Source organism: Amycolatopsis sp., from assembly GCF_035276945.1.
In the GTDB taxonomy this organism is placed as follows: Bacteria; Actinomycetota; Actinomycetes; order Mycobacteriales; family Pseudonocardiaceae; genus Amycolatopsis_E.
Genome location: NZ_DATELF010000158.1, coordinates 1 through 45,848, shown reverse-complemented (window position 1 = coordinate 45,848; position 45,848 = coordinate 1). Strand labels below are relative to the sequence as shown.

The 45,848-nt window shown below is 70.0% G+C and carries 47 protein-coding genes; 18 read left to right on the top strand and 29 right to left on the bottom strand.

Going from position 1 to position 45,848, the window contains the following annotated elements; translation table 11 throughout:
• Positions 1-66 precede the first annotated feature (66 nt).
• From VJT49_RS28710 to hisD, 4 genes are read right to left on the bottom strand one after another with little or no spacing between them, the layout of a single operon-like run.
• Positions 67-225 carry a hypothetical protein gene (locus tag VJT49_RS28710; RefSeq protein ID WP_324168072.1) on the bottom strand — a complete coding sequence of 53 codons (159 nt, stop codon included), beginning with the start codon at positions 223-225 and terminating at the stop codon, positions 67-69.
• Positions 222-821 carry an imidazoleglycerol-phosphate dehydratase HisB gene (hisB, locus tag VJT49_RS28705; protein WP_324168071.1) on the bottom strand — a complete coding sequence of 200 codons (600 nt, stop codon included), beginning with the start codon at positions 819-821 and terminating at the stop codon, positions 222-224. Before hisB ends, VJT49_RS28710 begins: the two co-directional genes overlap by 4 nt.
• A complete protein-coding gene (locus VJT49_RS28700) occupies positions 818-1,915 on the bottom strand; it encodes a histidinol-phosphate transaminase (protein WP_324168070.1) in 1,098 nt (365 codons plus the stop codon). The genes hisB and VJT49_RS28700 overlap by 4 nt, the downstream gene beginning before the upstream one ends.
• Complete coding sequence (hisD, locus tag VJT49_RS28695; RefSeq protein ID WP_324168069.1) at positions 1,912-3,237, bottom strand: histidinol dehydrogenase; 1,326 nt, start codon at positions 3,235-3,237, stop codon at positions 1,912-1,914. Before hisD ends, VJT49_RS28700 begins: the two co-directional genes overlap by 4 nt.
• A gap of 47 nt (positions 3,238-3,284) precedes the next feature.
• On the opposite strand from hisD, the gene VJT49_RS28690 reads away from it, so the two are divergent.
• On the top strand, positions 3,285-4,082 hold the full coding sequence (locus VJT49_RS28690) for a carbon-nitrogen hydrolase family protein (RefSeq protein WP_324168068.1): 798 nt from the start codon (positions 3,285-3,287) through the stop codon (positions 4,080-4,082).
• On the opposite strand, the gene VJT49_RS28685 is transcribed toward VJT49_RS28690, so the two are convergent.
• Complete coding sequence (locus tag VJT49_RS28685; protein ID WP_324168067.1) at positions 4,048-4,995, bottom strand: DMT family transporter; 948 nt, start codon at positions 4,993-4,995, stop codon at positions 4,048-4,050. The genes VJT49_RS28690 and VJT49_RS28685 overlap by 35 nt on opposite strands.
• Before the next feature lie 212 nt (positions 4,996-5,207).
• Between VJT49_RS28685 and VJT49_RS28680 the strand changes: the two genes are divergently transcribed.
• Together VJT49_RS28680 and VJT49_RS28675 are read left to right on the top strand one after the other, a co-directional pair.
• Complete coding sequence (locus VJT49_RS28680) at positions 5,208-5,870, top strand: VC0807 family protein (protein ID WP_324168066.1); 663 nt, start codon at positions 5,208-5,210, stop codon at positions 5,868-5,870.
• An 85-nt stretch (positions 5,871-5,955) separates the two neighbouring features.
• Positions 5,956-7,158, top strand: a complete 1,203-nt coding sequence (locus VJT49_RS28675; protein ID WP_324168065.1) for a serine/threonine-protein kinase — start codon at positions 5,956-5,958, stop codon at positions 7,156-7,158.
• 3 nt (positions 7,159-7,161) lie between these two features.
• Here VJT49_RS28675 and VJT49_RS28670 read toward each other — a convergent pair whose 3' ends face one another.
• Positions 7,162-7,767 carry a response regulator transcription factor gene (locus tag VJT49_RS28670; protein ID WP_324168064.1) on the bottom strand — a complete coding sequence of 202 codons (606 nt, stop codon included), beginning with the start codon at positions 7,765-7,767 and terminating at the stop codon, positions 7,162-7,164.
• 240 nt (positions 7,768-8,007) lie between these two features.
• Between VJT49_RS28670 and VJT49_RS28665 the strand changes: the two genes are divergently transcribed.
• The 3 genes from VJT49_RS28665 to VJT49_RS28655 all read left to right on the top strand — a co-directional run bounded on the left by VJT49_RS28665 (position 8,008) and on the right by VJT49_RS28655 (position 11,108).
• Positions 8,008-9,063, top strand: coding sequence for a type VII secretion protein EccE (locus VJT49_RS28665; RefSeq protein ID WP_324168063.1), 1,056 nt, complete (start codon positions 8,008-8,010; stop codon positions 9,061-9,063).
• Between the two features lie 119 nt (positions 9,064-9,182).
• A complete protein-coding gene (locus tag VJT49_RS28660; RefSeq protein WP_324168077.1) occupies positions 9,183-9,851 on the top strand; it encodes a S1 family peptidase in 669 nt (222 codons plus the stop codon).
• A gap of 135 nt (positions 9,852-9,986) precedes the next feature.
• Positions 9,987-11,108 carry a dihydrofolate reductase family protein gene (locus VJT49_RS28655; protein WP_324168062.1) on the top strand — a complete coding sequence of 374 codons (1,122 nt, stop codon included), beginning with the start codon at positions 9,987-9,989 and terminating at the stop codon, positions 11,106-11,108.
• Here VJT49_RS28655 and VJT49_RS28650 read toward each other — a convergent pair.
• The 4 genes from VJT49_RS28650 to nadA form a co-directional block, all read right to left on the bottom strand.
• Positions 11,086-12,387: a sensor histidine kinase gene (locus VJT49_RS28650; protein ID WP_324168061.1), complete on the bottom strand. Its 1,302-nt coding sequence runs from the start codon at positions 12,385-12,387 to the stop codon at positions 11,086-11,088. The genes VJT49_RS28655 and VJT49_RS28650 overlap by 23 nt on opposite strands.
• A 93-nt stretch (positions 12,388-12,480) precedes the next feature.
• On the bottom strand, positions 12,481-13,335 hold the full coding sequence (gene nadC, locus VJT49_RS28645) for a carboxylating nicotinate-nucleotide diphosphorylase (protein ID WP_324168060.1): 855 nt from the start codon (positions 13,333-13,335) through the stop codon (positions 12,481-12,483).
• Between the two features lie 76 nt (positions 13,336-13,411).
• Positions 13,412-15,043 carry an L-aspartate oxidase gene (locus tag VJT49_RS28640; RefSeq protein ID WP_324168059.1) on the bottom strand — a complete coding sequence of 544 codons (1,632 nt, stop codon included), beginning with the start codon at positions 15,041-15,043 and terminating at the stop codon, positions 13,412-13,414.
• Positions 15,040-16,044 carry a quinolinate synthase NadA gene (gene nadA, locus VJT49_RS28635; RefSeq protein ID WP_324168076.1) on the bottom strand — a complete coding sequence of 335 codons (1,005 nt, stop codon included), beginning with the start codon at positions 16,042-16,044 and terminating at the stop codon, positions 15,040-15,042. Before nadA ends, VJT49_RS28640 begins: the two co-directional genes overlap by 4 nt.
• Before the next feature lie 118 nt (positions 16,045-16,162).
• Here nadA and VJT49_RS28630 point away from each other — a divergent pair, with 118 nt between their 5' ends.
• Together VJT49_RS28630 and VJT49_RS28625 are read left to right on the top strand one after the other, a co-directional pair.
• Positions 16,163-16,795: an NUDIX hydrolase gene (locus VJT49_RS28630; RefSeq protein ID WP_324168075.1), complete on the top strand. Its 633-nt coding sequence runs from the start codon at positions 16,163-16,165 to the stop codon at positions 16,793-16,795.
• 40 nt (positions 16,796-16,835) lie between these two features.
• A complete protein-coding gene (locus tag VJT49_RS28625; RefSeq protein WP_324168058.1) occupies positions 16,836-17,540 on the top strand; it encodes an LON peptidase substrate-binding domain-containing protein in 705 nt (234 codons plus the stop codon).
• A gap of 166 nt (positions 17,541-17,706) precedes the next feature.
• Here VJT49_RS28625 and VJT49_RS28620 read toward each other — a convergent pair whose 3' ends face one another.
• The 9 genes from VJT49_RS28620 to VJT49_RS28580 form a co-directional block, all read right to left on the bottom strand.
• Positions 17,707-17,937, bottom strand: a complete 231-nt coding sequence (locus VJT49_RS28620) for a hypothetical protein (RefSeq protein WP_324168057.1) — start codon at positions 17,935-17,937, stop codon at positions 17,707-17,709.
• 169 nt (positions 17,938-18,106) lie between these two features.
• The gene (locus tag VJT49_RS28615) at positions 18,107-18,700 is read right to left on the bottom strand and encodes a DUF2567 domain-containing protein (protein ID WP_414636109.1); all 594 of its coding nucleotides are present in this window, start codon (positions 18,698-18,700) and stop codon (positions 18,107-18,109) included.
• An 11-nt stretch (positions 18,701-18,711) separates the two neighbouring features.
• Positions 18,712-18,909, bottom strand: coding sequence for a hypothetical protein (locus VJT49_RS28610; RefSeq protein ID WP_324168056.1), 198 nt, complete (start codon positions 18,907-18,909; stop codon positions 18,712-18,714).
• Positions 18,906-19,922, bottom strand: coding sequence for a biotin synthase BioB (gene bioB / locus VJT49_RS28605; RefSeq protein WP_324168055.1), 1,017 nt, complete (start codon positions 19,920-19,922; stop codon positions 18,906-18,908). Before bioB ends, VJT49_RS28610 begins: the two co-directional genes overlap by 4 nt.
• Before the next feature lie 169 nt (positions 19,923-20,091).
• Complete coding sequence (gene bioD / locus VJT49_RS28600) at positions 20,092-20,808, bottom strand: dethiobiotin synthase (protein WP_324168073.1); 717 nt, start codon at positions 20,806-20,808, stop codon at positions 20,092-20,094.
• Between the two features lie 158 nt (positions 20,809-20,966).
• A complete protein-coding gene (locus VJT49_RS28595) occupies positions 20,967-23,243 on the bottom strand; it encodes a bifunctional SulP family inorganic anion transporter/carbonic anhydrase (protein ID WP_324168054.1) in 2,277 nt (758 codons plus the stop codon).
• Positions 23,244-23,531: 288 nt separating this feature from the next.
• Positions 23,532-24,812: an adenosylmethionine--8-amino-7-oxononanoate transaminase gene (locus tag VJT49_RS28590; protein ID WP_324168053.1), complete on the bottom strand. Its 1,281-nt coding sequence runs from the start codon at positions 24,810-24,812 to the stop codon at positions 23,532-23,534.
• A gap of 38 nt (positions 24,813-24,850) precedes the next feature.
• Positions 24,851-26,062, bottom strand: a complete 1,212-nt coding sequence (locus VJT49_RS28585; protein WP_324168052.1) for a cytochrome P450 — start codon at positions 26,060-26,062, stop codon at positions 24,851-24,853.
• 77 nt (positions 26,063-26,139) lie between these two features.
• A complete protein-coding gene (locus tag VJT49_RS28580; RefSeq protein WP_324168051.1) occupies positions 26,140-26,553 on the bottom strand; it encodes an SRPBCC domain-containing protein in 414 nt (137 codons plus the stop codon).
• 101 nt (positions 26,554-26,654) lie between these two features.
• On the opposite strand from VJT49_RS28580, the gene VJT49_RS28575 reads away from it, so the two are divergent.
• The 3 genes from VJT49_RS28575 to VJT49_RS28565 all read left to right on the top strand — a co-directional run bounded on the left by VJT49_RS28575 (position 26,655) and on the right by VJT49_RS28565 (position 28,160).
• Entirely contained in the window at positions 26,655-27,278 is a 624-nt protein-coding gene (locus tag VJT49_RS28575; RefSeq protein WP_324168050.1) for a uridine kinase, read from the top strand.
• 292 nt (positions 27,279-27,570) lie between these two features.
• Entirely contained in the window at positions 27,571-27,834 is a 264-nt protein-coding gene (locus tag VJT49_RS28570; RefSeq protein WP_324168049.1) for a hypothetical protein, read from the top strand.
• Between the two features lie 140 nt (positions 27,835-27,974).
• Entirely contained in the window at positions 27,975-28,160 is a 186-nt protein-coding gene (locus VJT49_RS28565; protein ID WP_324168048.1) for a hypothetical protein, read from the top strand.
• On the opposite strand, the gene VJT49_RS28560 is transcribed toward VJT49_RS28565, so the two are convergent.
• The 4 genes from VJT49_RS28560 to VJT49_RS28545 all read right to left on the bottom strand — a co-directional run bounded on the left by VJT49_RS28560 (position 28,157) and on the right by VJT49_RS28545 (position 32,774).
• A complete protein-coding gene (locus tag VJT49_RS28560; RefSeq protein ID WP_324168047.1) occupies positions 28,157-29,290 on the bottom strand; it encodes a glycosyltransferase family 4 protein in 1,134 nt (377 codons plus the stop codon). The two genes, VJT49_RS28565 and VJT49_RS28560, sit on opposite strands and share 4 nt — an antisense overlap.
• A gap of 77 nt (positions 29,291-29,367) precedes the next feature.
• Positions 29,368-30,417, bottom strand: a complete 1,050-nt coding sequence (locus VJT49_RS28555; protein ID WP_324168046.1) for a C40 family peptidase — start codon at positions 30,415-30,417, stop codon at positions 29,368-29,370.
• 430 nt (positions 30,418-30,847) lie between these two features.
• Positions 30,848-31,063 (bottom strand): hypothetical protein, encoded by a 216-nt coding sequence (locus VJT49_RS28550; protein ID WP_324168045.1) that lies wholly within the window; start codon positions 31,061-31,063, stop codon positions 30,848-30,850.
• Positions 31,064-31,394: 331 nt separating this feature from the next.
• On the bottom strand, positions 31,395-32,774 hold the full coding sequence (locus VJT49_RS28545) for an NYN domain-containing protein (RefSeq protein WP_324168043.1): 1,380 nt from the start codon (positions 32,772-32,774) through the stop codon (positions 31,395-31,397).
• Positions 32,775-32,949: 175 nt separating this feature from the next.
• Here VJT49_RS28545 and VJT49_RS28540 point away from each other — a divergent pair, with 175 nt between their 5' ends.
• Positions 32,950-34,662 carry a DEDD exonuclease domain-containing protein gene (locus VJT49_RS28540; protein ID WP_324168042.1) on the top strand — a complete coding sequence of 571 codons (1,713 nt, stop codon included), beginning with the start codon at positions 32,950-32,952 and terminating at the stop codon, positions 34,660-34,662.
• 41 nt (positions 34,663-34,703) lie between these two features.
• Positions 34,704-34,991 carry an Lrp/AsnC ligand binding domain-containing protein gene (locus tag VJT49_RS28535; RefSeq protein ID WP_324168041.1) on the top strand — a complete coding sequence of 96 codons (288 nt, stop codon included), beginning with the start codon at positions 34,704-34,706 and terminating at the stop codon, positions 34,989-34,991.
• A 58-nt stretch (positions 34,992-35,049) separates the two neighbouring features.
• Here the strand turns inward: VJT49_RS28535 and VJT49_RS28530 are convergent, their stop codons facing one another.
• The 4 genes from VJT49_RS28530 to VJT49_RS28515 are packed head-to-tail and all read right to left on the bottom strand — an operon-like array spanning position 35,050 to position 39,326.
• Positions 35,050-36,702, bottom strand: a complete 1,653-nt coding sequence (locus VJT49_RS28530) for a cytochrome bc complex cytochrome b subunit (protein WP_324168040.1) — start codon at positions 36,700-36,702, stop codon at positions 35,050-35,052.
• The gene (locus VJT49_RS28525; protein WP_324168039.1) at positions 36,699-37,841 is read right to left on the bottom strand and encodes a ubiquinol-cytochrome c reductase iron-sulfur subunit; all 1,143 of its coding nucleotides are present in this window, start codon (positions 37,839-37,841) and stop codon (positions 36,699-36,701) included. Before VJT49_RS28525 ends, VJT49_RS28530 begins: the two co-directional genes overlap by 4 nt.
• The gene (locus tag VJT49_RS28520; RefSeq protein WP_324168038.1) at positions 37,838-38,656 is read right to left on the bottom strand and encodes a c-type cytochrome; all 819 of its coding nucleotides are present in this window, start codon (positions 38,654-38,656) and stop codon (positions 37,838-37,840) included. The genes VJT49_RS28525 and VJT49_RS28520 overlap by 4 nt, the downstream gene beginning before the upstream one ends.
• 46 nt (positions 38,657-38,702) lie before the next feature.
• Complete coding sequence (locus tag VJT49_RS28515) at positions 38,703-39,326, bottom strand: heme-copper oxidase subunit III (protein WP_324168037.1); 624 nt, start codon at positions 39,324-39,326, stop codon at positions 38,703-38,705.
• Positions 39,327-39,409: 83 nt separating this feature from the next.
• Here VJT49_RS28515 and VJT49_RS28510 point away from each other — a divergent pair, with 83 nt between their 5' ends.
• The 4 genes from VJT49_RS28510 to trpD all read left to right on the top strand — a co-directional run bounded on the left by VJT49_RS28510 (position 39,410) and on the right by trpD (position 41,506).
• Positions 39,410-39,823: a hypothetical protein gene (locus VJT49_RS28510; protein WP_324168036.1), complete on the top strand. Its 414-nt coding sequence runs from the start codon at positions 39,410-39,412 to the stop codon at positions 39,821-39,823.
• An 83-nt stretch (positions 39,824-39,906) separates the two neighbouring features.
• Positions 39,907-40,317 carry a hypothetical protein gene (locus tag VJT49_RS28505; RefSeq protein ID WP_324168035.1) on the top strand — a complete coding sequence of 137 codons (411 nt, stop codon included), beginning with the start codon at positions 39,907-39,909 and terminating at the stop codon, positions 40,315-40,317.
• Positions 40,314-40,481 carry a hypothetical protein gene (locus VJT49_RS28500; RefSeq protein WP_324168034.1) on the top strand — a complete coding sequence of 56 codons (168 nt, stop codon included), beginning with the start codon at positions 40,314-40,316 and terminating at the stop codon, positions 40,479-40,481. The genes VJT49_RS28505 and VJT49_RS28500 overlap by 4 nt, the downstream gene beginning before the upstream one ends.
• On the top strand, positions 40,478-41,506 hold the full coding sequence (gene trpD / locus VJT49_RS28495) for an anthranilate phosphoribosyltransferase (RefSeq protein ID WP_324168033.1): 1,029 nt from the start codon (positions 40,478-40,480) through the stop codon (positions 41,504-41,506). Before VJT49_RS28500 ends, trpD begins: the two co-directional genes overlap by 4 nt.
• Before the next feature lie 542 nt (positions 41,507-42,048).
• Here the strand turns inward: trpD and VJT49_RS28490 are convergent.
• Complete coding sequence (locus VJT49_RS28490) at positions 42,049-42,468, bottom strand: cytochrome c oxidase subunit 4 (RefSeq protein ID WP_324168032.1); 420 nt, start codon at positions 42,466-42,468, stop codon at positions 42,049-42,051.
• 185 nt (positions 42,469-42,653) lie between these two features.
• Positions 42,654-43,562 carry a cytochrome c oxidase subunit II gene (locus VJT49_RS28485; protein ID WP_324168031.1) on the bottom strand — a complete coding sequence of 303 codons (909 nt, stop codon included), beginning with the start codon at positions 43,560-43,562 and terminating at the stop codon, positions 42,654-42,656.
• A gap of 199 nt (positions 43,563-43,761) precedes the next feature.
• Here VJT49_RS28485 and asnB point away from each other — a divergent pair, with 199 nt between their 5' ends.
• Entirely contained in the window at positions 43,762-45,696 is a 1,935-nt protein-coding gene (gene asnB, locus VJT49_RS28480; protein ID WP_324168030.1) for an asparagine synthase (glutamine-hydrolyzing), read from the top strand.
• Positions 45,697-45,848 lie beyond the last annotated feature (152 nt).

Sequence of the window (45,848 nt, the reverse complement as noted above, 5' to 3'; positions counted from 1 at the left end):
CGAAAGCCCGACTCGCCCGTCGCGGGAGCCCGACTCGCGTGTCCCGAAAGCCCGACTCGCGCGGGGTCAGCCGACGAACCAGGCGACGGCGCCGCCGATGGCCAGCAGGGCGGCGACACCGAGGACGGCGGCCATGAGCTTGGCGGTCTTCCAGGTGCTGTACACGCCGCCGATCAGGAAGCCCGCCAGCGCCACCAGCAGGATCCCGATCGTCTCCTTGCTCACAGCACACCCTTCGTCGACGGAATGCCGCCCGCGCGCGGGTCGGGCTCGGTGGCGGCGCGCAGTGCCCGCGCGACCGCCTTGTACTGGGCCTCGGCGATGTGATGCGGGTCGCGGCCGTGCAGGACGCGGACGTGCAGCGCGATCTGGGCGTGGAAGGACAGCGAGTCGAACGCGTGCCGGGTCAGCACGAACGGGTAGTTCCCGCCGATGATGAAGGTGTTGAACTCAGCGGGCTCGCCGAGATGCACGCAGTAGGGGCGGCCAGACACGTCGATGGCGGCGTGCGCCAGGGTCTCGTCCATCGGGATCCAGGCGTCGCCGAACCGCCGGATGCCCTTCTTGTCGCCCAGCGCCTGCCGGATCGCCTGGCCGAGCACGATCGCGGTGTCCTCGACCGTGTGGTGCGCGTCGATGTGCACGTCGCCGGTGGCCTCGACCGTCAAGTCCAGCGAGCCGTGCACGCCGAACGCGGTCAGCATGTGGTCGTAGAACGGCACGCCGGTGGCGATCTCCACCTGGCCGGTGCCGTCGAGGTCGAGCACGACCGAGATCTCGGACTCCTTGGTGGTCCTGGAAACCTTGCCGACCCGGCTCACCGCGGAACCTCCTTGCTCGCCGCCAGGAACGCGTCGTTCTCCTCCGGGGTGCCGATACTCACCCGCAGGTGCGCCTCGACGCCGACGTCCCGGATCAGCACTCCGTTGTCCAAATAGGACCTCCAGCTCGCCTTCGCGTCGCTGAACGGTCCGAAGAGGATGAAGTTGGCATCACTGGGCACCGGCGTGAAACCCAGACCCAGCAACGCTTCTGCCACCCGGTCGCGTTCCGCGGCGAGCTTCGCCACCGAGGCGAGCGTCGCGTCGGCGTGCCGCAGCGCGGCCGACGCGGCGGCCTGGGTGAGCAGCGAAAGGTGATAGGGCAACCGGACCAACTGCAACGCGTCGACCACGGCCGGAGCGGCGGCGAGGTAGCCGAGCCTTCCCCCGGCGAAGGCGAACGCCTTGCTCATCGTGCGCGAGACGATCAGCTTGGCCGGGAAGACCTCGAGCAGCTCGACGGCGCTGGGCTGGGCGGAGAACTCCGCATACGCCTCGTCCACCACCACGATCCCGGGCGAAGACCGCAGCAGCCGTTCTATTTCGGACAGTGGGATCGAGCCGCCGGTCGGGTTGTTCGGGCTGGTCACGAACACCACGTCCGGCTTCCGCTCCGCGACGATCTCCGCCGCCCGCGCCGTGTCCAGCGAGAAGTCGGGCCGCCGCGGGGTGGGCGCCCAGTCGGTGCGGGTACCGGCGGCGATGATCGGGTGCATCGAGTAGGACGGCTCGAAGCCCAGTGCGCTGCGCCCCGGCCCGCCGAAGGCCTGCAGAATCTGTTGCAGGACCTCGTTGGAACCGTTGGCCGCCCACAGGTTCCGCTCGGTCAGCGGCACGCCGGTCGACCGCGTCAGGTACGCGGCCAGGCTTTGCCGGAGCGCGATCGCGTCCCGGTCGGGGTAGCGGTGCAGTCCCGCGGCAGCCTCTCGGACGGCCTCGGTGACGTCGTCGACCAGCTCCCGCGGCGGCGGGTACGGGTTTTCGTTCACATTGAGCCGCACCGGCACGTCCAGCCGCGGCGCGCCGTAGGGGGTGCGGCCCCGCAGGTCCTCCCGGAGCGGGAGGTCTTCCAGCTTCACGTCCTGGGAAGTCAACGGGTTCCCTTCGCGAAACGCGCGATCACGGCCTCGCCGTGCGCGGGTAGGTCTTCGGCGTTGGCCAGCGCGACCACCTTGTCCGCGACCTCGCGCAACGCCTCGGGTCCGTAGTCGATCACGTGGATGCCGCGCAGGAAGCTCTGCACGGACAGCCCCGACGAATGCCGGGCGAACCCGCCGGTGGGCAGCACGTGGTTCGAACCGGCACAGTAGTCGCCCAGCGAGACGGGCGCGTACGGCCCGACGAACACCGCGCCGGCGTTGCGCACCTTCGCGGCGACCGCGCGGGCGTCGGCGGTCTGGATCTCCAGGTGCTCGGCGGCGTAGGCGTCCACCACCCGCACCCCGTCGTCCACAGTGGACACGAGCACGGTGCCGGACTGCTTGCCCCGCAGCGCTTGCGTGACCCGGTCGCTGTGTTTCGTCGCCGCGGCCCGGGTGGCCAGTTCGGCGTCCACCGCGTCGGCGAGTTCTTCGGAGGTGGTGACCAGCACGCTGGCCGCGAGGGTGTCGTGTTCGGCCTGGCTGATCAGGTCCGCGGCGACGTGCACCGGGTCGGCCGTGTCGTCGGCGAGGATCGCGATCTCGGTGGGCCCGGCCTCGGAGTCGATGCCGATCAGCCCGCGCAGCATCCGTTTCGCGGCGGTCAGGTAGACGTTGCCCGGTCCGGTGACCAGGTCGACCGGGACCAGATCGGCGCCGTCGGTATCGGTGCCGCCGTAGGCGAGCAGCGCGACGGCCTGCGCGCCGCCGACCGCCCAGACCTCGTCGACGCCGAGCAGCGCGGCGGCGGCGAGGATGGCCGGGTGCGGGCGGCCCCCGAACTCGGCCTGCGGCGGCGAGCACAGCACGAGCGAGCCCACGCCCGCCACCTGCGCGGGCACCACGTTCATCACCACGCTCGACGGGTACACGGCCAGGCCGCCGGGCGCGTACAGGCCGACCCGCTCGACGGGCACCCAGCGCTCGGTCACGGTGCCGCCTTCGGTCACCGTGGTGGCGACGTCGGCGCGGCGCTGGTCGGCGTGCACCTTTCGCGCCCTGGCGATGGACTCCTCGAGCGCGGCGCGCACATTGGAATCCAATGTGGACAATGCACGGGACAGTTCCGGCACGGGCACGCGGACGGTCTCGGGCCGCACGTGGTCGAAGCGCTCGGCGTATTCGAGCACCGCGTCGACCCCGCGCTCACGCACCGCTTCCACCACCGGCCGCACCTGATGCAGCACGGCGTCGACGTCCACCTCGGCGCGTGGCAGGCGGGCGCGCAGTTCGGCGGCTGACGGGAGCGGTCCACGCAGGTCGGTGCGGCTTAACATGGGTCCAGGGTACGAGCCGGGAGGCCACGCCCGACCAGGGAGGTGCTGTGCTGCGGATAACCCTGTGCCAGGTCACGTCCAGCGAGGACCCGGCGGAGAACCTCGAGGAGATCCGGCGGGGCGTCGCGAGCGCGGCCGGTGAAGGCGCGCGGGTGGTGGTCTTCCCGGAGGCGGCGATGGCCCGGTTCGGCGTGCCGATCAAGTCGCTCGCCGAACCGCTCGACGGGCCATGGGCGAAGTCGGTCGCCACGATCGCGCAGCAACACGGCGTGCTCGTGGTCGCCGGTATGTTCACGCTCGCCGAGGACGGCCGGGTGCACAACACGCTGCTCGTCACCGGCCTCGGCCAGCACCTGGGGTACCACAAGATCCACCTCTACGACGCGTTCGGCTTCCGCGAGTCGGACACCGTGGCACCCGGCGGCGAAGTGGTCACCGTGACCGTTGACGGCGTCACGCTCGGGCTCGCGACCTGCTACGACATCCGGTTCCCCGAACTGTTCCGGAGGCTGGCCGACGAGGGCGCGGCGGCCGTCGTCGTGCCCACGTCCTGGGGCGCGGGTGAAGGCAAGCGGGAGCAGTGGGAGGTGCTGGTGCGCGCCCGCGCGCTCGACTCGGGGTGCTGGGTCCTGGGCTGCGGCCAGGCCGATCCGGCCGCGACCGGGGTCGCGGTGAACCCGAAGGCACCGACCGGTATCGGCTACTCGATCGTGGCCGACGGTTTCGGCCGGGTGCACGCCCAGCTCGGTCCCGGCCGGGACACGGCGACGGTCGAAATCGACCCCGCCGTCGCGGACCGGGCCAGGGCCGCTACCGGCGCACTGGCAAACCGAAGGCTGGCCTAGCCGGCACCCGCGCGACTTCCGTCTCGCCGCCTTCCTCGACCGGGGACGGGTGGCTGCTGCGCCACGACAGCAGCGCGATGCCGACCACGATCACGACCGCCGCGATCAGCTCACCGGCCAGCACGGCCGCTCCGGTGGCCGCCGACTCCCGCATCCACCACACCCCGATGGCGACCCCCACCAACGGGTCGACCGTGGTGATCACGGCCAGCGCGGGCGCGATCAGCCGTCCCTGCTGGAAGGTGTTCTGGGACAGCAGGAACCCGATCGGCCCCACCACGCACACCACGTACAGCGACCAGTGGGTGAAGGTCGCCTCCCAGCCGGTCCGGAGGTCGCCCGCCACGACCTTCATCAACCCGGCCGTCACCCCGTAGAACAAGCCCGTGGCCAGCGCCAGCCCCAGCGCCCTGGTCGGCCCGGTGGCCAGCCACGACCAGGCCAGGCCGGCCAGCGCGGCCACGCCGAGCGCGATGGCGAGCGGGACGAGGTGCCCGCCGGGCAGCAGCTGGTTGGAGCCGTCGCTGGGTCGCGCCAGCGCCAGGAACGACGACAGCCCGGCGACGCAGATCAGCGTGCCGAGCAGCACCAAGCGGTCCATCGGCCGCCGGTTCAGCCAGGCCGAGAACCAGCTCGCGAACGGCAGCGCGGTCACCAGCAGCGGCTGGACCAGCATCAACGGCCCGAAGCCGAGGGCGACCAGCTGCAGGCCGAGACCGGCCACGGTCGCGCCGATGCCGATCAGCCACAGCGGCCTGCGCGCGAGGTCGACCAGCAGCTTGGGGTGCAGGGTCTTCTCGATCGGGACCTCTTTGGTCGCCTTCGCCTGCGTGGCGCTGGCCAGGCCCATGCAACACGCGCCCGCGATCGCCGCGGGCACGGCCACCACCAGGTTCGCCCACTCCTGAGTCATCCGCACGCCCTCCTGGTATGTGCAACGTATCCGGCCCCCGTGCGTCTTCCCGGATACGGACAAAGAAGCTGGAATGTCACCTCCGGCGACGCACTGCCGCCGTAGCGTGACGCGCCGAGCGCCACAGCCCATGTAGATTTGACAGGCAGGGCGGGTACATTGAGCGCACTCCAGCCGCGGATGCCTCCACCCCGAAAGAGACAGCCAGGCCTATGCCACCACACCTGACCGTGCACCTGCCCCACTTCGGTTCGCTGATCCGGCAGGGTGCCAAGCACCTGCTCGAATCGACGATCGTGCCGCTGGGCCTGTTCTACCTGATGCTGATCACCGTCGGCTTCAGCGGCGGCCTGATCGCCGCCCTGTCCTGGTCCATGCTCGCCGTCGCGCGCCGGATCGTGCTGCGCCGCCCCGTGCCGGCCGTACTGGTGCTCACCACCGGGCTGCTGATCGGCCGGACCGTGCTCGGGCTGATGACCGGCAGCGTCTTCCTGTACTTCCTGCAGCCGACGCTGCAGAACTTCCTGGTCGCCATCGTGCTGGTGGGGTCGCTGCCGTTCGGCCGCCCCTTCATCGCCAAGCTGGCCGACGACTTCTGCGCCTTCCCCGCCGCCTTCAGCGAGCATCCCCGCGTGGTCCGGATCTTCCGCAGGCTTTCGCTGTTCTGGGCGCTGGTGTTTTTGACCAACGGCGTCACCACGCTGTGGATGCTGGCCGAGGCGACCGTCGGCGATTTCCTGATGGTGTCGACCGCGGGTTCGTGGAGCGTGGTCGGCCTGGCGATCGTGATCTCGCTGCTGTGGTTCCGGCGGGCGCTGCGCGGTGAGGGAATCGTGCTGCGCATGGGATCCAAGGCCGCGGCAGCAACCCCCTGATGGACTAGTCGAACAGCCTGCGAGCAGGCCGTCACCAAGGTATGGTCCTTCGAGTATGAGGTCCGACACCCGGTTCCGTCGGCGGATGATAGCTGATCGCTATCAGTGCACCGGACGGCTCGGCGTCGGTGGCATGGCCGATGTCTACCGAGCGCTCGACACCCGGCTCGACCGCGAGGTCGCGGTCAAGGTGTTCCGGTCCAGCACGGACGACGCCGGGCGGGTGCGCTTCGAGGCGGAGGCCAAGCTGTTGGCCAAGCTTGACCACCCCGGGCTGGTCACCGTGCACGACGCCGGGTTCGACGAGGGCGAGCCATTTCTGGTCATGCGGCTGGTAGAGGGAAAAGCCCTGGCCTCGCGGCTCGCCGACGGTCCCCTGCCGGCGACCGAGGTGCCGGCGCTGGGCAGGGAACTGGCCGAGGTCCTGGCCTATGTGCACGCGAACGACATCGTGCACCGCGACGTGAAGCCGTCGAACGTGCTGCTGGCCGACGACGGGCGGGCCTTCCTGGCGGACTTCGGCATCTCGCGGTTGATCAACGCCACCGCGCGGGTGACCGAGGCCGGGAAGATCATGGGCACGGTCGGCTACCTGGCACCGGAGCAGGTGCTCGGCGTCGACGCCACCCAGGCGGTGGACGTGTACTCCCTCGGGCTGGTCCTCCTGGAGTGCGTCACCGGGCGGCCCGAGTACGACGGCTCGGGCGTGGAAGGGGCCATCGCCCGGCTGCACCGGCCGCCGCAAATTCCCGGCGAACTGGCCGAGCCGCTGGCGTCCGTGCTTCGCCTGATGACCGCGAGCAAGCCCGAGGAAAGACCTTCGATCGCGGAGTGCGCCGCCATCCTGGCGGGCAGGCGCGCCATCGATTCGGCTCCGGTGACTTCCCGCCGCAGGTGGGCGGTACTCGGCGCGGCAGCCGGTGGGATCGCCGTGGTGGCCGCCGGATCGGCGCTGCTGCTGAGCGGGCACGAGCAACAGGACTCGGTGTCTCCGCAGCCCCCTTCGGTGCCGGCTGTGACGTCGACCGTCAGTTCGCCACCGGGTGTCCCGGGGCAGGCGGACCGGCCGGCACCCGACTCGCCGGGCCGGAGCGTTGCCCGCGTCGGCGGCAATGCGGACCTCGGCAGGAGCACCACCCAGCCACCCGGCGCCGATCCGCAGGCCGCGGGGCAGGACGCGACCCCATCGATCACCTCCACGACCATCATCATCTCCGACTCCCCGGCCACGGAACCCCGCAAGGGCAACGGGAAAGCCAGGACCAAGACCAGGACGGCGGACCGCTGAGCGTCAGGTGATGCCTTCCTCGATCGCGAGCCGGGTCAGTTCGGGACGGCGGCGGCGGCCGGTCTTGTCGCGGATCCGTTCGAGGTAGGAGCGCACGGTCCGGACGCTGATCGCCATCGCCTCGGCGATGTCGGCGTCCCGCTCCCCGGCGGCCAGCAGGGAAAGCACCTGCCGTTCCCGCTCGGACAGCACACTGCGCAGGCCCCTCGTGGAGTTCAGCAGATACGACGCCAGCGTCGGCGAAACGTAGGTGTTCCCGGCCGCGATCTCACGGACCGCGTGCAGGATGTCGGCGCCGTCGGCGTGCTTGGACAGGTAGCCGCGCGCGCCGGCCGAAATCGCACCGAGGACCTCCTCCTGACCCGCGTGCGCCGAGACCACGAGCACCTTGTGCCCCATACCGACGACCTTGTGCACGGCCGCCGAGTCCGCGACGCCCCGCAGTTTCAGGTCGAGCACGACGACGCATCCGGCGGGCTCCCGCGCGAGCGCGAAGCCCGCGACCGAGTCGGCGACCGGTCCCACGTCGATGTCCTCGGCCTGGGTCAGCACGGCGGCCACGGCCGCTCGATACAGCGGATGGTCCTCGATCACCCCAGCCCTGATCATTTCTTCGCCTCCTGTAGGCACTTTTCCCGTCAGGCGAGTGGCGCCGAACAGTCTATTCTCAGTGTCATCCAAGTCATCCATAACTTGGGGTCGGGTAGCCAGGCCGTGGCACCCGTCGTCCGCACCGGTCGGCGAGGATCGCGGTTCCCGTCCTCGTACCGCGTTGTCCACCATCATCAGAATTGCCGGTCTCACGTTTTGAACAACGTCTCGCATCACGGCTTGAAGGGGGCGCCGACCTTGACGACGGGCGAGATCCCTGTCCCGCTGGCACGCCCGGAGGGTGCGAACCACGCGCAGGGCGGGCCCCGTTCATGGCTGTGGCCCGTCGGGCCCGGCCAGATCGTGGCCTGGGCGGCCGCGGTCGCGGTGCCGCTGGTCTTCCACCCGCCGGGGCAGGCCGCGCTGTTCCTCCTCATCGCTCTCGCCGCGTCGGTCGTGGCGGCGACTTCGATCCGGTTCGCCGAGCGGCACCTGGCCGGCTGGGCCTTCGTGTGGATCTCCTACCGCCTGTTGCAGCATGGTGATCACCTCACCACCGACCCGTTGCGGGTGCTCGTGCACGACTTCCGGCTGCGCCAGCACCGGGACCGGGCCGGCCACCCGTTCGGCATCGCGGGGATCGGGGACGGCTGGTCCGCGGTCATCCGCGTCTCGGGCGAGCCGCAGGCCGGCGCCCTGGTCGCCGTGGCCCGCGCGGCCTGCGAAAACGGCGACATCCCCTTGTCCGGCACGCAGGTGATCGTGCGGACCGACGGCGACAAGCGGGTCTGGATGCTCGCCGTGCGGTACCGGGCCAGCCAGGCACCGCTGGCCGCGCTCCTGCGGGGCGGCGGCGAAGAAGGCGAACTGCGGACCACGGCCCGAGCGGCGCTCGCGGTGATGTCCGCGCTCGCCGGCGCCGGCTACCGCAGCGGGGTACTCGACGCGGGTGAACTCGCCGCCGAACTCCGGACCGCGCTGGGGGGACTCACCCTGAGCTCGGTGGTCACGGACGGCTGGCGCTCGTGGTCGTCCAGTGGCACGACGCAGGCCTGCTTCACCCCGCTCGGCGAAGTGGACCCGGCGAGCATGCTCACCGCCAAGGCACCCACCGCGTCGCTCACCGTGGCCTCATACAGCTTGTGGCGCACCGGATCCGGCGAGTGGCGCGACGAAAAGACCGTTCGCCTGGTCAAGTACCAGGGCATCCGCAACGCGCCGCGGGCCGCGGAGGTCGGCCTCCCGGCGATCCCGCTGTTCGGGCGCCAGGCGGCGGGCATGCGCCGGACCCTGCCGCTCGCGCTGCCCAGGTAGCGATTTCCCAACTTAGGTAGGTAGTTCGCCGCGGGTCCCGGAAATATATTCGGATTTCGCTGGAGTGCCTATTCCTGCTGGAGGTTTTTTCCATGCGAAAAACGACCGCTATAGCACTGATGGCCGCACTGATCGCCGGAGGAACGGCCACCGCGGAGGCGGCGGAACCGTTCATCATCGGTGGTGGCACGGTATCCAACGCACCGTGGGGAGCGCAAATCTACTGGGACGACGCGACCGCCTACGGCGGCTTCGAATGCTCGGGAACCATTGTCGCCGCGCAATGGGTGCTCACCGCCCAGCATTGCCTCAACGACCCGGGAATGCACGTCAAAGTCGGCAGCGTGACCCTCGGGCAGGGCAAGGACTCCGATGTGGACCGGCAGGAGGCCTCGCCCGACGGCGACATCGCGCTGCTGCACCTGTCGACCCCGATCAGCACCACCTACATGCAACTCGCGACCAGCGACCCGAGCGTCGGGAGCACCAACCAGATCTACGGCTGGGGCCGCACCCTCAACAGCAGCCCGCCGTCGAGCACCCTCAAGTCCGCCAACGTCCAGGTGACCGGTACCAGCAGCGACGCCTTCGGCGGGCCGGCCATCGCGAGCCGGGGCGTCAACGGAGCCGCCTGGCACGGTGACTCCGGCGGGCCGGAGCTTTCCGGGGGCAAGCAGGTCGGGGTCTGCTCGACCGGGCAGAACTCCGGTTCGAACACCCAGGGCACGCAGAACTACGCCAAGATTTCGGCCAGCCGCTCCTGGATCCGGCAGGTCGCGGGCGTCTGATCCCACTTCGGTGGTGAGCGGGAGGCGAGTTACCGCGGCACTTTCCGCTTACCACGCCGGGCCGCGAACCAAGCCACGTCAGCGAGTCCCAAGCCCTGGTGGTGCCGGCACCACCAGGCAGGAGAGACTGGCGTCATGCCTCGCCCGTACGTCCTGCTGTCCGCCGCGATCTCCCTCGACGGCTATCTCGACGACGCGTCCGAAAACCGGCTGGTGCTGTCGAATGCCGAGGACTTCGACCGCGTCGACCAGGTTCGGTCCACTGTGGACGCGATACTGGTCGGCGCGAACACCATCCGCACGGACAATCCCCGGCTGCTGGTGCGAGACGAGAAGCGCCGCCAGGCCCGGATCGACCGCGGGCTGCCCCCGGATCCGGTCAAGGTCACCCTTACCGGAAGCGGGAACCTGGACGAGGATTCGGCGTTCTTCACCACCGGTGACAGCGAAAAACTCGTTTACGCCCCGGACACCACAAGGATTCCGGAGCGCATCCATGCCGTGGCGAGCGTCGTGGAGGCGAGCGGCCTCGAAACCGTGCTCGCCGACCTCGCCGGGCGCGGCATCAGGCGGCTCATGGTCGAGGGTGGCGGCCGAATCCACACCAGGTTCCTGACCGCGGGACAGGTCGATGAGCTGCACCTGGTCCTGGCACCGTTCTTCGTCGGCGACCCGGCCGCGCCGCGGGTGGTCGGTCCCGGCCGCTTCCCGCAGAATCCCCGGAACCCGATGCTCCTGGCCGGAACCCGGCAGATGGGCGACGTCGTCCTGCTGCGCTATCTGACCGGTCAGGCCGCGACGGACTTCGCCAGGCTGAAGGAAGCCGTCGAACTCGCCGAAAACGCGCCACCGTCCTCGACCTTCCGCGTCGGCGCGATCATCACCGACGCCGAAAACGAGGTGCTGGCCACCGGATACTCCGGTGAGACCGACCCGCACGACCACGCCGAGGAGGCCGCGCTGGCGAAGCTGGCCCCCGGCGACCCACGGCTGGCCGGGGCCACGATCTACAGCTCGCTGGAACCGTGCAGCACGAGGGCGTCCCGGCACCTTTCGTGCACCGGACACATCTTGCGTGCCGGCATTCCCCGGGTGGTGTTCGCGTGGCGGGAGCCGGCGGTGTTCGTCGACTGCGAGGGCGCCGAACTGCTGCGCGCCGCGGGCCGGGAGGTGATCGAACTGCCGGAACTCACCCATCTCGTCCGGCGCGCGAACGCCCACCTTCCCGGCGTGGTCACTGGGGGACCCACAGGGTGACGCGGGTGCCGCGCCCCGGCGAGGACTCGATCCGGCACCAGCCGCCGACCTCGCTCAGCCGCGCCTTCATCGATTCGCTGACGCCGAAGCCGGGCGGCCGGGCGTTCTCGTCGTAGCCGGCACCGTGGTCCCGGGTGACCACCGCGACCCCGCCATCGCGTTCCTCCATCCGCACCACCACCTCACGGGTGCCGGAGTGCTTGATCGTGTTCCGCATGGCCTCACGCGCGGCGTCCCGCACCGCGAGCCGGCGAACCTCGGACAGCCGGTCGTCACCGATGTCGGAAATGGCGAGTTCGGCGCGCAGGCCGTCGCGCGCCATCTCCGTGGCCAGCGCGGCAAGCTCGGCCGCGAGCCCGTCCGGCGCGCTGTTCTCGCTCAGGCCCCGGCGCAGTTCGGTGGCCTGCGCGCGGGCGGCGTTCCGGACACGGGCGAGCTGCCCGCGCGAATCCGCCTCGTCACACCCGCTGGTCATCGCGATGGCTTCGAGCGCCTGCAGCACCGTGTCGTGGAGCATCCGCTCGGTCCGGGCACGCTCGCTCGTCTGGCCGAGCCGCATGCCGATCGCCAGCGCCAGCCGGGTCGCGATGCCGATCAGCACCAGCGTGCCGATCGCGATAACCGCGCTGGCCAGCAGCAACCCGGCCTCGCGCACCACGCCCGCGAAGCTGATCGAGGAGGTCCTCGGCAGGCGCCACAGCATGCCGATCTGGACGGCGACGCCGAGCCCGGCCAGCGACAGCCCGGCCGGTAGCCCACGCACCATCGTCCACAACGCGACCGTTCCGGTCAGGTACACCATCGACACCCAGCCCGCCGCCCAATACAGCTGGACCGGGGCGGTGAGGCTGATCAGCACGGACGCGGCGACCGACGACACCAGGTCGGCGACCAGCAGCACCCGGGTGAGCCTGCCGCTGGGATCGGGCACGCGCAGGACCGCGACGAAACTGAGGAGGCCGCCGAGGATCCCGATCCAGGCGACGACGGTCACCATCGGCGCCGCGGCGAGACCGAAGGCGACGCCGAACCAGACCCACATGATCACGAGCACGAAGACGCGATAGCCCAGCGGTAGCAGCACGGCGTACCGGGTGGCCCTGACCATCAGCGGATCACTCGGCGCCTCCACCTTGGTGGCGGCGACCGCGCCGATCCGGCGCGCGGCGGGTACCGGTTCCGGATCGTCCACTTCGGGCGGCAGTTCCCTCGGCGTGGACGCAAGCACGGACGCACCCTGGCGCAGCAACGCGCTCAGGAAGTTGGTTCCCCTCGCCACCTAGCCACCGCCCTGGTTCCTCGCCCGGTGGCTACTAATAGCAAGCGGCGCATGAGTACGACAACCACCAACCGAGTGTCATCCAGCCAACGGTCACCCTCGGTACAGATCGAGGCCGAGGTCCAGGGCCGGGGAGGAGTGTGTGAGCGCGCCGACGGCCAGGTAGTCCACGCCCGTCCCGGCGTAGGCGGCGGCGTTCTCCAGCCGGAGCCCGCCGGACGCCTCCAGCCGCGTCTTCGGGGACCGCTCGTCCCGCAGCCGCACGGCCTGGCCGCAGTGCGCGACGGTGAAGTTGTCCAGCAGCACCTCGTCCGCCCCGGCCGTCAACGCCTCCGCGAGCTGGTCCAAGGTGTCGACCTCGACCTCGCAGGTCAGTCCCGGCGCGTGCGCCCGGGCGGCGGCCAGCGCGGTGGTGACCGAGCCGGCGGCCACCACGTGGTTGTCCTTGATCAGCACCGCGTCGCCGAGCCCCATCCGGTGGTTGACCCCGCCACCGCAGCGAACCGCGTACTTCTGCAGCAGCCGCAGGCCGGGCAGCGTCTTGCGGGAGTCCCGGACCGCGCAGCCCGTACCGTCCACTGCGGACACCCAGGCCGCGGTCGTGGTGGCGATCCCGGACAGGTGGCAGAGCAGGTTCAACGCCGTCCGCTCGGCGGTGAGCAGCCCGCGGACCGGACCACGCAGCACGAGCGCGGGCTCGCCCGCGACGAGCCGATCGCCGTCCTTGCGGGCGCCGAGCACCTCGTAGTCCTCGCCCAGCACGGCGTCGAACACGGCCAGCGCCACCGGAATCCCGGCGACCGTGCCCGCCGAGCGCGGGGTGATCTCGGCCAGCGCGGTCGCCGTCTCGGGCACGGTCGCGTTCGTGGTCGCGTCCGGCCCGTACCGCAGGTCCTCGGCGAGCGCCAGGTCAACCACTCGCCTGACTTCCTCGAGATCCAGGCTCACGCAGCATCCTCCGCGATCATGCCGGCAAGGCGCGCCTTGTGGTCATCTTGACTGCGGCGAAACAACGCAGGGTGGTTCACGCGGCACCCTCCAGGACCGGATCCGCCAGCACGGGCTGGCCGGACGGGCTCAGCCGGATCAGCTGGCTGCGCTGCCACGAACCGTCGTCGCGGCTGGGGAAGTCGGCCCGGACGTGGCACCCGCGGGATTCCGTCCGCCGGGCCGCCGCGGCGACCAGTGCCTGCGCCACCAGGGTCAGCGCGGCATCCTCCACCTCGCGATGGGTCCGCAGCCGGCCCTCCGATGTGGAGAGATCGAGCACGGAACCCGCGACGGCCAGTCCCTCGGCGTCGCGCCCGATGGCGGCGTACCGGCTCATCACCCGCTGCAGCGCGTCCCGCTCGGCCACCGGCACCACGCGTTCGCGCTCCCTGGCCTGCCGCGGGTCTCCGAGCAAACCGGCCGCCAGGTCCGCCGCGGCGGCCTCGGCCGCACCCGTGCCGGCGACCAGGCCCTCCAGCAGGCTGTTCGACGCCAGCCGATTCGCCCCGTGCAGGCCCGTCCGCGCGACCTCGCCGGCGGCGTACAGCCCCCGCACCCCGGTGCGCCCGTCTGGCTCGGCCACCACGCCGCCGCAGGCGAAGTGCGCGGCAGGGGTCACCGGAATCGGCTGACGCGCCGGGTCCACGCCGATCGCCCGGCAGGCCGCGTGGACTGTGGGGAACCGGCGTGCGAAGCCGGAAAGACCGGTGGCGTCGAGGAAAACGTGGTCGTCGACGCCGCCCGGCGCCTCGGCCATCCGCCGGGTGATCGCGGCCGACACCACGTCCCGGGGGGCGAGGTCGCCGAGCGGATGGACGCCACGCATCACCGGCACACCGGCACCGTCGACGAGCACCGCTCCCTCGCCGCGCACCGCCTCCGTCACCAACGGGCAGCGGCCCCGCGCGCCCGGGGTGTAGAGCACGGTCGGATGGAACTGAACGAACTCGAGATCGGCCGCCTGCGCGCCGGCCCGCAGGGCGAGCGCGAGCCCGTCACCGGTGGCGATCTCCGGATTGGAGGTCGCCTGGTACAACTGCCCCAGCCCGCCGGTGGCGAGCAGCACCGCGGGGGCCCGTAGCCGTCCGAGCACACCGCCGGCGTCGAGCACGGACACCCCGGCGATTTCGCCACGCGGGGTAAGCAGCGCGTCGATCGCGATATGCCGCTCCAGCACCGGGAGACGCTGCCCGGTGGTCTCGGCCACGAGCGCCCGCTCGACCTCGGCGCCGGTCGCGTCACCGCCCGCGTGGATGACCCGGAAGGCGCTGTGCCCGCCCTCGCGGGTCCTCGCCAGCAGGCCGCTCGCACCGGGATCGAACCGCGCGCCGCGCGAGCGCAGCCACGCCACCGCTTTCGGCCCGGCGTGCAGGATCGCCCGCACCGCGTCGGGTTCGCACAAGCCGGCGCCCGCGGTCAGGGTGTCCTCGACGTGCCGGGCGACCGAATCGCCCTCGTCGTGCTCGCCATCCAGGACCACGGCGACGCCGCCCTGTGCCCAGCGGGTGTTGCCGTCGGCGACCGCGGCCTTGGTGACCACCAGCACCCGCAGGCCGAGTTCGCGGGCTCGGAGCGCGGCGGTCAGTCCCGCCACTCCGCTGCCGACCACGACCAGATCGGCCCGGGCCTCCCACCCTGTTTTCGACTGTAAGTCACAAACAGTCATTCGCCGCCGCCCGGCCTGCCGATCTCGATCATGCGCTGGACCGAGGCACGGGCGCGTGCGGCGGTCTCGGCATCGACGTGGACCTCGTCGGCGCCCTCGCGCAGGGACCGCAGCAGCGCCGCCGGGGTGATCATCTTCATGTACCGGCAGGAGGCGCGGTCGTTGACCGCCCGGAAGTCGATCTCCGGCGCGGCCTTGCGCAACTGGTGCAGCATGCCGATCTCGGTCGCCACCAGCACCGACGTGGCCTTGGTGTCCCGTGCCGCGTGCACCATGTCCCCGGTGGAGAGGATCTTCACCTTCTCCCGCGGCACCGCGCCCTCGCCGGCCAGGTAGAGCGCCGAAGTCGCACACCCGCACTCGGGATGGATGAACAGGTCCGCGTCGGGGTTCGCCGCGGCGCGCTCGGCGAGTTCGGGACCGTTGATCCCGGCGTGCACGTGGCATTCCCCGGCCCAGATGTGCAGGTTCTCCCGGCCGGTCTCCCGCTTGACGTGGGCGCCGAGGAACTGGTCGGGGCAGAACAGCACCTCGCGATCCGCCGGAATCGACGCCACCACGTCAACCGCGTTGGACGAGGTACAGCAAACGTCGGTCTCGGCCTTCACCTCGGCCGTGGTGTTGACGTAGGAGACGACCACCGCGCCAGGATGCTCGGCCTTCCACTCGCGCAACTGAACCGCGGTGATCGAGTCGGCCAGGGAGCAGCCCGCCCGCGCGTCCGGGATGAGCACGGTCTTGTCCGGAGCGAGGATCTTCGCGGTCTCGGCCATGAAGTGCACCCCGCAGAACACGATCGTGGACGCGTCGCTGGCCGCCGCGATCCGGGACAGCGCGAGCGAGTCACCGGTGTGGTCGGCGATGTCCTGGATCGCCGGGATCTGGTAGTTGTGCGCGAGCACCACCGCGTCCCGTGCCCTGGCGAGCCTGCGTACCTCATCCGCCCAGGCTTCGTCGGGTTCGACACCGCCGTACGGCGTGCTGCCCTGCAGAGTCATCATGGCCATCGGGGCCCTCCTCCTCACTCACCCGGTTTTCGCCTTATAATCGAAAACCGTGCGTAGCCATATTAACAGCAGCGCCCCGCTGGCACACGAGGTTTTGGCCGCCGTATTACAGGTGCGTTACGCCACACTGCGGGTCCTGCTGTGGCGGCGCGCCCTTGACCCGCACATCGGCCGCTGGTCACTGCCCGGTGGCCGGCTGCGGCCGGACGAGGACGTGGAGACCTCGATCCGGCGCCAGCTCGCCGAGAAGGTGGACATCCGCCAGCTCAAGCACGTCGAGCAGCTGGCCGTGTTCAGCGCGCCGGACCGGGTGCCGGGGCCACGGGTGGTCGCGACGGCGTTCCTCGGGCTCGTTCCGTCCGACGTGGACCCCGAGGTACCCGAAGACACCCGATGGCATGACGTCGACGCCCTGCCGCGCACGGCGTTCGACCACCGCGAGATCATCCTCCGCGCCCGCGACCGCCTGCGCTCCAAGCTCTCGTACACCAACCTGGGCTTCGCGCTGGCTCCCCAGCACTTCACCGTTTCGGCACTGCGCGAGCTGTACTCCGCGGCACTCGGGTACAAGGTGTCAGCGACCAACCTGCAACGCGTGCTGTCCCGGCGCGGCCTGCTCGCCCCGACCGGGGACACCGCGCCGCCGGGACGCAGCGGTGGCCGTCCGGCCGCGCTGTTCTCGTTCACCGGTAACGGAATCCGGGTAACCGACCCATTCGCGGTGTTCCGCCCGCCGTCGAAGTGACATCCAGCGGACGACGGGGTTTCCACGTACCGTGTTAGCCGTGACGGATGAGCGAAGACGGACCACCCTGCCGCTGTTTCCGCTGCAGACCGTGCTTCTGCCGTCGTCGGTCCTCCCGCTGCACCTGTTCGAGCCCCGTTACCGGCAGCTCGCCGTGGACCTGCTCACCGAGAAGGTGCCCGACCGGCGTTTCGGCATCGTGGCGATCAGGAATTCGGCGGTTCGTGAGGTGGAGACCCTCGATCACGTACACGCGATCGGGTGCACCGCCCTGCTCGGCGACTGCGAACGCCTGCCCGACGGCAGGTTCGACGTGGTGACCACCGGCGAGCGCCGGTTCCGGTTGCTCGACATCGACCGCGCCCGCGCGCCCTACCTGGTCGGCACCGTCGAGTGGGTGCCCGACGACCAGTTGCCCCCGGCCGCCGCGGAGGCGGCCGCCCTCCTCGCCGCCTCGGCCCGCTCGGCACACCGCCGGTACTGCGAGTCGGCCTGGGCCAGTGACGCGTGGGCGCCACCGCCGCTGGACACTCCCCCGGCCGAACTCGCCTACCTGCTCGCGGCCGACTGTCTCCTCCCGCTGACGGACCGGCAGCGGCTGCTCGAGGAAACCCATCCGCTGCGCCGCCTCCGCCTGGCCTGCCGGCTACTGGCCCGTGAGGCCGGTTTCCTCACCGCGTTGCGCGCTGTTCCCGCGCCTCCCCCCGAACTCCTCGACCTCACCGCGCCCGCCAGCTTGAACTGAGCAACGCGGCTGCGGCCGGACCCGGTGACACCGGCGATCACCAGGCCCGGGCACGACAAGGCAAAGCCCGCCCAAGCCGGGACCACACTCGTGCAGGGAGGCACGCACTTGCGCCGTGCGGTAAAGCGGCACAGCGAGAAGGGCGCGAAGCCGAGCGCCCCGCATATCAACCAGGTGGCCGATTCGTCCGAATCGCGGTCATGCGAGGTCCAGCACCGTAACCAGGCGGATCGGCCGAAGTAGCGAAGGACTCCTTGTGGGACTGCGCCGCCGAGCGCACGTCCGCGGTCCAGTTGGTGTGCGGCTTGTCGCCTTCGCGGCGCGGGTAGTCCCCGGCGAGGTTGGCGCGGTACTCCTCGCCGGCCGCCCAGCGCTGCAGTTGCGCCGCCCGCACCACCGCGAGCGGGTGTGTCAGGTGCTCCAGGTAGCTCAGCTTATGCAGGCTGTCCCGGATGTCGTCGACCCCGGCGTAATCATCGGCCTACCTGAGGAAGGACGAAATGTCCACTGTGGACGCGTCGATCCCGCCGGCGAACAGGACGTGGGCGCGCAGCGCGGCCGTGAACCTAGCCCAGGCGCCTGCCCAGGTCGTCGCGCCCGCTCCAGCCGGCGAGGAGGCCGTAGCCAAGGGCGGTCGCGAGCGGTTGCGCGAGGATGACCCAGATCGTCTCGATCCGGGGCGCCTGGGCGATCACGGTGTTCGGCACGGGCGTGCCGGAGATCGCGTAATGGCTGCTCGCGAAGGAGGTGCCCAGGGCGACGCCGAGCCAGGCGGCGAGAAGGGCGCCGAGCGTGGCGGCGATCATGATCACCGGGCCGCGCCGTTCCCGGAGCAGCCACACGGCCACCGCGGTGACCACCCCGGCGGACAACCCGAGCAGACCGTAGATCGCCAGGTCGTCGAAGCGGTGCCAGCTCTCCAGTTGCAGAGGGATGAGCTGGCCGCTGTCGCGCACCAGCACCCGTTCGGGCGGGGCGAGGCGGGACCACAGCCAGCCCAGCGGGACGCCCAGCAACCCCACCACCGAAACCAGGCTCACGGCGGGCAGCAGGTCGGCCTTGACGATCACGCAAGGGCGCGGCCGGTGCGGGGCGAACAGCGTCGAGAGCAGCACAGGGCCGTTCTCCGCCGGCGACTCGGTCACTCTGCCTCCGTCCATGAGTGCCGAGACTAGTCTGTCTCCTCGCTCGTGTACTCACCGTGTCGGCTGCATCGCGCGATCCAGCCCAGCGGGGTCACCTGGACCACCAGGCGGCGTGCGCATTCCGGGCAGAACCGGGGTGGCTCCAGCGCGGTACGCGGAGTGCGGCAATCCTCGTGCGCCCCGCCGTCCACGAGACGTCCACAGTGGACGCAAAACCGGGTCACAGGGTGTCGCTCAACGCCTTGACCGGCATCTTCAGCTCGGCGAGCATCGCCAGGTCCTGGCCGGCCGGGCGGCCCAGGTTGGTCAGGTAGTTGCCCACGATGATCGCGTTGATCCCGCCCAGCATGCCCTGCTCGGCACCGAGGTCACCCAGCGTGAGCTCGCGGCCCCCGGCGAACCGCAGCATCGTGCGCGGCATGGCCAACCGGAACGCCGCGACGACGCGCAGCGCGTCCTTGCCCTCGACCACGTCGTAGCCCTCGTACGGCGTGCCCGGCTGCGGGATCAGGAAGTTGACCGGCACCTCGTGCGGGTCCAGTTCGGCGAGCTGGACGGCGAACTCCGCGCGCTGCGCGAGATTTTCGCCCATGCCGACGATGCCGCCGCAGCAGACCTCCATCCCGGCCGCCCGCACCATCTGGAGCGTTTCCCGGCGCTCATCCCAGGAGTGCGTGGTGACCACGTTGGGGAAGTGCGACCGGGCGGTTTCCAGGTTGTGGTTGTAGCGGTGGACGCCCATTCCGACCAGTTCGTCCACCTGGTCCTGGGTGAGCATGCCCAGTGAGCAGGCGATCTGGATCTCGTTGCCATCCGCGCGGATGGCCTCGATGCCCTCGCGGACCTGCTTGAGCAGCCGCTGGTCGGGGCCACGCACGGCGGCCACGATGCAGAACTCGGTGGCGCCCGTGCCGGCGGTCTGCCGCGCCGCCTTGACCAGGCCGGGAATGTCGAGCCACGCCGAGCGCACCGGCGTGGGGAACCGGCCGGACTGCGAGCAGAAGTGGCAGTCCTCGGGACAGCCGCCGGTTTTGACGCTGACGATCCCCTCGACCTCGACTTCCGGCCCGCACCAGCGCATCCGCACCTCGTGCGCCAGCGCCAGCAGTTCGGGCAGCCGTTCGTCGGGCAGGTTCAGCACCTCGAGTACCTGCTGCTCGGACAGCCCGGCGCCGTTTTCCAGTACCTGATCCCGGGCCACGGCGAGCACATCGGGCTGTTCGAGCGCTGAAGTCACGGCGACTCCCCTTCGAGCGAGTCCAACGGATCATCATCGTGCCTCAGTCGCGCGCGGTGCGCGAGTCCATGTGGCCGTCCGCACGCGAGTCCCACACTCGCGGCGCACGAGTCCTGCGTTCGCGGCGCACGAGTCCTGGGTTCGCGGCGCGCGAGTCCTGGTTCGGGGCCTAGGTTTGGGCCGCGGCTTCCTTCTCGAAACGTTCGGCGTCGAACTCCCCACCGAACCACGGCGAGAGGCCGCGACGGGCCTGTTCGAGAAACGCGTCCCGGTCCAGCGCGCCCATGCCCTCCGCCAACGCGCCGAGCAGTGGCGCACCGGCCGCGACCGGCAGGTCCCGCACGTTGGACAGCGCGGCCAGGCCGGGTTCACGCGGCCACGACCCGATGACGACGCCGGCCACGTGCAGTCCGCGCGAAGTAGCGACTTCGGCGGTCAGCGCGGTCGTGTTCAGCGTGCCGAGCCCCGCTTCCGCGACCACCAGCACAAGCGCGCCGAGCGCCCAGGCGATGTCGACCAGGCTGGTGCCGTCCGGGCCGAACGGGACCAGCAGCCCGCCCGCGCCCTCGATGAGCACGAGGTCGTGCCGCTCGTCCAGTTGGGTGGCCGCGCGGGCCGCCTCGGCCGGACCCACCTGCGCGATCCCGCTGCGCCGCGCCGCCGCCTCCGGTGACAGGGGGTCGGGGTAACGCCGCAGCTCGCGGGTGGTGACCTCGCCCGCGAGCCGGACGATGTCCTCGAGATCTCCTGGTTCTCCTGGTGCGACGCCGGTCTGGGCGGGCTTGAGCACGGCGACTCGCCGGCCGCCGGTCCTGGCGAGCGCGGCGATCGCCGCGGCCACCACGGTTTTGCCGACGCCGGTCCCCGTTCCGGTCACCACCAGCATGCTCACGGAACTCCACGGTAGTACCGGCGACCATCACGATGGTGTGACGGGTGCTGCACCTCTCGCGACATCCTCCGAACGGGCAAACCGGGCGAGGGACAGAGCCCGACGCGACTGTTGGCTCGGAGCGAACCCAAAAGTCACGTCGGGCCGCGTCCTCACCGCCGCGCAGCGAGGTCCGTCGCCGAAGTGAACGAGTCGCTTTCGGCGTCGTACAGGTGCACACGCGCGGCACCCACGTCGAAGTACATGCCGACCAGAGTCAGTTCCCCGCGCGCTTCGGCCCGCGCGATCGCCGGGTACTCCCGTAACCTGTCCAACTGCTGCAACACGTTGTGCAGCGCCAACTGGTCCGCACCGGACTCCGGCAACCTGCCTTCGATGGTGACCAGGGGCCGGTTGCGCGCCCGCCGCAGCGTCGGCTCGGCGTGCCGGAGCCAGGACCGCAGCGCCGTCGCGTCCTGCGGAGCACCGTTCAACAGGGCCTTCATGGCCCCGCACGAGGAGTGCCCGCAGACCACGACCTCGCGCACCTTCAGGATGTCGACCGCGAACTCGACGGAAGCCCCGATCGACGAGTCCTCCGCCGCGCGCGAGTATTCGGGCACGAGGTTGCCGATGTTGCGGATGGTGAACAGGTCACCGGGACCGCTGCTGGTGAACAGATTGGGCACGATCCGCGCGTCACCACAGGTGATGAACAGGGTCTGCGGCTCGTGCACGTTGGCAAGGCGGCTCAGAATCGGCCGGACCAGGTGCGAGGTCCGCCGCTCGAACTCCCGCATACCGCGCCGCATCGAGCTTTCCGGGAGTCGCTGAGCCGGAATCTCCGGCGCCGCTTTCTCCTGCGCCAGCTGCCACTCCGACCAGGGCGCGAACCACCGGGGCACGATGTGCCGGGCGCGCGCCTTGTGCACGGTCGGCTCACCCGCCTTGCCGCGTTCGAACCACGGGTGCCCGACCTCGTCGACGATCACCGTGCCGCCGGCCTGCTCTTGGGAGTGCTGCCAGGCCGACAACGTGTCGAAGGCGGCATGGTCCAGGTAGTCGACCACGAGCTCCAGGGTCACCCTGGCGCCCTGCGGAATCCCGTGCAGCATGGCCGAAAGCCGTGGGATCGACAACGCGGACAACGCCCCTTCGACCACCACCCGCCAGCCGTCTCCGTCGCGTTCCACGTGGATTCCGGACCACAACAGGCGGCGCAACATCAGCAGCGCGGCCGCGCCGATACCGATCAGCACACCGGTGAGCAGGTCGATGAAGACGACGCCGCCCAGCGTGATCAGGTAGATCGGGAGGTCGCCGTGCCGGAGCACTTCCTTGATGTGCTTGAGATTGACCAGCTTCGCGCCGACATGGACGAGGAGCCCGGCCAGCGCGGCGAGCGGGATGTTGCGCAGCAGACCGGCGAGCACCGCGACGAACAGCAGGATCCACAACCCGTGCAGGATCGCCGAAGCCCGGGAACGGGCCCCGCTCTGCACGTTCGTCGAGCTCCGCACGATCACGCCGGTCACCGGAAGCCCACCGAGCGCGCCCGAGGCCATGTTGGCCGCACCCTGCCCGACCAGTTCGCGGTTGAGGTTGGCGCGGGAGCCGGTGTGCATCTTGTCGACGGCGACCGCGGACAGCAGGCTCTCCACGCTGGCGACCAGGGCGATGGTCACGACCGCGACACCGAAGTCGAACCAGCCGCCGTCGGGGAACTCCGGCACGAACCGGATGTCCAACACGTTCGCCGGCACGTCCACCCGCGGCACGGACAACCCGGCGACCACCGAGACCGCCGTGACGACGACGATGGCCGCCAGCGGGCCCGGCACCTTCCGCACGCCGGCGGGCAGCCTGCCCCACCCGACGAGGATGACGATGGTGGCCAGGCCGATCAGGGTGGCCTGGCCATGGTTGTTCAGGATCTGCCGCGGCAGCTGGAGCAGGTTGTCGATCGGCGAGCTCTGCGCACGGCCGCCCAGCACGATGTGCAACTGCGCCAGCACGATGGTCACACCGATGCCGGCGAGCATGCCGTGCACGATCGCGGGCGAGATGGCCAGTGCGGCCCTGGCGATCCGGCTCAGCCCGAGCAGGATCTGCAGCGCACCGGCGAGCACCGTGATCGCGCAGGTCACCGCCCAGCCGAACTCGGCGATGGTCTCGGCGACGATCACGGTGAGTCCCGCGGCGGGCCCGCTCACCTGCAACGGCGAGCCGCCCAGCACCCCGGCCACGATGCCACCGACGATGGCGGCGACGAGCCCGGCGACGATGGGCGCGCCCGACGCCAGCGCGATACCCAGCGACAGCGGGACGGCGACGAGGAACACCACCAGTGAGGCGGGCACGTCGTGGCGCAGGTTCTCGCGCACCGACCGCCAGCGGCTGGGCTGAGGGGGCGGCGCGTGCTCACGCTCGCGAGCCGATATGTCGACCATTTCAGGCCTCCGTGTTAGTTGTCCCCGACGGGGGAATGGACTCGGCTGCCGGTGTCCCCGGTGACTCCCGGTGCTCCCAGAGATACCGAAAGATGTGCGAAATGTCCGATATGCGAAAAGGGCTCGCGTCCCATATGGTGGATTTCGTGACTTTTCACCGGCCGGGGGGCAGGTCGAACTCGGCTATTCGTGTGATCTAGGGCACTTAGATCGCGCCCAAACCAGGCCAAAAACTACGAAGTGTTAGTCAAGTGACTTCGATCACACCAAATCGAGTGAACTTGGAACTCAGGGCACCCGGGCGGCCGCCACCATCGCCTCGGAGATCGCGTCGACGTCGGTTTCGGCGCAGATGTAGGGCGGCATCGCGTAGATCAGGTCGCGGAACGGCCGTAGCCACACTCCGCGATCGACTGCCACCTTCGTCGCCGCGGCGACGTCCACCGGGTGATCCAGTTGGATGACCCCGATCGCCCCGAGCACCCGCACGTCGGCGACCCCCGCCAAGCTCCGCGCCGGCTCCAGCCCGGCCCGCAGGCCCGCCTCGATCCGGGCCACCGCGCCCCGCCAGTCCTGGTCGAGCAGCAGGCCGATCGACGCGTTCGCCACGGCCGCGGCCAACGGATTGGCCATGAAGGTGGGCCCGTGGGCGAGGACCGGGACCTCGCCGCGCGAGATCCCGTCGGCAACCTCGGGCGTACAGAGGGTGGCGGCCATGCTCAGATAACCGCCGGTGAGCGCCTTGCCGACGCACAGCACGTCCGGGCTCACCCCGGCGTGCTCCGCGGCGAAGAGCGACCCCGTCCTGCCGAATCCGGTGGCGATCTCGTCGAAGACCAGCAACACGTCGTGCGCCCGGGTCAGTTCGCGCAGGGCCCGCAGGTAACCGGGATGGTGAAACCGCATGCCACCCGCGCCCTGCACCACCGGCTCCACGATCACCGCCGCGAGCTCGCCCGCGTGCCGTTCGATCGCCGCCGCCAGAGTGTCCACATAGGACTGCTCCGGCGGGGTGCGGAAACCGGCGGGTGGCGCGGGCACGAACACCTGCTCGGGCAGGACGCCGCGCCACAGCGAATGCATGCCGCCCTCGGGATCGCACACGCTCATCGGGTGGAACGTGTCGCCGTGGTAGCCGCCCCGCCAGGTGAGCAGCCGGCGTTTTTCCTTACGTCCCAACGACTGCCAGTACTGGAGGCACATCTTGACGGCGACCTCCACCGACACCGAGCCCGAATCACACAGGAACACGTGCTCCAGCCCGGCCGGGGTGAGTTCGGCCAGCGCCGTCGCGAGCCGGATCGCGGGCTCGTGCGTCAGACCGCCGAACATGACGTGGCTCATCCGCCCGGCCTGCGCGGCCAGCGCGGCGTCGAGCACCGGGTGCCGGTAGCCATGGATCGTCGCCCACCACGACGACATCCCGTCGATCAGCTCCCGTCCGCCGGCCAGCCGCAGGCGTACCCCGGCGGCCTCGGTGACCAGCAGCGGCTCCACCTGACCGGGCATCGCCGCGTAGGGATGCCAAACGTGCCGGGCGTCGAGGGCGAGGAGCTTCGCGGGATCCACGCCCGGCACCCTATGTCGTCGCGGGCGAGCGCACTTGCTCAACCAACGCGGATCGGTAGGGTCGCCAGTCCGCGCACCAGAGTGCTGTCCCGCCAGCGCAGTGCGATGGGCTCACCGTCGAGGGCCAGAGTGTCGAACCGGCGCAACAGGCCATCGAGCGCCACCTCGGCCTCCAGCCTGGCCAGCGGGGCGCCGACGCAGTAGTGGATGCCGTGCCCGAAGGCCAGATGCCCGCCCGGCTGCCGCGTGATGTCCAGCCGGTCGGCGTCGGGGAACCGGTCTCCGTCGCGGTTCGCGGCCATCAGCGACGCCATGACGAACTGGCCTGCCGGGATCTCGACCTCGCCCACCCGCACCGGCTCGGTGGTGAACCGGAGGGTCGCGATGTTGACGGGGCCGTCGAAGCGCAGGACCTCCTCGATGGCGTTCGGCAGCAGGGAGGGGTCCGCGCGGAGCTTGGCGAGCTGGTCCGGGTGGTTGAGCAGGGAGAGCACGCTGTTGCCGATCAGGTTCACCGTGGTCTCGTGACCGGCCACCAGCAGCAGGAACGCCATGGGCAGCAGTTCGGCATCGGACAGGCTGTCGCCCTCCTCGGACACGTGCACGAGGTCGGAGAGGAGGTCCTCGGTCGGCACCTGCCGTTTCTGACCGACCAGGGCGGTCAGGTACTGCGCCATCGCACCGGCGTCCCGTGCCACATCCTCGTAAGTGGACGCGGAGACCATGGTGTTGGTCCAGGAACGGAACTTCTCACGATCCTCGCGGGGCACGCCGAGCAGTTCGCAGATGACGGTGATCGGCAGCGGGAACGCGAAGGACTCCAGCAGGTCGACCTTGCCCGCCGCGGCGACGCCGTCGAGCAGGTCCGCGGTGATCTGCTCGATCCTGGGCCGCAGCCGGGCCACCGTCCTGGCGGTGAACGCCTTGTTCACCAGCTTGCGGAGGCGGGTGTGGTCCGGCGGGTCCGAGTTGAGCATGTGCCCGGACATCGCCTGCATGGCCGTGTCGGGCGTTTCGGTGGCGGTCACGTGCGTCCTGAACAGCTCCCGGGCGCGGTTGCTGTCCTTGCTCAGGCGGGGATCGGCGAGCACCGCCCTGGCGTCGGCGTACCGCGTGACGAGCCAGACCCGCAGCCCCCGTGGCATAACGGCCTGCCTTACCGGTGCTTCCTTTCGTAGCTGCCGGTACACCGCGTGCGGATCCTGAAGGAATTCGTGGTCGAGGTTGATGGGCTCGTCGAGCACCCGCATGAGACCCTCCCAGTCCGGTATGCCCCGACAACGCGCTGGGCGCTGGAATAGTGCCCACCGTTTCGGCGATGGCGCGCTCAGCGCTCGGCCAGCGCCCGGTCCACCCGCTCGATCACGTCCTGCCAGTATTCACGCTGCTCAGCGCGTTCCTCGGCGCCCGAAAGCCATTCCTGGTGAAACCGCACGGTCGTCTTCGCCCCGGACGGGCGGACCGTGACCTGGACGGTGGAGTCGTGGTCCCCCTCCCGCGGCCGCCAGGTGAGCCGGATCCGGTCCAGGTCATGGAAACTGCGAAGCTCTCCCATGGTCCCGCTCGAGGTTTCGTAGGTCGCCCCGCGCGCACGCGGCAGCACCGCGCCCGGCCCGAGCCAGATTTCCACTCCCTCCTTGCTGCTGAGAAACGCCCACACGTCGGTCACCGGATACGGCAGCGACTTGGCCACCCCGATCTGCCAGCCCGCACCGGCCGTCTTCCCCACTTCTCTACCCACGCGATCAGCATGGCATTGAGGACCGGGATCCAGCGCCCACGGACGCGGGTAGCCAGCGCAGGCGCGTGCCCGGCCGTCTGGCACTCAGGAAGGATCGAGGCATGAAATACCGTCCGATTTCCTTCCCCCGCCTCGCCGGCGAGTTGGCCGAACGAATTCTCGCGATGCCGGGCCGGGAGTGGGTACGGGTCGCCGTGGACGGGGCCGTGGACACCCAGGTACTGGCCGATGCGATGGCCGACCCACTGCGGGTCGGCGGGCGACCCGCCCTTCGGGTGTCCACAACGGACTTCCTGCGGCCCGCGTCGCTGCGGTTCGAGCGCGGCAGGCGGGATCCGGACGCGCGCTACTCGGATTGGCTCGACGAGGGAGGCCTGCGCCGGGAGGTGCTGGACCCGCTCGCCCCCGGCGGCAGTGGACTGGTGCTGCCCGCGCTGTGGGATGCCGGACGCGACCGTGCCACCAGGCTGGACCGTGCCCCGCTGCCACCCGGCGGGGTGCTGATCGTCGACGGGGAACTCCTGCTCGGCCGGGGACTTCCCCTCGAGCTCACCGTGCACCTTGCCCTGTCGGCAAGTGCTCTGCGGCGCCGCCTGCCCGAAGACGAACACTGGGCCTTGCCCGCCTACGAGCGTTACGACCGCGACGTACGTCCCGCCGAGGTGGCGGACGTGCTGGTGCGAGCCGACGATCCGCGCCATCCGGCCGTCCGGGAAGCCGCCTGACCGGCTCTGCCCGGGACGGAACACGTCGTGGCCGACCGGCAGTCGACAACGAACTCCGCGGCCGGTCTACCCGCACACGTGTCTTGCCAAAGCAGTTGGTTTTTCCCATGACAAGAAGAGATCATGCGAAGGTTCCACCTTCCGGTACCCCTGATCGCGCTGCTCGCGCCGGCGGGAAACGGCGTCGCCGGTGCGGACACGCCCGAGATGCCGCGCAATGTCGCTCGGCTGGACCACGTGGACACGCCGTCCGCGGTGACCGACCTTCATCCCCTGTCCCCGCGGGGACGTCATGTTCGGGAACGGGCCGTTCGGCCTGCGCGCGTGGTCACTCGCCGATCCCGCGCATCCCCGGCAGATCGGCGAACTGCCGGCCGCCGCGCTGGCCCTGCCGGGAGACGACGTGTCGAAGGGTTTCCGGGAAGGCGAGCACCTGCAGTCCGATCCCGTGCACAAGCTGGTGTTCGTCACCAGGGACCTCTCGGCGCGAACAAGCAGACCGGCAGTTCGGCGATCCACATCATCGACGCGCGCGACCCCGCGCACCTTCGCCTGATCAGCACGCAGATCGAGCCGGCCGGGCACACTTCGCAGTGCATCAACGGATGCCAGTACCGGTGGAGCGGCGGACCGAGCCACACCGTTACGGGAAACCAGCCACCGGACTGGGCCGGCCAGCCCGCGTGGGTCACTGACGTGCGCGATCCCACGAAGCCCTACACCTATCCGGCCCCGGTCGACCTGCACCGCAACTACGGTGTCACCGACTACGTGCACGACGTGCCGAAAGGCAGCGAGGCGGCCACGCCGTCCTATCACCGGGGACCGGTTCATGCCGCCCAGCACTCCGGCGGCATCGACGTCCTCCACTTCACGGCCTAGCCGACAAGCGACTGGAAGCGCTCGGCCAGCAGGTCCCAGCGCCAATGCTCGCTGACCCAGGCGCGGCCCGCGGCGCCCATCTTGCGGGCCCGTGCCGGGTCGTCGAGCAGCGGGGCGATCGCCTCCACCAGCTGCACCAGGTCGCGGCCATCGACCACGTGCCCGGTCACCTCGTCGAGCACGGTTTCCGGAGCGCCGCCCGAGCGACCCGCGATCACGGGGAGACCGGTCGCGGAAGCCTCCAGGTAGACGATCCCGAGTGCCTCCACGTCCAGGCCCTTGCCGCGGGTACGGGCGGGCATGGCGAACACGTCGCCGGCCGTGTAGTGGGCGGCCAGTTCCTGCCACGGCACCGAGCCGGTGAACACGACATCGCCGCCCAGCTCGAGGTCGTCCACCAGCGCGGTCAACCGCTTGCGGTAGGGACCACCGCCGACGAGCAGCAGCGTCACGTCCGGAATCCGCTTTCGCAACTCCCGCAAGGCCAGCACCAACATGTCCTGCCCCTTGCGCGGAACCAGCCGGGACACGCACACCACCGTCGGACGGTCGCCGAGACCGTACCGCTTCCGGATCTCCGCGCGGGCGGCTTCGTCTGGGCGGAACAGCGCGGTGTCCACGCCCGATGGCAGATGCTCCAGTCCGGCCATCGGGCCGAACGCCGCGGCGAACCGGCGGCGCGTGTACTTGCTGACATACGTCAGCACGTCGGTCGTGTTTCCGATACGGCGCAACGCCTGCCGTGCGACCGGAAGCATCGACCAGCCGACCTCGTGGCCGTGTGTGCAGGCGACGATGCGCTGGGCACCGGCGGGGCGGAAGGCGGGCCCCAGCAGCGCCAGTGGCGCGGCCGCGCCGAACCAGACCGCTTCGCAACCGCGCGCCCGCATGATTGCCTTCGCCCGCCGGAGCACGTCCGGCGTGGGCAGCATGAGCGAGGTGGGGTGCCGGACGACCTCGAACGGCGCGGCGTCGTCGAACTCGGGATGGGAACCGGAACCGGACTCCCAGGAGGGCGCGTATACGACCAGGTCGTCGGCGGGCAGGCGGCGGGCCAGCGAGTCGAGGTAGTTCTGGATCCCCCCGGGGCGGGGCGGGAAGTCATTGGTCACCAGCAGGGTCCGCAGCACGATGGGAGGCTACCGAGCCACGGAAAAAGGGGCGGCACCCGCCTTGCGCGGTGCGCCGCCCCTCGTTTCCCCACAGGTCAAGTAGCGACCCGGCGGGCATTGCTGATGTTGTTCGGGACCGATGAGATCTTGACCACATCGCCGGTGTCGGGCGCCTGCACCATCTTGCCGTTGCCCAGGTACATCGCCACGTGGTAAGCGGGCGAGCCCTCGAAGAGCAGGTCACCCGGCTGGATCTGGGACAGCAGCACGGCGACGCCGTTCTGCTGCTGCTGTGCCGCGGTGCGGGGCAGGGTCGTGCCCGCCTGATTGTACGACCACAGCATCAGCCCGGAGCAGTCGAAGGTGTTCGGACCGGTGGCCCCGTACACGTAGGGGTCCCCGAGCCTGCTCAACGCGGCGTTGATCGCGGACTGGGCGGCCTGGGTCGGCGCCGGCAGGCCCGGGGCTGCACCACCGGTGTCCCGCTGCGCGGCCCGGTCCGCGGCGGACAGCCTGGTCCGGACCTGGTTGATCTCGTCGATCTGCTTCTGCAGGTCGGCCGAGCGCGCGTTGAGGTCGTTGAGCAGTTGCCGCGCCGCGTCCGACGCGGCCTGCGCCCGGTTCTTGGCGTCGTTGGTCTGCTGCTGGGCCGCCGCGGCCGCGCCGGACGCGTCGAGGTAGCCCCGCAACACCTTGTTCTTGCCGTCGGCGAGCACCGCGAGCGCCGAGGACCGGTCCAGGAAGTCCTGGGTCGAGGTGCCGCTGAGCAGAGTGGACAGCTTCGCGAACTGGGCGCCACTGACGAACGACTCGTCGGTGAACTGGTCGACCTCGCCCTGGTAGCCGGACTGGTCGGCGAGGGCCTTCTGCACCGCCTGCTGAGCCGCGGCGAGATCTGCGTTCGCCTTGTTGAGGTCGGCCTGCTTGGCGTCGTAGTCCGCCTGCGCCCGCAGCTTCTGCTCGTTGAGCTGTTCGGCCTGCTGCGAGAGCTGACGGTACTGCGCCAGCGCGTCCGACGAGTTGGTCGGGGGGTTGTCGAGTAGGGGGGCGGGGAGGGCGGTGGCCTGAGGGAAGCCGACAGCCACGATTACGGCGGTGGCTGCCAGAGCTCCTGCGACCACGCGCTTCAACGGTTGCGACTGCACGCCGCGCGTGTCTCCTTTGCGCTCGGCCGCCTGCCGACGCCGCCACCGCGGAGGTCGGGGGCCCTCCGCACGCCGTACGGGTGGACACCTCACCCGACCCGGCTGGCAGCGACTCCAGCCCGGTCCCAGGCGCAGAGGTAGTGCACCTGGTTCAACGCGCTGGTTCCGGCGCAGCTCCCCGACAAAGCTGCTTCGGCGGCGATCTCGCGTCGCCGCCACGGGTAGGCGACTATCGCCCGCGAGATCTCGGACAGGTTACGGAAACGCAGCCTTCGCGTCTACCTGCCCCCACAAAAAAACTCTCGGTGATGACAGGGTCACTCATTTGGATCAGCAGAAATCCAATGGGTGTAACCATGCCCCCATCTGGATGAGCGCCCGACTACTGACCGTTCGTCGACCAGATCGACCGTTTGCCGTTTCCGCTGCTTCAGGCCGCTTTGTCCCGGAACGTCCGTCTCAGCGGAGTCATCCGCAACTCCGGTACCAGGCCACCGTCCGAGAGCGCCTGCACCGCCCGCCACTCGGTTTCGTCCCATTCGACCGGCCGTGGCGCATCCACCAGCGCCCCGACCACACAGTCGGCACAGGAAATGCCCCGCAGCACACACCGGCCGCAGTCGACGGTCACGCCTTCGTCGTTCACAAGTCCCTCCTCGAACCTTGGTTCGACTACGTCGGGACCTACGTTAAGCACCCCCACCGACAGTTTTGTTCGAGCACGTGTGCGGGCAGCCAGGCCGCGACACCGACCACCAACCTCCGGTCAACCACGACGGCGGCCTACCTCCCCACCCCCGTACACCATCGTTGTCGACCACCAAGCGCCCATCGCACATTTCCCCGGCGTACCCAGCAACATGGTTCGAGCACGTGCACGGGCAGCCAGACCGCGACACCGACCGCCAACCTCCGATAGACCACGACCGGCCTTTCCGCCCCGCGGCTTCGCGGGGTCGGGTCCCAGCCGATCGGGCTCAGACGCGGCCGAGGCGGGTGAGCAGGACCGCGGAGGCCACGGAGTGCGCGCCCAGGGAGCGCGTCGAGTCCGCGACCGCTCGGTCCGAGGTCGCCACCACCAGCGGGCGTCCGGTGGGTTCGGCGGCGACCAGTTCACGGATCACGTCGTCGGCGAGCACGCCGCGCTTCGAGAACAGCACACGGACCCCGCGGATCGCGGCTGTGGGCACCGCGAGCACGCCCGCGCCGTCGAAGACGACGGTCACCTCCGCACCGGTCCGCGAGGCCAGCGCGCCCAGTTGCTGGACGAGCCGGTCACGCTGGTCGGCAAGGGCGAGCTCCGGATAGCCGGTCTTGGTGACGTTGTAACCGTCCACGACGAGGTGCACGCTCGGCAGCGCGAGCAAGCGGTCGAGCGCGGCCGGATCGCGGACCTGGCTGCCGTTTGCCGCGCCTGCCCGCGCACCCCGGAGCTGATCCGCGGGCCGCAGCGTGCCGGTGCCGAGGGACAGCTCACGGCGCAGTCCGGCCACGGCACCGTCCAAGGTGTCCACGAGCAGCCGCAACCGCACCTCGTCGGCGTCACGGGCCTCGCGGGCGGACTGCCGCGCGATCTCCGCGTCGGCCACGGCCCGTTCGGCGCGGGCGCGTTCGGTTGCCGCCCGCTGCCGCTCACGCTCGAGCCGCGCGGTCAGCGAAGCCAGCTCTTCGTCCCGGTGCGCGTCCGCCTGCTCGGCTTGCGCTCGCGCCTGCTCGGCCGCGTCCCGCGCCTGCTTCAGCACGACACCCTGCTCCCGCAGGCGGCCTCGGAGCTTGACGACCTCCTCCTCACGCTCGCGACGCGCCTGGTCGACCGCTTCCAGCGCGGCCGAAAGCTCCGCCTGGAGCTGCGCCAGCTCCGCCTCGAGCCGTTGATTACGCGCGATCGCGGCATCCCGCTCCGCCCGCAGCGCCGTTTCGGCCGCGTTCTTGGCCACCAGCCGGACTCGCGAGTTCGCCGACGCTTCCCCGAGCAGCAGCGCGGCGGTGGCCGCGGCCACCGAATCCCCGTCGTTGGGGTTCAGCGCGTCGGGTCGGTACTCACGCAGCCATTCCAGCGTCGCGGTGCGGAAGGCGGACGAGTCCTGCAGAGTGGTCAGCAGGGCAGTCGCGCCGAGGCGGGCCCGTTTGGCCGGCGCGAACTTCGCGACCGGCCTCAACTGCTGCGGAATGTCCAGTCTGGGCATCTTCCCGAGTGCCTCCGCGGCGAGCTCGGCCAGCCGGACGCGGACGGGTTCGGGCAGCTCACGCCAGTCGTTGGGCTGCTCGGGCCCCGGCTCCGGCCGCTGGGCAGCGGAGGGCGGCCGGAGGACTGGGGCTGGGGCGGCCGGCTGTTCCGCGTGCGCTGAGGGCGGCATCCATCCAGGGTAAGGGCCGGACTCGCCGATGGCAGGTGTGGCTCGCCCAACGGGACGTTCGAAACGGCTGGAACGCGCGGGCGACGGGCCTCCGGCGTGGTCGTCCGGCGGCCACGAACGTCCCGTGGCGCGTCGCGAAACAAAATTGTCGGTGGGTGTGTTTAGGGTGCCGATCATGCGTGCCGCGAGTGATCAACTTGCCTTCGACGAGCTCGGCACTCCGCTCCGGGACACCACGTTCGTCGTGTTCGACCTGGAGACCACGGGCACGCGGCCCGGCCAGGACGGGATTACCGAGATCGGCGCGGTCAAGGTGCGCGGCGGTGAGGTGCTCGGCGAGTTCGCGACCCTGGTCGATCCCGGCATGCCGGTTCCGCCGCAGATCGTCGCGCTGACCGGGATCACCGGCGCGATGCTGCTCGACGCTCCGCCCCTCGGCCAGGTGCTGCCGGCGTTCCTGGAGTTCGCCGCCGGCGCGGTGCTGGTCGCGCACAACGCTCCGTTCGACACCGGTTTCCTGCGCGCGGCGTGCGGCGAGTACGGCTACGCCTGGCCCAGGCCGGCCGTGGTGTGCACCGTCCGGCTGGCGCGGCGGGTGCTCACGCGGCAGGACACGCCAAGTCACCGGCTCGCCGCGCTGGCCGCGCTGTTCGGCTCGGCCACGACGCCGAACCACCGGGCGCTGGTCGACGCCCGCGCGACGGTGGACGTCCTGCACGCCCTCCTCGAGCGGCTCGGACCGGTGGGCGTCCACTCGCTGGAGGAGCTGCTCGACTACCTGCCCGAGGTCACCACGGCACAACGCGGCAAGCGCGGGATGGCCGCGCACCTGCCCGAGCGGCCTGGTGTGTACCTGTTCCGTGGCCCTTCGGACGAAGTGCTCTATGTCGGGACGGCACGGAATCTGCGGCGGCGCGTGCGCCAGTACTTCACCGGTTCGGAAAGCCGCGGCCGGATCCGGGAAATGGTCGCGCTGGCCGGCCGGGTCGACGCGATCGAATGCTCGCACGCGCTGGAAGCGCAGGTGCGGGAGTTGCGGCTGCTCGCCGCGCACCGGCCCGCCTACAACCGGCGATCGAAGAACCCGCACGCCTCGTGGTGGCTCGTGGTGACCGAAGAGGCCTTCCCGCGGCTCTCGGTGGTCCGGGTGGCCAGGGACGGCGCGCTCGGGCCGTTTCGCTCACAGGCCGCCGCCAAGCTCGCCGCGGACGTGCTGTCCGGCGCCTCCGGGCTGCGCACCTGCACGCAACGGATCTCCGCGCGAGCGCCGTCGGGAAGGCCGTGCACGCTGGCGGAACTGGGCCGGTGCGCGGCGCCGTGCGCCGGACGGCAGAGCAGCGACGAATACCGGCCCGGCGTCGACGCGGTTCTCGAACTGATCGAAGGAACGGGGGCGGCGCCGCTGGATTCCGCGCTGCGCCGGCTCGATTCGCTCACCGAAGCGCAGCATTTCGAACAGGCGGCCCGGTGGCGGGACGAGCTGGCCGTGCTGGTGCACGCGGTCCGGCGGGCGCACAGGCTGTCCGCGTTGGCCGCCATTCCGGAACTGATCGGAGCATCCCCGGATGGCGCGGGCGGTTGGGAGTTCGCGGTGATCCGGCACGGCAGGCTCGCCTCGGCCGGAGTGGCCCGCCGGGGCGTCCCGCCGATGCCCGTCGTCGACGCGCTCGTGGCCGCGGCGGAAACGGTCGAGCCGGGGCCCGGCCCGCTGCGCGGCGCGCCTGCCGAGGAGGTCGGCCTCCTCCTGCGCTGGTTGACCCGGCCGGGCGTGCGGTTGGTCCGCACGGCGGTGCCGTGGGCCGAGCCCGCCCGCGGCGCCGGCGGCTGGGGCAACTGGCTTGAGCGCGCCGCGACCGCGGTGGCCCTGGAGAACACCGGCGCTGGCTAGGCTTGAGCCGAAACAGCCACTCACAACGAGGAGGAACGCGAGTGATCACCGCGATCGTGCTGATCCACGCCGTGGCCGAGGCCATCCCGGAGACCGCGCAGGCGATCGCCGACATCGACGGCGTCTCCGAGGTGTACTCGTGCGCCGGCGACGTCGATCTCATCGCGATCGTCCGGGTGGCCCGGCACGAGGATCTCGCGGACCTGATTCCCGGCAGGATCGGCAAGGTGCCGGGCGTGATCGACACGGACACGCACATCGCGTTCCGCTCCTACTCGACCAAGGACACCGAATCGGCCTTCGCGATCGGCGTTCCCGACGCCGACTGAGCCGGGAAAACCGAGGAGCCCAACGTGAAACGTCACGTTGGACTCCTCGTCGTCCGACCTAGTGGTCCGGGGTCTTCCAGCCGGCGGGGACCTCTTCGGCGGAAGTGGCCTCGCCGTGGCCGTTGCCCTTGGCGCGGTCGAGCGCCGCGGTTTCCTCGGCCGGGTCCGGCGCCAGCAACGTGCCGGGGACCGGACGGCCGGCCGCGCCGAGCTTGTTCATCTTCTTCGGCACCGGGGCGCCCTGGTACTCCAGCGGGATCGGGTGGCCGTGCGAGTCCACGCCCGCGAGCGGCTGGTGGACCTCGATGAACTCACCGTGCGGCAGCCGCTTGATGATGCCCGTCTCGACGCCGTGCTCCAGCACCTCGCGGTCGGCCCGCTGCAAGCCGAGGCAGATCCGGTAGGTGATGAAGTAGGCCAGCGGAGGCGCCACCAGCACCCCGATCCGGCCCGCCCAGGTCGTCGCGTTCAGCGAGATGTCGAACTGGTCGGCGATGATGTCGTTGAACCCCGACGCCTCGATCACCGCGAAGAACGCCAGCGCCATCATGCCGAGGCTGGTCCGCACCGGCACGTCCCGCGGCCGCTGCAGCAGGTTGTGGTGCGCGGTGTCCCCGGACAGCTTCCGCTCGATGAACGGATAGACCAGGAACAGCGCGAACAGGATGGGCAGGCCGACCCCGCCCGCGAAGAACACCGCCGGGACCGTGTAATTGCCGAGGTAGAGCTCCCAGGCGGGGAAGATCCGCAGTATGCCGTCGGCCCAGGCCAGGTACCAGTCCGGCTGCGAACCGGCCGACACCTGCGCGGCGTTGTACGGGCCGATGTTCCAGATCGGGTTGATCTGGAAGACGCCCGCCATCAGCGCGAGCACACCGGTGGTCACCGCGAAGAACGCGCCTCCCTTGAGCGCGAACACCGGCATGATGCGCACGCCGACCACGTTGGTCTCCTTGCGCCGCACCCCGGGGAACTGGGTGTGCTTCTGGTACCACACCAGCGCCAGATGAGCACCGACCAGCGCGAGCATGATCCCGGGCAGCAGCAGGATGTGCAGCGTGTACATCCGGGGCACGATCTGGTCACCGGGGAACTCGCCGCCGAACAGCGCCCAGTGCAGCCAGGTGCCCATCACCGGGACCGACAGCACGACGCCGGACAGCGTGGCCCGGATACCGGTGCCGGACAGCAGGTCGTCCGGCAGGGAGTAGCCGAAGAAGCCCTCGAACATGCCCAGGATCAGCAGCAGCCCGCCGACGATCCAGTTCGCCTCACGCGGCCGACGGAACGCGCCGGTGAAGAAGATCCGGAACATGTGCACCATCATCGCCGCGACGAAGATCAGCGCCGCCCAGTGGTGCAACTGCCGCACGAACAGGCCGCCCCGCACATCGAACGAGATGTCCAGGGTGGTCGCGAACGCCCGCGACATCTCCACGCCCTGCAGGCCGGTGAAGCTGCCCTGGTAGGTGACCTCCGACATCGACGGGTCGAAGAACAGGGTCAGATACACCCCGGAGGCGATCAGCACGATGAAGCTGTAGAGCGCGATCTCCCCGAGCAGGAACGACCAGTGTGTCGGGAACACCTTGTTCAGCTGGTGCCGCAGGCCCTTGGCCAGGTGGTACCGCTGGTCCATGTTGGTCGCTGCCTCGGCCGCATGCTTCTCGAGCGCGCTGGCACCCTTGGTGGGCGTGGTGAGTGAACTCATGACTTCCGCTCCCAAAAGGCCGGTCCGACCGGCTCGATGAAGTCGCTGCGTGCCACCAAGTATCCCTCTTCGTTGACCGTGATGGGCAACTGCGGCAGCGCGCGGGTCGCCGGGCCGAAGATCGGCTTGCCGTAGTGCAGCGCGTCGAACTGCGACTGGTGACACGGGCAGAGGATCCGGTTGGTCCGCTGCTCGTACAGCGACGTGGGACAGCCGACGTGAGTACAGATCTTGCTGTAGGCGTAGTACTCGCCGAAGTTGAAGTCCTCCTGGCCGGCCCGCTTGGTCACCCTGGCGACGTCCTCCGGGCGGAGCCGGATCAGCATGACCGGGGTGTCCGACCGGTTGAAGGTCGCGGCCAGCTTCTCCGGGTCGTCGCGCTGGGACTCGTGGAACGGGAAAACGGTCTCCATGCCGCCCGCGTCCAGGTCCTCCGGGCGGATGAGCACGATGTCGTGCGGCTTGCCCGTGTAGCGCCGGAGGTAGACGACGTCACCGGCGTGCTCCGGGGCCCACGGGGTGTGCCACAGCGTGTCCGCCGGGTTGTTCGCCTTCCACGGACTCTTGATGAACGACGCCACCGGAAGGGCCACCAGGCCGAGGCCGAGCGCACCACCGCCGAGCGCGGCGCTGCGCTTGATCACCGACCGCCGGGCGATCGTGCTGCGGCTGCCGGAGTCGGCCAGCTGCGCGACGATCGTCTGCTTGTCGATTTCCGCCGAGCCCTCGCCGGCGCCGTCGTTGCGCTCCTGCACCGACAGTTCCTGCGGAACGAACTTCTTGGTGTAGAGCAGGATGCCGATCGCGAGACCGAGGACCGCCAGGCCCAGCGTCACGCCCAGCGCGGGCGTGTAGAGGTCGTACCAGAAGGTGTCCCCGGACTCGGGCGACCTGTACTTCCACACATCCGGCCAGCACAACAGCACCACGAACGCGAGCCCGGCGAGCCCGGCGATGGTGAACCACAGCGCGATGACGCGTTCGGCCCGCTTTTCCGCGCGTGTGCCCTTGACCGGCCACGGCTCCGGATAGTCGACGATCTCCACGCCGTCCAGCGCCGCACCCAGCTTGACCAGCTGGTCCCGGTCCATCTCGGCCAGTTCCGATTCGGACGGCTGAGGTACGTCCTTGCTGCTCATGCCCTCGATCCAATCCACAAGGTCACGCCGACCAACGCGGCGATACCCACGACCCAAGCGATGACGCCTTCGGACGCCGGGCCGAACCCGCTCAGCGACGCACCGCCGGGGTTGTTGTTCCCGTCCGACACCGACTTGATGTAGGCCACGATGTCCTTCTTCTCGTCCGGCGTGAGTTGCCGGTCGGAGAACTTCGGCATGTTCTGCGGGCCGGTGAGCATCGCGGTGTAGATCTGGTCTTCGCTGGCCGGGTCGAGGCCCGGCGCGAACTTCCCGGCGGACAGGGCGCCACCCCGGCCGGTGAAGTTGTGGCAGGAAGCACAGTTGAGCCGGAACAGCTCGCCACCGCGCGCCACGTCCGAGCCGCGCAGCGCCGCACCGGTCTCGGCGGGCCGCTCGGGGCCGCCGCCGTTGGCCTGGACGTAGGCACCGACCGCGTCGATCTCCTCCGGGGTCAGCTTCGGCGGCTTGCGTTCGGCCTGAGCCTCCTGGCGCGCCATCGGCATCCGGCCGGAGGAGGTCTGGAAGTACACCGCCGCGTCGCCGACGCCGATCAGGCTCGGCCCGCGGTCCTTGACGCCCTGCAGGTTCGAGCCGTGGCAGGTGATGCAGGTGTTGTTGTAGACCTGCTCGCCCAGCCGCAACTGGGCCGGGTTCTCCTGGGCCTGCGCGGTCTGTGGCTTCGGCACGAAGACGGCGTAGGCCGCTCCCGCGCCGAGCAGCGCCACACCCAGCGCGAGCAGGCCCGCCACCCGCCTGCGCAGCTTCGTGCGCGCGCGGAACCTGCGCTCGGAGGTCTTCTTGCTGGTGGTCATCTCTGCGGCAACCCTTGCTGTCGGAGTTCGGGAAAAGGCCCTGCGGTCAGGGGAGGAGTTCGATGACCGCGAACAGGCCGATCCACACGATGTCGACGAAGTGCCAGTAGTAGGACACCACGATCGCCGAGGTCGCCTGCGCGGGCGTGAACTTGCTCAGCTTGGTGCGGATGAGCAGGTACACGAATGCGACGAGCCCACCAGCGACGTGCAGACCGTGGAAACCGGTCGCGACGAAGAAGATCGAGCCCCACGCGCTGGAGGGGATGGTGACGCCCTCCTCGATGAGACTGGCGTACTCACCCGCCTGGCCCGCCAGGAAGATCGCGCCCATCAGGAAGGTCACCACGTACCAGCGGCGCAGGCCGTAGACGTCCCCGCGCTCGGCGGCGAACACACCGAGCTGGCAGGTGAACGACGACGCCACCAGGATGATCGTGAAGGGCAGCGAATACGGGATGTCCAGGTGGATCGGCTCGCCGGTGGCCGGGTTGATCGGCGGCCAGACCCCGCTGGAGTTCTGCGCCTTGATCGTGAAGAACATCGCGAACAGCCCGGCGAAGAACATGAGCTCACTGGAGAGCCACACGATCGTGCCGACACTGACCATGTTCGGCCGGTTCAGCGAGTGCACCCGCTGGCTGATGGTGGGAGCTGTCACGAGTCGCATTATGTCCTCCTGGGTCTCGGCCCGCCCGGTCGGGTCTGACGCGGGTTGGCCGCGACCACCAATGCGGAACGTGAGGGATGGCCATGGGCATGTTGAATCGCGTGCGGGAGCTGCTCGGAAAGCGCCCGCAACCGCGGCTGGCGGTGGACTCCCCGGGTCTGGTCGTGGTGGCGGAGGCGTTTGACGTGGCAGAAGCCGACTCGGCGGTACTGGCCAGGGCGAAGCAGTGGACCGCCGCGGAGCCGGCCGTGCTGCGACACCATCTGGCGTTACCGCCGGAGGTGGTAGGCGAGGCGGCGCGAATCCTTGCCCAGGACGGGTGGGAATTACGCACGGTGTCCGGATCCGGCAGCTCGGTGCGGCTGCACGCGCTGCGCGTGCAGACCCTCGACACGCTCCACTGTGCGCAAGAACGCGCCAGAATGGCCGGGCTCGCACAACGGCTCGGCGGGGATTCGCTGGGCTGGGACGCGTTGCAGCCACGAGGACAGGCGTGAGATTGGCCACGGCAGGCCCGAGCCGGCCGCCGCACGGGATGGTGTTCGCGCTCCGGGGGCCGCGAACACTAGCATCTAGGTCCATGAGCGAGCAGCCGATGAGGGTTCTGGTCTTCAGTCACCGGCCGGAAGTGCGCGAGTCGATCATGTCGGCGGTCGGCCGCCGTCCCGCCACCGATCTCGGCCGGGTCGACTACGTCGAGGCCGCCGGTGTGGCGGAGGTGCTGATGGAGATGGACACCGGCGACATCGACCTCGCGATCCTGGACGGTGAGGCCCAGCCGACCGGCGGCATCGGGCTGTGCCGCCAGCTCAAGCACGAAATCGACGACTGCCCGCCGATCGTGGTCGCGGTGCGCCGCAAGGACGACCGGTGGCTGGCCACCTGGTCGCAGGCGGACGCCGTGCTGGTGCACCCACTCGACCCCCTGACCGCGGCGGAGACCGCCGCGGACGTGCTGCGGGGCCCGCGTGTCCCGGCCGTTCGCGCATGACCCCGCTCGTGCCGGGTCGCGGCAATCAAAGCGGTCGCAAGGCGTGCCTTCTTCCGCAGCCGGGGCGGCGGGTCGCCCTTCTCGACGAGACGAGCTGGGATCTTGACGAGCGCGCCGTCGAAACGATCGCGGTCGCGCACAATGTTGCGGAGAACACAGCGTGAGTAATAGCCAGACCTGGCCGGGGTTGCTCAACCAGCTCATCGTCGGCGCCGACCTCTCCGCCGATGACGCCGCGTGGGCGATGGACCAGATCATGTCCGGCGAGGCGACACCGGCGCAGATCGGCGGCTTCGCGGTCGCGTTGCGCGCCAAGGGTGAGACGGCCACGGAGATCTCCGGGCTGGCGTCCGCGATGCTCGCGCACGCGCGCCGGGTGCGCATCGACGTCCACGCGGTGGACATCGTGGGCACCGGAGGCGACCGGTCCGGTTCGGTCAACATCTCCACCATGGCCGCGTTGGTCGTGGCGGCCGCCGGGGCGCCGGTGGTCAAGCACGGCAACCGCGCGGCCTCGTCGAAGGCCGGGGCGGCCGACGTGCTCGAGGCGCTGGGCATCCCGATCGACCTGCCACCTGAGGGGGTCGAACGGTGCGTGGCCGAGGTGGGTATCGGCTTCTGCTTCGCGCCGGTCTTCCATCCAGGATTCCGGCATGCCGGGCCGGCGCGGAGCCAGCTCGGCGTGCCCACGACGTTCAACCTGCTCGGGCCGCTGACCAACCCGGCCCAGCCGCGCGCGGGCCTGATCGGGTGCGCGTACCCGGACAAGACCGAGGTGCTGGCGCAGGTGTTCGCCGAACGGGGCGCCACGGTGCTGGTGGTCCGCGGCGACGACGGCCTCGACGAGATCACGACCACGACCACGAGCTCGGTGTGGGTGGTCTCCGGCGGCGAGGTGCGCGCCGAACGCTTCGATCCCTCCGCTTTGGACATTCCCCGCGCTTCGGCGGAGGACTTGCGCGGCGGGGACGCCGCGACCAACGCCGAGGTGGTGCGCGACCTGGTAGCGGGAAAGCCGGGGCCGGTACGGGACGCCGTGCTGATCAACTCGGCGGGTGCGCTCGCCGCACACGCCGGGTTCACCGGTTCACTCTCCGACGCCCTGGCCACCGGGCTGACCAGGGCCACCGAGGCGATCGACTCGGGCGCGGCGGCCGACCTGCTCGCGAGGTGGGCGACGCACGCCTGAAGGCGTTGTCAGCCGCCCCCTTGCCCGGGCTCGGGGCGGGCTGAGGTCATCTTGATCGGGCGAGCCGGAACCCGAGGTCGTCCACGCGAAACGTTGGGTGGCTCTTGCGGCGGCACGAGGAGTTCCGCCAGATCGGCCAGGAACCAGACCTGGCGGCCTCGGTCGGACTCGGTGGCCGGCTTCGGCCCATTCGGCACACAGTGCGGTTAGCCGGATGCCGTGCTGCTCCTGGACGGTATCCGGCATGCGCAAACCCCCGCCTTCGGGCTATTACCCCAAATTGACCCTATTATGCACAGAATAGGGAATATGGAGAATGTACAGGCAAATAGACCTGCCTGAATCGCCCGGCGCACTCGTGAGCTGATAACTCGCGCGCCAGGGGGGAACTCACACGACGCCGGAGGGGACTCGCGTCAAAGCCGGACTCACCCGCCACGAAAGCCCGACTCGCACATCACGAAAGCCCGACTCGCGGAGGCGCGCAACCGTCGCGAGTTTCGCGTTCGGCTGGCGACGCGGGCGCGCGCCAGCGAGGCTCTTTATTCGTGGTTGGGGCCGGTGTGGTACTCGAAGACCAGGCCACCGACGGTGATCAGAATCAGCACGCCGGCGATGACGATCAGCCAGATGTGGAAGAAGGCCATTGCCAGACCCGCGGTGGCGACCGAAGCGGCCATGCCGATGGGCCAGTAGCTGCCGGGGCTGAAGAAGCCCATCTCGCCGGCGCCGTCGCTGATTTCGGCGTCCTCGCGGTCCTCCGGGCGCGGCTCGATGCGGCGGGAGATGAACCGCATGTAGCTTCCCGCGATCAGCGCGAGGCCACCGGTCAGGATCAGCGAGACCAAGCCGACCGGCTCGACCCCGTAGCCGCTCCAGTAGTACGTGGTCACGCCGTAGACGATGGCGATGAAGAAGCAGAATGCCGTGACCAAGTCGAAAATCCGGGCTTCGACCTTCATGGAAGTCCCCTTCTCAGTATTCCTGGCAATTCTGCGAGCGATCGCAGTCACGTCCACGGGGCGCGACAGTCGCCCCAACCGGTGTCACGTCTGGTGGGCGCCCCGCAGCCGAGACGGCGAAGCCTTCGGCGACAAGCCCGCTCACGGGGCGACCCGGGTGCCGCCAAATCATTATCGCACCCACCTCAGCTCGTGGCCGTACGCGCGGTGCGGTCGGTGTTGAACGGCTGTGTGGTCACCGCGTGCGGTGTGCACGGCTGCCCGCAGCCCAGCGCGGAGAGTGCTTCACTGGCGGTGTTCGGCAACCCGGTGGCCGGGTTGACCTGCGTCCGCAGCTGAATGTAGCGGGCGTACTCGTCCGCCGGCAGGGCCCGGACCTCGAAGTTCATCATCGAGTGATAGGTGCCGCACAGTTCGGCGCAGCGTCCGACGAAGGACCCGGGCCGGTCGATCGTGTTCTGGAACGAGGGGTCCTGGTTGTTCTTGTCCGGGTACGGGAAGACGTCCCGTTTGAAGTTGAACTCCGGCACCCAGAACGAGTGGATCACGTCCGTGGACCGCAGGTTGTACTGGATGGTCTTGCCGACCGGGAGGACCAGCAGCGGGATCTCGCCCGAGCTGCCCACCGTCTTGATCGTCTGCCCGGTGGAGTCCTTGGCCTCCTTCGGGTAGTCGAACTCCCAGTTCCACTGGAACGCGATGACGTCGACCGTCACGTCCGGGTTGGGCTTCTTGTTCAGCACCTGGCTCTCGGTGGTCGCGGTGAAGAAGAACAGCACGCACACCATCACCAGCGGCAGCACGACGCAGAACAGCTCGAGAGGCACGTTGTACTGGAACTGGCGGGGCAGCTGGGCCGGATCGGCGTTCTTCTTCTTGCGGTGGAACGCCGACGACCAGAAGATCAGGCCCCACACGATCACGCCGACGACCAGCGCCGCGATCACCGACCACGTCCACAGCCAGCGCATCTTGTCGGCCTGCTCGGTGACCCCGACCGGCCAGCCGAAGCGCAGCACCTCGTCACCCGAGCACCCGGTCGCCAGCAGGGCGACCAGCCCGGCCAGCGCGGCGACCTTACCGACCCTCTTCAACCCAGGCCTCCTCGAATTCCGTGGACAGCCGGAGTCTAGGGCGTCCTGCGGAGCGCGTCCGTCGAGGGTGGTGGTGGATGGGCGGGCTGGGGCTGACCGTTTGACATTCCCCGCTGACCAAGGGGTAACCGTCCCCGCCACGACGACCCGGCATACTGGGCCCTCGACAACCGGCGATGACTCGAGGGTGTGAGTACACGTGTGCGGCCTGCTTGGACTGGTCTGTACCAGCGAAAACGACGCGGCCAAGGCCCGTGACGCGGTGGGTGCGGCCCTGCGCTGCCAGCGCCACCGGGGACCCGACGAGACCGACACCTGGGCGGAGGCCGAGGTCGTCTACGGCTTCAACCGGCTCGCGTTCATCGACGTGGAGCACGCGCACCAGCCGCTGACCTGGGGCCCGCCCGAGTCGCCGAACCGCTACACCCTCAACTTCAACGGCGAGATCTACAACTACCGGGAGCTGCGTGAACAGCTCGCCACCGAGCACGATGCGAAATTCGCCACAGAAGGCGATGGCGAGGCGATCGTGGCCGGCTACCACTACTGGGGGCAGGCGGCGGTGAGCCGGTTGCGCGGCATGTTCGCCTTCCTGATCTGGGACGCCGACGAGAAGGTCCTCTTCGGCGCGCGCGACCCGTTCGGCATCAAGCCGTTGTTCTACTCGGCAGGCCCCGGTGGGACGGCCTTCTCAAGCGAGAAGAAGAGCCTGCTGGAACTGTCCGACGTGCTCGGCGTCAAGGAAGAGCTCGACACCCGCGCGCTGCAGCACTACCTGACTCTGCAGTACGTCCCCGAGCCCGAATCTCTGCACGCCGGGGTGCGCCGGATCGAGTCCGGTACCTCCTTCACCGTCTCTCCGGGCGGGCAGCTCAAGCACGAGCGGTACTTCTTCCCACAGTTCGCCGCGCGACCGGTGCACTCCCAGGCCGACGCCGACGCGCTGTACCAGCGGATCGCCGACGCGATGCGCGACTCGGTCGGCAAGCACATGATCGCCGACCCGGACATCACCGTCGGCGCATTCCTGTCCGGCGGCATCGACTCGACCGCGATCGCGGCCCTGGCCAAGGAGCACAACCCGAACCTGATCGCGTTCACCACCGGCTTCGAGCGCGAGGGCTACTCCGAGGTGGACGTGGCCGCCGAGTCCGCCGCGGCGATCGGCGTGAAGCACGTGATCCGCACGGTGACCGCCGACGAGATGATGGACGCGCTGCCGCTGATCGTCTGGTACCTCGACGATCCGGTGGCCGATCCGGCGCTGGTCCCGCTGTGGTTCATCGCCCGCGAGGCGCGCAAGCACGTCAAGGCGGTGCTGTCCGGTGAGGGCTCGGACGAGCTGTTCGGCGGGTACACGATCTACAACGAGCCGATCTCGCTGGCGCCGTTCGAGAAGGTGCCCGGGAGCGTGCGGCGGCTGCTCGGCAAGGTGTCGGAGAAGATCCCCGAAGGCACCCGGGGCAAGGACCTGCTGCGCCGGGGCGCGCTGTCCCTGGAGGACCGTTACTACGGCAATGCCCGGATCTTCCGTGACGACCAGCTGCGCGGCGTGCTCCGAACCTTCGTCGAGGGCGTCGGACACCGCGACGTGACCGCCGAGCACTACCGGACCTCGGCGGGCTGGGACCCGGTGGCCCGGATGCAGCACGTGGACCTGTTCACCTGGCTGCGCGGCGACATCCTGGTGAAAGCCGACAAGATGACCATGGCGAACTCGCTGGAGCTGCGGGTGCCGTTCCTGGACGCCGAGGTGTTCAAGGTCGCGGCCGGGATTCCGCTGGATCAGAAGGTCACCAAGGAGACCACCAAGTACGCGCTGCGCCGGGCCCTGGACGGGATCGTGCCCGCACACGTGCTCAACCGGCGCAAGCTCGGCTTCCCGGTGCCGATCCGGCTGTGGCTGCGCGACGAGATGTATGACTGGGCGCGCGGCATCGTCAACGACTCACACACCGACGCCCTGCTCGACAAGCGCGCGGTGCTGCGCCTGTTGGAAGAGCACAAGGCCAGGATGCTGGACCACGGCCGCCGCATCTGGGCCCTGCTGGTCTTCATGATCTGGCACGGCATCTTCATCGAACACCGCATCAAGCCCGCGGTGCCCGAACCCGCCTACCCCGTCAAGATCTGACGCGTCCAGCACTCGCACAGCAAGGGGCCACGACCCCGCCGGCATGGTGTCCAACGCTCACCCGCTTCAACGGGATGCCGTGATCCCTGGGTGCGAGACCCCGCGTCCCCTTCCGCCAAGGCCGATACGGCCGGCCACAACGCGAATTGTGG

Coding starts and splice junctions, on each gene's coding strand:
- hisD (WP_324168069.1), bottom strand. CDS start 3,237: ATGTTAAGCCGCACCGACCTGCGTGGACCGCTCCCGTCAGCCGCCGAA.
- VJT49_RS28685 (WP_324168067.1), bottom strand. CDS start 4,995: ATGACTCAGGAGTGGGCGAACCTGGTGGTGGCCGTGCCCGCGGCGATC.
- VJT49_RS28680 (WP_324168066.1), top strand. CDS start 5,208: ATGCCACCACACCTGACCGTGCACCTGCCCCACTTCGGTTCGCTGATC.
- VJT49_RS28675 (WP_324168065.1), top strand. CDS start 5,956: ATGATAGCTGATCGCTATCAGTGCACCGGACGGCTCGGCGTCGGTGGC.
- VJT49_RS28670 (WP_324168064.1), bottom strand. CDS start 7,767: ATGATCAGGGCTGGGGTGATCGAGGACCATCCGCTGTATCGAGCGGCC.
- VJT49_RS28660 (WP_324168077.1), top strand. CDS start 9,183: ATGGCCGCACTGATCGCCGGAGGAACGGCCACCGCGGAGGCGGCGGAA.
- VJT49_RS28655 (WP_324168062.1), top strand. CDS start 9,987: ATGCCTCGCCCGTACGTCCTGCTGTCCGCCGCGATCTCCCTCGACGGC.
- VJT49_RS28640 (WP_324168059.1), bottom strand. CDS start 15,043: ATGACTGTTTGTGACTTACAGTCGAAAACAGGGTGGGAGGCCCGGGCC.
- nadA (WP_324168076.1), bottom strand. CDS start 16,044: ATGATGACTCTGCAGGGCAGCACGCCGTACGGCGGTGTCGAACCCGAC.
- VJT49_RS28615 (WP_414636109.1), bottom strand. CDS start 18,700: ATGGACGGAGGCAGAGTGACCGAGTCGCCGGCGGAGAACGGCCCTGTG.
- bioD (WP_324168073.1), bottom strand. CDS start 20,808: ATGCTGGTGGTGACCGGAACGGGGACCGGCGTCGGCAAAACCGTGGTG.
- VJT49_RS28595 (WP_324168054.1), bottom strand. CDS start 23,243: ATGGTCGACATATCGGCTCGCGAGCGTGAGCACGCGCCGCCCCCTCAG.
- VJT49_RS28585 (WP_324168052.1), bottom strand. CDS start 26,062: ATGCGGGTGCTCGACGAGCCCATCAACCTCGACCACGAATTCCTTCAG.
- VJT49_RS28575 (WP_324168050.1), top strand. CDS start 26,655: ATGAAATACCGTCCGATTTCCTTCCCCCGCCTCGCCGGCGAGTTGGCC.
- VJT49_RS28570 (WP_324168049.1), top strand. CDS start 27,571: ATGTTCGGGAACGGGCCGTTCGGCCTGCGCGCGTGGTCACTCGCCGAT.
- VJT49_RS28545 (WP_324168043.1), bottom strand. CDS start 32,774: ATGCCGCCCTCAGCGCACGCGGAACAGCCGGCCGCCCCAGCCCCAGTC.
- VJT49_RS28540 (WP_324168042.1), top strand. CDS start 32,950: ATGCGTGCCGCGAGTGATCAACTTGCCTTCGACGAGCTCGGCACTCCG.
- VJT49_RS28530 (WP_324168040.1), bottom strand. CDS start 36,702: ATGAGTTCACTCACCACGCCCACCAAGGGTGCCAGCGCGCTCGAGAAG.
- VJT49_RS28525 (WP_324168039.1), bottom strand. CDS start 37,841: ATGAGCAGCAAGGACGTACCTCAGCCGTCCGAATCGGAACTGGCCGAG.
- VJT49_RS28520 (WP_324168038.1), bottom strand. CDS start 38,656: ATGACCACCAGCAAGAAGACCTCCGAGCGCAGGTTCCGCGCGCGCACG.
- VJT49_RS28515 (WP_324168037.1), bottom strand. CDS start 39,326: ATGCGACTCGTGACAGCTCCCACCATCAGCCAGCGGGTGCACTCGCTG.
- VJT49_RS28510 (WP_324168036.1), top strand. CDS start 39,410: ATGGGCATGTTGAATCGCGTGCGGGAGCTGCTCGGAAAGCGCCCGCAA.
- VJT49_RS28505 (WP_324168035.1), top strand. CDS start 39,907: ATGAGCGAGCAGCCGATGAGGGTTCTGGTCTTCAGTCACCGGCCGGAA.
- VJT49_RS28500 (WP_324168034.1), top strand. CDS start 40,314: ATGACCCCGCTCGTGCCGGGTCGCGGCAATCAAAGCGGTCGCAAGGCG.
- VJT49_RS28490 (WP_324168032.1), bottom strand. CDS start 42,468: ATGAAGGTCGAAGCCCGGATTTTCGACTTGGTCACGGCATTCTGCTTC.